The 56,628-nt window shown below is 61.6% G+C and carries 53 protein-coding genes and 2 pseudogenes (2 of these 55 only partly in view); 20 read left to right on the forward strand and 35 right to left on the reverse strand.

The genetic code is table 11. The features are described 5' to 3' along the window. The 8 genes from Q390_RS19830 to moaC form a co-directional block, all read right to left on the reverse strand. Positions 1–88, reverse strand: partial view of a hypothetical protein gene (locus Q390_RS19830; protein WP_156949810.1) — the 5' portion only. Its footprint begins 542 nt before the window's first position; the window shows 88 of its 630 coding nt (coding positions 1–88); the start codon lies at positions 86–88; the stop codon falls past the left edge of the window. 181 nt (positions 89–269) lie between these two features. Next, the gene (locus tag Q390_RS19835) at positions 270–518 is read right to left on the reverse strand and encodes a hypothetical protein (protein ID WP_156949811.1); all 249 of its coding nucleotides are present in this window, start codon (positions 516–518) and stop codon (positions 270–272) included. A gap of 15 nt (positions 519–533) precedes the next feature. Beyond that, the gene (locus tag Q390_RS0103095) at positions 534–1,565 is read right to left on the reverse strand and encodes a virulence RhuM family protein (RefSeq protein ID WP_027994759.1); all 1,032 of its coding nucleotides are present in this window, start codon (positions 1,563–1,565) and stop codon (positions 534–536) included. Positions 1,566–1,625: 60 nt separating this feature from the next. After that, positions 1,626–3,440, reverse strand: a complete 1,815-nt coding sequence (locus tag Q390_RS0103100) for a 3'-5' exonuclease (RefSeq protein ID WP_027994760.1) — start codon at positions 3,438–3,440, stop codon at positions 1,626–1,628. A gap of 96 nt (positions 3,441–3,536) precedes the next feature. Beyond that, positions 3,537–4,730 carry an AAA family ATPase gene (locus Q390_RS0103105; RefSeq protein ID WP_027994761.1) on the reverse strand — a complete coding sequence of 398 codons (1,194 nt, stop codon included), beginning with the start codon at positions 4,728–4,730 and terminating at the stop codon, positions 3,537–3,539. An 87-nt stretch (positions 4,731–4,817) separates the two neighbouring features. Beyond that, positions 4,818–6,284 carry a diguanylate cyclase gene (locus tag Q390_RS17355; protein ID WP_051603008.1) on the reverse strand — a complete coding sequence of 489 codons (1,467 nt, stop codon included), beginning with the start codon at positions 6,282–6,284 and terminating at the stop codon, positions 4,818–4,820. After that, positions 6,281–8,215 (reverse strand): PAS domain-containing sensor histidine kinase, encoded by a 1,935-nt coding sequence (locus Q390_RS18985; RefSeq protein WP_051603009.1) that lies wholly within the window; start codon positions 8,213–8,215, stop codon positions 6,281–6,283. Before Q390_RS18985 ends, Q390_RS17355 begins: the two co-directional genes overlap by 4 nt. A 7-nt stretch (positions 8,216–8,222) precedes the next feature. Next, complete coding sequence (moaC, locus tag Q390_RS0103120; protein WP_027994762.1) at positions 8,223–8,723, reverse strand: cyclic pyranopterin monophosphate synthase MoaC; 501 nt, start codon at positions 8,721–8,723, stop codon at positions 8,223–8,225. Between the two features lie 150 nt (positions 8,724–8,873). Here moaC and Q390_RS0103125 point away from each other — a divergent pair, with 150 nt between their 5' ends. Continuing rightward, on the forward strand, positions 8,874–10,388 hold the full coding sequence (locus tag Q390_RS0103125) for a M48 family metalloprotease (RefSeq protein WP_037472027.1): 1,515 nt from the start codon (positions 8,874–8,876) through the stop codon (positions 10,386–10,388). Here Q390_RS0103125 and Q390_RS0103130 read toward each other — a convergent pair. The 3 genes from Q390_RS0103130 to Q390_RS0103140 all read right to left on the reverse strand — a co-directional run bounded on the left by Q390_RS0103130 (position 10,356) and on the right by Q390_RS0103140 (position 13,097). Continuing rightward, the gene (locus Q390_RS0103130) at positions 10,356–10,709 is read right to left on the reverse strand and encodes a phage holin family protein (protein ID WP_027994764.1); all 354 of its coding nucleotides are present in this window, start codon (positions 10,707–10,709) and stop codon (positions 10,356–10,358) included. The two genes, Q390_RS0103125 and Q390_RS0103130, sit on opposite strands and share 33 nt — an antisense overlap. Then, a complete protein-coding gene (locus Q390_RS0103135; protein WP_037472100.1) occupies positions 10,706–11,974 on the reverse strand; it encodes a TerD family protein in 1,269 nt (422 codons plus the stop codon). Before Q390_RS0103135 ends, Q390_RS0103130 begins: the two co-directional genes overlap by 4 nt. Positions 11,975–12,059: 85 nt before the next feature. Continuing rightward, positions 12,060–13,097 (reverse strand): DUF475 domain-containing protein, encoded by a 1,038-nt coding sequence (locus tag Q390_RS0103140; RefSeq protein WP_037472028.1) that lies wholly within the window; start codon positions 13,095–13,097, stop codon positions 12,060–12,062. A gap of 312 nt (positions 13,098–13,409) precedes the next feature. Here Q390_RS0103140 and Q390_RS0103145 point away from each other — a divergent pair, with 312 nt between their 5' ends. From Q390_RS0103145 to Q390_RS0103190, 10 genes are all read left to right on the forward strand, one after another. Further along, on the forward strand, positions 13,410–13,985 hold the full coding sequence (locus Q390_RS0103145) for a TerD family protein (protein WP_027994767.1): 576 nt from the start codon (positions 13,410–13,412) through the stop codon (positions 13,983–13,985). Positions 13,986–14,124: 139 nt separating this feature from the next. Next, on the forward strand, positions 14,125–14,832 hold the full coding sequence (locus Q390_RS0103150; RefSeq protein WP_027994768.1) for a TIGR00266 family protein: 708 nt from the start codon (positions 14,125–14,127) through the stop codon (positions 14,830–14,832). A gap of 54 nt (positions 14,833–14,886) precedes the next feature. Then, positions 14,887–15,336 carry a tellurite resistance TerB family protein gene (locus Q390_RS0103155; protein WP_027994769.1) on the forward strand — a complete coding sequence of 150 codons (450 nt, stop codon included), beginning with the start codon at positions 14,887–14,889 and terminating at the stop codon, positions 15,334–15,336. Positions 15,337–15,377: 41 nt separating this feature from the next. After that, positions 15,378–15,959: a TerD family protein gene (locus Q390_RS0103160; protein WP_027994770.1), complete on the forward strand. Its 582-nt coding sequence runs from the start codon at positions 15,378–15,380 to the stop codon at positions 15,957–15,959. A gap of 7 nt (positions 15,960–15,966) precedes the next feature. Beyond that, on the forward strand, positions 15,967–16,992 hold the full coding sequence (locus Q390_RS0103165; RefSeq protein ID WP_027994771.1) for an ATP-grasp domain-containing protein: 1,026 nt from the start codon (positions 15,967–15,969) through the stop codon (positions 16,990–16,992). Then, the gene (locus Q390_RS0103170) at positions 16,989–18,185 is read left to right on the forward strand and encodes a phosphoribosyltransferase domain-containing protein (protein ID WP_027994772.1); all 1,197 of its coding nucleotides are present in this window, start codon (positions 16,989–16,991) and stop codon (positions 18,183–18,185) included. Before Q390_RS0103165 ends, Q390_RS0103170 begins: the two co-directional genes overlap by 4 nt. Continuing rightward, complete coding sequence (locus tag Q390_RS0103175; RefSeq protein ID WP_027994773.1) at positions 18,163–18,909, forward strand: HAD family hydrolase; 747 nt, start codon at positions 18,163–18,165, stop codon at positions 18,907–18,909. The genes Q390_RS0103170 and Q390_RS0103175 overlap by 23 nt, the downstream gene beginning before the upstream one ends. Next, entirely contained in the window at positions 18,906–20,003 is a 1,098-nt protein-coding gene (locus Q390_RS0103180) for a cysteine protease StiP domain-containing protein (RefSeq protein WP_027994774.1), read from the forward strand. Before Q390_RS0103175 ends, Q390_RS0103180 begins: the two co-directional genes overlap by 4 nt. Further along, positions 19,996–20,874, forward strand: a complete 879-nt coding sequence (locus Q390_RS0103185) for an HpcH/HpaI aldolase/citrate lyase family protein (protein WP_027994775.1) — start codon at positions 19,996–19,998, stop codon at positions 20,872–20,874. Before Q390_RS0103180 ends, Q390_RS0103185 begins: the two co-directional genes overlap by 8 nt. Positions 20,875–20,899: 25 nt before the next feature. Beyond that, positions 20,900–21,307: a DUF3717 domain-containing protein gene (locus Q390_RS0103190; RefSeq protein ID WP_027994776.1), complete on the forward strand. Its 408-nt coding sequence runs from the start codon at positions 20,900–20,902 to the stop codon at positions 21,305–21,307. 39 nt (positions 21,308–21,346) lie between these two features. Here Q390_RS0103190 and Q390_RS0103195 read toward each other — a convergent pair whose 3' ends face one another. From Q390_RS0103195 to Q390_RS0103235, 9 genes are all read right to left on the reverse strand, one after another. Beyond that, positions 21,347–22,096, reverse strand: a complete 750-nt coding sequence (locus Q390_RS0103195) for a 5'-methylthioadenosine/adenosylhomocysteine nucleosidase (protein ID WP_027994777.1) — start codon at positions 22,094–22,096, stop codon at positions 21,347–21,349. Further along, positions 22,093–23,772: a long-chain-fatty-acid--CoA ligase gene (locus Q390_RS0103200; protein ID WP_027994778.1), complete on the reverse strand. Its 1,680-nt coding sequence runs from the start codon at positions 23,770–23,772 to the stop codon at positions 22,093–22,095. Before Q390_RS0103200 ends, Q390_RS0103195 begins: the two co-directional genes overlap by 4 nt. Positions 23,773–23,851: 79 nt before the next feature. Next, a complete protein-coding gene (locus tag Q390_RS0103205; RefSeq protein WP_027994779.1) occupies positions 23,852–25,291 on the reverse strand; it encodes an NAD(P)(+) transhydrogenase (Re/Si-specific) subunit beta in 1,440 nt (479 codons plus the stop codon). Then, positions 25,288–25,626 (reverse strand): NAD(P) transhydrogenase subunit alpha part 2, encoded by a 339-nt coding sequence (locus Q390_RS0103210; RefSeq protein ID WP_027994780.1) that lies wholly within the window; start codon positions 25,624–25,626, stop codon positions 25,288–25,290. Before Q390_RS0103210 ends, Q390_RS0103205 begins: the two co-directional genes overlap by 4 nt. A gap of 21 nt (positions 25,627–25,647) precedes the next feature. Next, a complete protein-coding gene (locus tag Q390_RS0103215; protein WP_211250406.1) occupies positions 25,648–26,343 on the reverse strand; it encodes a hypothetical protein in 696 nt (231 codons plus the stop codon). Between the two features lie 50 nt (positions 26,344–26,393). Continuing rightward, entirely contained in the window at positions 26,394–27,509 is a 1,116-nt protein-coding gene (locus Q390_RS0103220) for a Re/Si-specific NAD(P)(+) transhydrogenase subunit alpha (RefSeq protein WP_027994782.1), read from the reverse strand. 205 nt (positions 27,510–27,714) lie between these two features. Next, entirely contained in the window at positions 27,715–28,779 is a 1,065-nt protein-coding gene (gene fba, locus Q390_RS0103225; protein WP_027994783.1) for a class II fructose-bisphosphate aldolase, read from the reverse strand. Positions 28,780–28,852: 73 nt separating this feature from the next. After that, positions 28,853–30,253, reverse strand: coding sequence for a histidine kinase dimerization/phospho-acceptor domain-containing protein (locus Q390_RS17365; protein ID WP_037472030.1), 1,401 nt, complete (start codon positions 30,251–30,253; stop codon positions 28,853–28,855). Next, the gene (locus tag Q390_RS0103235; protein ID WP_027994784.1) at positions 30,250–30,960 is read right to left on the reverse strand and encodes a response regulator transcription factor; all 711 of its coding nucleotides are present in this window, start codon (positions 30,958–30,960) and stop codon (positions 30,250–30,252) included. The genes Q390_RS17365 and Q390_RS0103235 overlap by 4 nt, the downstream gene beginning before the upstream one ends. A 79-nt stretch (positions 30,961–31,039) precedes the next feature. Here Q390_RS0103235 and Q390_RS0103240 point away from each other — a divergent pair, with 79 nt between their 5' ends. After that, entirely contained in the window at positions 31,040–31,765 is a 726-nt protein-coding gene (locus Q390_RS0103240) for a phosphatase PAP2 family protein (protein ID WP_027994785.1), read from the forward strand. Here Q390_RS0103240 and pyk read toward each other — a convergent pair. From pyk to def, 8 genes are all read right to left on the reverse strand, one after another. Then, on the reverse strand, positions 31,758–33,194 hold the full coding sequence (gene pyk / locus Q390_RS0103245) for a pyruvate kinase (RefSeq protein ID WP_027994786.1): 1,437 nt from the start codon (positions 33,192–33,194) through the stop codon (positions 31,758–31,760). The two genes, Q390_RS0103240 and pyk, sit on opposite strands and share 8 nt — an antisense overlap. 149 nt (positions 33,195–33,343) lie before the next feature. Continuing rightward, positions 33,344–33,898: a FlgO family outer membrane protein gene (locus Q390_RS0103250; RefSeq protein ID WP_027994787.1), complete on the reverse strand. Its 555-nt coding sequence runs from the start codon at positions 33,896–33,898 to the stop codon at positions 33,344–33,346. Further along, complete coding sequence (locus tag Q390_RS0103255; RefSeq protein WP_156949812.1) at positions 33,895–34,581, reverse strand: hypothetical protein; 687 nt, start codon at positions 34,579–34,581, stop codon at positions 33,895–33,897. The genes Q390_RS0103250 and Q390_RS0103255 overlap by 4 nt, the downstream gene beginning before the upstream one ends. Positions 34,582–34,746: 165 nt before the next feature. Further along, positions 34,747–35,949, reverse strand: a complete 1,203-nt coding sequence (locus Q390_RS0103260) for a phosphoglycerate kinase (RefSeq protein ID WP_027994789.1) — start codon at positions 35,947–35,949, stop codon at positions 34,747–34,749. A 69-nt stretch (positions 35,950–36,018) separates the two neighbouring features. After that, positions 36,019–36,354, reverse strand: coding sequence for an AzlD domain-containing protein (locus Q390_RS0103265; RefSeq protein WP_027994790.1), 336 nt, complete (start codon positions 36,352–36,354; stop codon positions 36,019–36,021). Then, positions 36,351–37,100 (reverse strand): AzlC family ABC transporter permease, encoded by a 750-nt coding sequence (locus Q390_RS0103270; protein WP_037472031.1) that lies wholly within the window; start codon positions 37,098–37,100, stop codon positions 36,351–36,353. The genes Q390_RS0103265 and Q390_RS0103270 overlap by 4 nt, the downstream gene beginning before the upstream one ends. Before the next feature lie 17 nt (positions 37,101–37,117). Further along, positions 37,118–38,083 carry a methionyl-tRNA formyltransferase gene (gene fmt / locus Q390_RS0103275; protein WP_027994792.1) on the reverse strand — a complete coding sequence of 322 codons (966 nt, stop codon included), beginning with the start codon at positions 38,081–38,083 and terminating at the stop codon, positions 37,118–37,120. Next, the gene (gene def / locus Q390_RS0103280; protein WP_027994793.1) at positions 38,080–38,589 is read right to left on the reverse strand and encodes a peptide deformylase; all 510 of its coding nucleotides are present in this window, start codon (positions 38,587–38,589) and stop codon (positions 38,080–38,082) included. The genes fmt and def overlap by 4 nt, the downstream gene beginning before the upstream one ends. A 177-nt stretch (positions 38,590–38,766) precedes the next feature. Here def and Q390_RS0103285 point away from each other — a divergent pair, with 177 nt between their 5' ends. Further along, a complete protein-coding gene (locus Q390_RS0103285; RefSeq protein ID WP_027994794.1) occupies positions 38,767–40,008 on the forward strand; it encodes a LysM peptidoglycan-binding domain-containing protein in 1,242 nt (413 codons plus the stop codon). Positions 40,009–40,055: 47 nt separating this feature from the next. Further along, entirely contained in the window at positions 40,056–41,273 is a 1,218-nt protein-coding gene (gene dprA / locus Q390_RS0103290) for a DNA-processing protein DprA (protein WP_027994795.1), read from the forward strand. A gap of 30 nt (positions 41,274–41,303) precedes the next feature. Here the strand turns inward: dprA and Q390_RS0103295 are convergent, their stop codons facing one another. The 5 genes from Q390_RS0103295 to Q390_RS0103315 form a co-directional block, all read right to left on the reverse strand. After that, positions 41,304–43,643 carry a DUF1631 domain-containing protein gene (locus Q390_RS0103295; RefSeq protein ID WP_027994796.1) on the reverse strand — a complete coding sequence of 780 codons (2,340 nt, stop codon included), beginning with the start codon at positions 43,641–43,643 and terminating at the stop codon, positions 41,304–41,306. 39 nt (positions 43,644–43,682) lie between these two features. Further along, entirely contained in the window at positions 43,683–44,642 is a 960-nt protein-coding gene (gene secF / locus Q390_RS0103300) for a protein translocase subunit SecF (RefSeq protein WP_027994797.1), read from the reverse strand. 12 nt (positions 44,643–44,654) lie between these two features. Beyond that, on the reverse strand, positions 44,655–46,550 hold the full coding sequence (gene secD, locus Q390_RS0103305) for a protein translocase subunit SecD (protein WP_027994798.1): 1,896 nt from the start codon (positions 46,548–46,550) through the stop codon (positions 44,655–44,657). Positions 46,551–46,623: 73 nt separating this feature from the next. Beyond that, positions 46,624–46,959, reverse strand: coding sequence for a preprotein translocase subunit YajC (gene yajC, locus Q390_RS0103310; protein WP_027994799.1), 336 nt, complete (start codon positions 46,957–46,959; stop codon positions 46,624–46,626). 230 nt (positions 46,960–47,189) lie between these two features. After that, positions 47,190–50,759 carry an indolepyruvate ferredoxin oxidoreductase family protein gene (locus Q390_RS0103315; protein ID WP_027994800.1) on the reverse strand — a complete coding sequence of 1,190 codons (3,570 nt, stop codon included), beginning with the start codon at positions 50,757–50,759 and terminating at the stop codon, positions 47,190–47,192. A gap of 173 nt (positions 50,760–50,932) precedes the next feature. Between Q390_RS0103315 and Q390_RS0103320 the strand changes: the two genes are divergently transcribed. Then, entirely contained in the window at positions 50,933–51,406 is a 474-nt protein-coding gene (locus Q390_RS0103320) for an Lrp/AsnC family transcriptional regulator (protein ID WP_027994801.1), read from the forward strand. 50 nt (positions 51,407–51,456) lie between these two features. Here Q390_RS0103320 and mltA read toward each other — a convergent pair whose 3' ends face one another. Then, positions 51,457–52,668, reverse strand: a complete 1,212-nt coding sequence (gene mltA, locus Q390_RS0103325; protein WP_027994802.1) for a murein transglycosylase A — start codon at positions 52,666–52,668, stop codon at positions 51,457–51,459. On the opposite strand from mltA, the gene Q390_RS20090 reads away from it, so the two are divergent. From Q390_RS20090 to Q390_RS20260, 3 genes and pseudogenes are all read left to right on the forward strand, one after another. Continuing rightward, positions 52,601–52,750, forward strand: coding sequence for a hypothetical protein (locus Q390_RS20090; RefSeq protein WP_169737259.1), 150 nt, complete (start codon positions 52,601–52,603; stop codon positions 52,748–52,750). The genes mltA and Q390_RS20090 overlap by 68 nt on opposite strands. 134 nt (positions 52,751–52,884) lie before the next feature. Continuing rightward, positions 52,885–53,535 (forward strand): YiaD family glycine zipper/OmpA-like lipoprotein, encoded by a 651-nt coding sequence (locus Q390_RS0103335; RefSeq protein ID WP_027994803.1) that lies wholly within the window; start codon positions 52,885–52,887, stop codon positions 53,533–53,535. Positions 53,536–53,922: 387 nt separating this feature from the next. Next, positions 53,923–54,170, forward strand: a pseudogene (locus Q390_RS20260) (hypothetical protein); the annotation flags it as partial. An 85-nt stretch (positions 54,171–54,255) separates the two neighbouring features. Here the strand turns inward: Q390_RS20260 and Q390_RS0103340 are convergent. Continuing rightward, a complete protein-coding gene (locus Q390_RS0103340) occupies positions 54,256–55,464 on the reverse strand; it encodes an acyltransferase (protein WP_245606851.1) in 1,209 nt (402 codons plus the stop codon). A gap of 100 nt (positions 55,465–55,564) precedes the next feature. Between Q390_RS0103340 and Q390_RS0103345 the strand changes: the two are divergent. Continuing rightward, a pseudogene (locus tag Q390_RS0103345) lies at positions 55,565–55,807 on the forward strand (2-keto-4-pentenoate hydratase); the annotation flags it as partial. 538 nt (positions 55,808–56,345) lie between these two features. After that, a protein-coding gene (locus Q390_RS0103355) for an alanine/glycine:cation symporter family protein (RefSeq protein ID WP_027994807.1) crosses the window boundary here: on the forward strand, positions 56,346–56,628 show its 5' portion. 1,070 nt of this gene lie beyond the right edge of the window; only the first 283 of its 1,353 coding nucleotides appear in the window; it begins with the start codon at positions 56,346–56,348; the stop codon falls past the right edge of the window.

Consider the following 56,628-nt stretch of genomic DNA (forward strand, 5'->3'; position numbering starts at 1 on the left):
CATATTCTTTTTTAATTGAGCTGCAGCCACTGACTGAAAAAATTAATGAAGCTATTATTGCGAAATAATAAAGTTTTTTTGTTTTCATAAATTTATTAATTTAAAGATGGATTTGTTATGCGATGCTCATAAATAATATGATTATGGATGGTCTGCAAAGCCTTGCTCGCTGTCTGAATAGATCGCAGCCTGCCAGACAATGGGGGATTTTTCAAAAGCTATTATTGATGAAATCTTTCTATTTTTTTACATAGGCGTAAACCGCATTATCAGTTTCTTACGCTCAAGATCAACTGCTGTGACGCCCGCGTAGCCGCCACATACAGCACCCGTGCCGCATCCCTGCGCGCTTCGACGTCCACGCCGGCGCCGTCCTCCGCCAACGCGGTCTCGATGCCAGCGTTCAGCCCTTCTCCGCCCACCACCGCCACCACCGGAAACGCCAGTCCTTTGCTGACTTGATGGTCATCACCTTGATGGTGTTCTCCAGTAGATTGAACTGACCTGAGCTGTTGCACCCAAATGCAGCACCGCTACTTATTCAATTTCCCATCTGGAGCTTGTGGATCACGTTTGCCTGCATTCGCCAGTGCCTTCTCCACGGCTTCCAACTCCCTCAAATCTTGTGCATCTGCTGCGCGTGCCTCATCTGCGCGTCGCTGGGCCTCAAAAGCTTCATAACGCTCATGCACGATGGTTTTCATGGCGGCGTGGCCCACGCTGCCCGTGCCTTGCAATATTGGGCGGTCGTTGAAGGCCAGCAGGCGATCCACATTACTGCGCCAGTAATCCAGGGTGAGCTGTTGGCGGTCTTTGACGCGCAGCTCGGCTTGCTCCAGAAAAATCACCACCAGCCGGTTGAGTGAATCAATTTCGTCGGTGCTGAGGTAATTTTTGGCCACGATGACGTCGGCCTTGCGCACGCGGCTGCCTTCCCAGGTGTTGAGCGCCATGTGCGGCTGGCTGGGGTCGGCGCGGGCCACCACCAGTTCGGCGGCGGTTTGGTGGGTGACGGCGTAGAGCAGCTTGTTTTGCACTTCGGCAAAGAAGAAGGGCGCCTGCTTTTCGTGCTCGGCATAGTCCACGCTCAGGGCAAAGAGGTCGCGCACCTTTTGGTAGAAGCGCTTTTCTGAGGCGCGTATCTCGCGGATGCGCGCCAGCAGCTCGTCAAAGTGATCCCAGCCGCTCGGGTTTTTCAAGCGTGCATCGTCCATGACGAAGCCCTTGACCAAATATTCAGCCAGATGGCGGGTGGCCCATTGGCGAAACTGGGTGCCGCGCGCGGAGCGCACGCGGTAGCCCACGGCCAGAATCAGCGGCAGGCTGAACAGTTTGGTGCGGTAATTCTTGCCATCGGCGGCAGTTGTCAAGGATTCCTTGACAACTGAAACGGCGTCCAGCTCACCCTCTTTGAGGATGTTGGCAATGTGCAGGCTGGTGTTTTGCTTGGTGGTGGCAAACAGCTCGGCCATTTCCAATTGGGTCAGCCACACGCTGCCATCCAATGCGCGCAGATTGATTTCGGCCTGCCCGTCTTCGCTGCGGTAAAGAATAAGTGAGCTCATGTTGTGTTGATTTTTTTGAGGGGGTGATGCCGCAGCATAGGCACCAAGCACCGTGGTTTTTTATGCCGTTCCCAAGATCAACCGCTGCGTTGCCCGCGTAGCTGCCACATACAAAACCCGCGCCGTATCTTTGCGTGCTGCGGTGTCAGCCAATGCGGCATCACTGCCGGCTTTCAACTCTTCCCCACCCACCACCGCCACCACCGGAAACTCCAGCCCCTTACTGACTTTCATCGTCATCACCTTGATGCTGTTCTCCAGCGGGTGGTAATCGCCCGCACCCAAACGGTTTTGTACGGGGATTTTGCGTTTGGCCAAAGTGCTGGCGCACAGGTCGCGGGTTTTGGCGTTGTGGCAGAGGACGGCCATGTCGCCCCACGCAAAACCATCAGCGTGGGCGCCTTGCAGCAGGTCGGCGACTTTGGCGGCTTGTTCGGGCAGGGTGGGCAAATTAATAACGATGGGCTCGGGGCCTTCGCGGCCGCAGCTGATGGGTTTGATCAGCGGGATGCCGTCGTCGTCTTTTTCGTCTGCCGTCAGCAGGTCGCCAGCGATGGCGCTGGCGGTGCGCAGAATTTGCCGGGTGTTGCGGTAGTTGATGCGCAGGATGGTCGAGTGCCCTCGGCCTACGGCTTGGATGCCGACGCTTTTGAGCGTGAACTTCAGCCGCTTGTCGCCATAAATGCGCTGGGCATCGTCATACAGCAGCAACAGGCTGTTGGTCGTCGGATCGACCATTTGCGTGACCAGTTTCAACCACTCGGGCGCAAAGTCGTGGCCTTCGTCGATCAGTACCGCCAGGTATTGACCGGTGGGAATATGGCGGCGTGTCACGCCGTCGATGACGCGCTGCACCATGTCGGCAAAGAAGGCGTCTTGCGCCAGGTTGTTGGCTGGCAGGTTTTGCCCGTAAGCCACCAGTTGTGCGCGTGCCCATTTGTGGAAGTGAATGCAATGCACACGTTCCTGCAGTCCTTTGGCAGCCATGCTGGCGGCCAGCATCACGGCCAGCGGCTCGTTGTAGCAGAGCACCAGAATCGGTTTGCCAGTGGCATTGGCGCTGGCCAAATATTCAGCGCGGTAACCCAAAATCATGGTTTTGCCCGAGCCGGCCACGCCGTGGATCACGCGGTGGCCGTCGCCCAAGCTGCGCGCCAGTTGCTCTTGCTGCAAGTCCATCACGCGCAGCATGTCGGGTACTTCGTCTTCGCTGCCGGCTTCGTCAAACAAGCTGGCTTGTTCGCCAATGCGCACCTGCGGAAACAAAATCCAGCGCACGCGGTCGATCTGCGGCAGCGTGAGCGTATGGTAAATGCCGTAGGGGAACATTTCCCACAGCCGACTTTGGAAGGCTTCGGCCTCCACGCTGGGAGCCATTTCGTCGCTGCAAATGACGCGGTGCGCGGCAAGGGCGCCGTCCAGTTGCGCGTCGGTGAACTGCTTGCGTGTGATGTTGGGCAGCACCACGCCGTAGCTCCAAGCAAACACCAATTTGCCTTGGTAGCGCCCGTCCGGGTGCACCAAGCGCTTGTCGGCACTCAGGGCGTCGCACACGGCGTGGGCGTAGTGGCGCGCTTGGCCGAAGGGGGACTGGACAGTGATGGGTTCGCCGCTGGTGCTGTCCAGAATCGTCCACTCGTTTTTGTCGGCCTGCACGATGGTGCTGAGGCGATAGTCTTTGACTTCCAGAATCAGCAGCCCCCGGCTCGGGTGCAGCACGATGAAGTCAGGATGCAATTGCTGCGGGCCGACGGGCACGTCGTACCACAGCAGGTAGTCGTCTTCGAGTTTTTGCTCCAGCCGTTCAGCCAGCCGCAGCTCACCGCCGGTCATGCGCGCGCGGCAGCTGGCCAGCGCGGGTATCAAGGTCGCCATGTCTTCGCTCGCCTTCATTTGTGTCTATTTGTATCGACTTATAGCCCACGGGGCTGAGGCGGGGCTGACTTGGCGGGTGGGCAACGTCCGTGGGCTTTAGAACTGACCCGGGTCAAACGGCAGCGGGTGCTGCGGCTCCTCGGGTGGCCACGTGCCGTGTTGGGTGCGCAGGGCAAACCAGCGGTGCATGGCGGCGTCGTCTACGGCGTATTCGCTGCGGGCTGACTTCCACACCAAGGCCGGTGTGCGCTGGCGCAGTGACTCCAGCGCGTTTTGTGCTTTGGGCGGCGTCACGGGTTGGCCGGTTTTGTCAGCATAAAAGCGCAGCGCCTCGGCGTCGTAAGGGCGAAACCTTTGGCCTTGTTCCAGCAAGCGCCACAGCACCGCCTGCTCCAGCGGTTTAAGCCCCAGGTATTCCGATTCCATTTGCGCTTCGTCTTGGGCCTGGCGCTGGTGCGCTGCCTCCAGCACGGCGGGCTCAAACCGCGTTTGCAGGTCGGCCAAGGGGTTGAGTGCTTGACCGACCGCCGCCATAAAAAACTGCGGACGATGGCCAAAGCTGGCAAATGCCGTGGCCAGAGCGGCGCTGTCCACCGGCTGCAAGTCGGGGTGCTGTTGTTCAATCAGCTGCACCACATGCGCAATGAAGTCGGGGCCCAGTTCTGGCATGCGCTGAATTTGCGAGCCGTAGAAGGGCGCCCCATTGGTGTTGACCAGACGCAGCAGTTTGTCGCGATCCGAGCCCGACATGATCAGCATCAGGTGGATGTCACCGGGGCGGTTGAGCTGATCGCGGGCTGACTTGAGGGCGGTCATGGCTGCTTCGCCGGCCTCGCTGGTCAGTGCGTGCTGGGCCTCGTCGATGATCAGCGCCACCGGGGCCTTGGCCGATTGGTGCAATGCGCGCAGTGCTTCGGTCAGCGTTGCGCCGTCCATCTTCCCGATCTTGCTGGTGTCGATCTTGAGTACGCCGGCAATCGTCACGTTCTCCAGTCCCGATGCGCGCGCCGCCTTGGCCACAGGCCCTAACTGCTGGATCAGCGTCCGGCCAATCGCTTCGGCGATCAGGTCGCCCGGATCGCGCCGCTGGTCGGCCCACAGATCGACATACACCACCACCGCGCCGTCTTGCTCCAATGCGGGTTGCAGGTCGGCTTGTAAGAAGGTGGATTTACCGGTGCGCCGGGGTGCCGCCAAGAACAGGCCGTTGTGCGCATCGCCCAACAAGCCCTTGCCCTGCAAGGCGGTGACCAAGTCTTGTGCCAGTGCGCGGCGGGGAAAGTGAATCATGGCTTTTATCCTGAATTATCAAAAAACTGATAATTTATCGTTTGCCGGATAAAAGTCAATAAATGCTGGAATGTGGGTGGGACGACCTCACCCCGCCTGCACTTGGTTTCTTCCTTGCAGTTTTGCGCGGTACAGCTGGGCGTCGGCGGCGGCAATCATGGCGTCGATGTTGTCGATGACCACGGTGGAGACGCCGATGCTGATGGTGATGGAGACCTGCTTGCCGTCGAATTCGAAGCGCTCTGCCGCCAGCTGCTGGCGGAAAGCGTCGAACAGCGCGAGCGCCTCCTGGGGCGGCAGGTTGGGCGCGATGATGCAGAACTCTTCGCCGCCAAAGCGCGACACCACGTCACTGGTGCGGAAACGCGCTTTCAGCAACTGACCGACGCGCGCCAGCACTTCGTCGCCGGCGTCGTGGCCCCAGGTGTCGTTGATGCGCTTGAAGTGGTCGATATCGAGCATGGCCACTGCCAGCGGCGTGCCGTGGCGCCGGGCGCCGGCGACCAGGGGCACACCCAAGCGCAGCAGTTGGCGGCGGTTGTCGAGCCCGGTGAGAAAGTCGGTGGTCGCGGCCTGTTCGGCGCTGACCATCTTCTGGTAGGTCAGGGCGTTGGCCAGGGCGATGGAGATTTTGGCGGCGAACACTTCCAGCAGCTTGCGGTCGCTTTCATCGGCCAAGCCCAGGCCGCCGTGCAGTAGCGCCGCCGTTGCCCTGGTGTCGCCGGTGTCCAGATAGAGCACGGTGTATTCCCCGGTCAGTTGGCTTTTTTGCTGTTGCAGCGCTTGGCGCACCACCTCGAGCATGGCCGGGTCGCAGCAATTGCCGTCCGCATCCTCGTGCATGTTGCAGCCGCAGCATTCGCCGGTGCTGGCCAGAACGCGGATGCCGTTGTCGTCCGGTGGGTTGTCGTGCAGCTTGTCGGGATCGTATTGCACGCAGATGATGCCGTTGGGCTGGCAGCCCAGAAAGGCCGACAACTGGGTCAGTACGCCAGCCGCAAACTGCTGCAAGGAGTGCACCTGGAACAGCGTGCTGGTGCTGTCGAGTATCTTTTCCAGCCCCTTGCGGGTCTTGTCCAGTGCGACGATGGTTTCGTAAGAGCGCAAGGCTGCCACCACGGTGGTGAACAGTTTTTGCGCCGTCAGTTCGCTCTTGGCTTTGTAGTCGTTGATGTCGTAATCGACGATGACTTGTTCTTCGGGCGCTTGCCCTGGCTGGCCGGTGCGCAGGATGATGCGCGTGGCGATGTTGCCCAATTCTGTGCGGATCACCGACACCAAGCGCAGGCCGGCATCGTCGGTTTCCATCACCACGTCGAGCAGCACCACGGCAATGTCGCGCTCGCTCTCCAGCAGGGCGCGTGCCTCGGCGGCGGAGTGGGCCGAGAGCAGTTCGATGCCCCGGCCCTTGTAGCGCATCTTGCCCAGAATCAACCGGGTGACGGCGTGGACTTCGACATCGTCATCGACGATCAAGACGCGCCAGTCGCGCAACAGCGGTGTGACGCTGGCCTGCGGGCTGGCAGGCTTGAGCTTGAGGGGCGTGGCATTCATACGCGGGGTTCCGAAGAGGGTGTCGAAGGGGTGGTTGGCGATGAGGTGTCGGCCAAACTGCGTGGCAAATGCAGGGTAAAGGTTGTCCCTTGTCCTGGGCGGCTGTCCAGCGCCAGCGTGCCTTTGAGCGCTTGGGTGACGATGCTGTGCACGATGTGCAGGCCCAGGCCGCTGCCGCCGCTGGAGCGGCGGGTGGTGAAGAAGGGCTCGAACACGCGCACGTGCAGTTCGGGCGGAATGCCTTTGCCGTCGTCCCGGAAGATCAGGCGCAGCTGCGCGCCATCGACAGCCGCCACGGCCACCACAGTGATGTCGATATGCCCGGTCTGCTCGGGCGTGAAGGCGTGGAACAGGGCATTCATCACCAGATTGGTCAGCACTTGTGAAAACGCCCCTGGCAGGCTGTCCAGGGTCAGCGCCGGCGGGCAGTTGACACGGATCTCGATGTGCGATTTTTTCAGGTGTGGGCGCAGGCTGAGCAGCACTTCGTCGATGTAGCTGGCCACGGCGAAGGAGCGGCGCTCGCCGCCGGTCTGGTCCACGGCCACCTGTTTGAAGCTCTGGATCAGGTCGGCCGCGCGCTGGCTGTTCAGTGTCATCAACTGGGTGGCTTGGCGGGCGGTGGCGAAGTAGTCGCTCAGGCCTTCTTCGCTGAGGTCACCGGCCTGGTAGGCGCGGTCGGTTTTTTGTGTTTCGGCGTCGAGATGGGTCGCGGCGGACAGCGTGACACCAATCGGCGTGTTGACCTCGTGCGCCACGCCGGCCACCAGGCCACCCAGGGCGGCGAGTTTTTCTACCTGTACCAGTTCGTCCTGCATCTGTTGTTGCTGGGCCAGGGCGCGTTCGGCCTGCTGCTTGGCCGCTACCAAGTCCTGCCGTGTCTGCTCCCGCTCGGTCACATCGCGCAGGGTGACGGTGGCCAGTCTTTCGGCGGCTTCGCCGCTGTGCGACAAACTGATTTCAACCAAGGCCTGGCTGCCGTCGCGCTTCAACGCACTCAAGGCCAGGCCGCCGCCCATCGGCCGGTGGCGTGCCTGGGTGAAGTAGTTGGCACGCTGTACGCTGTGCACTTCACGGTAGTTGGGCGGGATCAGTTGTTCCACGGTCAGACCGAGCAGTTCGCTGCTGCTGTAGCCAAAAAATTTCTCGGCCATGTGGTTGACGCGCACGATACGGCCATTGGGCGCTACCGACAGCATGGCATCGGGGGCGGTATCGAGCAGCAGGTCGAGTCGCTGGCGGGTGTGGCGGATGGTGGCATGGGCCACCACCAGGTTGTTCAGAAAGCGCAGCAAGGCCAGGGTGGCAAAGATCATCGCGGCGATCACCAACGCGCCGCCGATCTGCGAAAAGCGCACCGCCTCGGCATGGATAGCTTTGGCTGTTTCCAGTGTGAGCTGCGCTCGCACCACAGCCCGGCCGTTCAATTGGGCCAAGGCCTTGAGCGCAGGGGCGTCATCGATCTTGACCACGGCATCAATCTCTGCCGAGCTGGCGCCGGCAGCCACCATCGGCGCCACCCTTTGGTATTTGGCGGCGTAGTCTTCCAGCGTGGCCCGCACCTGGGCCAGCGCCAACTTGTCCTCGGGCACGCGCAGCAAGTTCTCCAAGTGAGCGAACTGCACGCGAAAGCCGGCGATATCGGCCTCAATTTTTGCTTGGTAACGCGGCAGGTCACCCCGTAGCACCAGGTTTTTGAAATTGTGGATAAAGCCGCCGTAGCCGATGTGCCGGGTGATTTCGGTCTGAGCCTCACCAATGGCTGTGGCGCGTGCGTTGTGCTCTTCCCAAGCCGTTTCTACCGCCTGAAAACGCAGCAGACTGAGCGCGCCAAAAATCAGCGCCAGCAGGATCACCATTGCGCCACACAGCGCGATCAGGTGCGTTTGGCGGCGGTGGGTGGTGGCTGAGGTATCGGGATGCGGTGACATGGCAGGCTCAGACCGCCCCAGATGACGCCACAAAACTACCGGATTTGCCACCATGCTTTTCCAGCACGCGCACGTCGTGAATGGACATGCCGCGGTCGGCCGCTTTGCACATGTCGTAGATGGTGAGCAGGGCCACCTGCACCGCGGTCAGGGCTTCCATTTCGACGCCGGTGGGGCCAACGGTTTCTACCGTTGCGGTGCAATAGATGCCGCAAGCGCCCGGCTGGTATGCACTGGCAGCTTTGAATTCGATAGCAATACGGGTCAGCGCCAGCGGGTGGCACAAGGGAATCAGGTCGCTGGTTTTTTTGGCGCCTTGGATGCCGGCGATGCGGGCGATGCCGAGCACGTCACCTTTTTTGGCGGTGCCGGCGTCGATCAGCGCCAGGGTGCTGGGCCGCATTTCAATGCGCCCGCCGGCGACCGCTATGCGGTGCGTGGCGGCTTTGGCGGCGACGTCAACCATGTGGGCCTGGCCCTGGGCGTCAAAGTGGGTGAGTGCAGACATGGTGGTGAGCGTGTGAAACAGTGGGAAACATTCAAAGGACGGGGGCATCATACGGCCATGCTTTATCCCCTTTGCACGTTGCCGCGCTCCGCAATTATCCGTCGGCTGGCGCGCCAATTTTTAGAGCCAAAATGGCCTGTAGCCCAATCTATGCGTGCGCTTCTAGCTTCTGTATTAGTAGCATATGCCGCCTGCGCCATGCTGCCAGCCGCCGCACAGTCGGGCTTGCCGACTTTGGGCGATGGCAGTGATCTGACAGTGGGCGACGAGCGCCGGCTGGGCGACCGCATCATTCGCCAGCTGTACCGCGACCCGGACTACATTGATGACGCGGTGCTGGACGAGTATGTGCAGGGCGTGTGGCAGGCGTTGCTGGTGGCAGCACGCGCGCGTGGCGAGTTGTCGCCCGAGCTGGACGAGCGCTTTGCTTGGGAGGTGCTGCTGGGGCGCGACCGCACAGTAAATGCGTTTGCGCTGCCGGGCGGTTACTTGGGCGTGCATCTGGGATTGATCGGCGTGGTGGGCAGCCGCGATGAGCTGGCCTCGGTGCTGGCGCACGAGCTGAGCCATGTCACGCAGCGCCATATCTCGCGCCTGATGACCCGCCAGGGACGCCAGACGCCGCTGATGCTCGGAGCGATGGTCCTGGGCGCGCTGGCCGCGAGCAAAAACCCGGCGGCGGCGCAGGCGATGATGGTCGGCGGCCAAGCGCTGCTGGCGCAAAACCAGTTGAATTTTTCACGCGACATGGAGCGTGAGGCGGACCGCATTGGCTACGGCCTGATGGCGCCGGCGGGGTTTGCGCCGCAGGGCTTTGTCGGCATGTTCGACAAGTTGCAGCAGGCCAATCGCTTGAACGACAACGGCTCTTGGCCGTATCTGCGCAGCCACCCGCTGACCTCGCAGCGCGTGGCCGATATGCAGTCGCGCCAGCCGCCGGGCAGCAGCGCCGCGTTGCCGCAGCCCCATTTTGAGGACGCGATGCTGGCGGCGCGGGCGCGGGTGCTGTCCAACCCGGGTATCGATGTGTGGCGCCAGTGGCTGGCCGAGCCGCAAGGCAGTGGCTTTGCCGCGCTGGCGCCGGTGCGCCAGAGCGCGGTGCTGTATGCCGCCGTGCTGGTGGCCAGCCAGTTGCGCGAACCGGTGGCGGCGCGCCCGCTGCTGCCGCGTTTGTTGGCGCTGGTCAGCGGTGATGCACCGGCGCGGCGCCAGGCGCAGTTGTTGGCCGCCGAGGTCGAACTGGCTGCGGGGGAAGCCGAGGCCGCACTGCGCGCCGTGCCGGAGGGCAGCGGGCGGCCCGAGTTGCTGCTGCGGGCGCAGGCGTTGCTGCACACGCCGCGTGCCCGCGTGGGCATGGATGCAGAGGTGGCGCAGGTCACCGGGCGCTTGCAGACCCGGGTGGCGACGCACCCGCAGGATGCCGGTGCGTGGCAGCTGCTGGCCAGCCTGTGGCAGGCCCAGGGCCAGGCGCTGCGGGCGGTGCGCGCTGAGGCCGAGGCCCAGGCGGTGCACTATGACTACGCGGCGGCGGTGGACCGTTTTCGGGCCGGACAGGAGCTGGCGCGCCATAGCCGCGCGCCTGGTGATTTTGTCGAAGCCTCGATCATCGATACGCGCCTGCGCGCGCTGCAATCACTGCTTCGTGAACAGACCGCCGAGCGCTGATTCGATCACCAGGCCAAGGGCGGAATACAGCAGCGAGCCCAGCAGCGCCGCGCCAAAGCCGCGCACATAAAAGCCGTCGAGGACGCCCGCAGCGGCCCAGAACATCAGCGCGTTGATGACGAACAGAAACAGCCCGACGGTAACGATAGTGACCGGCAAAGTTAGCACCACCAACACCGGACGCAGTACCGCGTTGAACAGGCCAATCACAAAGGCGGCGATCAAAGCGGCGCTGAAGCTGCGGACTTCGACGCCGCTGTAGAGGTAGGCCACCAGCAGCAGCGCGGCGGCGCTGAGCAGCCATTGGGTGAGGAGTTTCATTTGCTGCCTTTTTGCCAGCGCAAGCCCCAGCCATAGTGCTCGTCGAGTTGGACGTGCCCGGAGAAGTATTCGGCCAACTTGGTCACGCGCAATTGGCCGTCCACGTTTTCGAGCATGGCAATGGCGCACAGGTTCTTGCGCTCTTCGTGGCCGTCCAGCCGCACCTCAATCGGTGGATGTCCAGGGACCGACACGGTGACCACACCGTCGGCCTGCGCCCAATGGGCGACGCCTTCGTAGATAAAGGCATAGATGCAGATGCGTTTGATCTGCGGGAGTTGGTCGCCGTTGATGTAGAGAAACTCCCCGTCGGCGCTGGTGCCGCTGCGGTCGTCGCCGGCCATGTGGATGTAAGGCGGTTGCTCGTAGGCGCCAAAGGTGTTGCCCAGCGCTTGCACGACGGAGCGCTGGCCGTCACTCAACTCAAACAGGCAACCCAGGTCAAGGTCGATGGCGCCACCGGCTGCCGCTGCGCCACCGCCCAGCAAACCCGCCAGAAAGCCGCTCTTGCGCGGCGCCGCCGTGTTGCGGGTGCCGCCGGCGGTCCACTGGAGGTTGCAGACGATGCGCCCGTGACCGACACCCGTGCCGCGTTTTTCCAGCGAAATTTTGTCGCCGCGCTTGTCCAGGGTGATCTTGCCCAGGGAGACTTTGGCCGGGGCGGGTGCCGGTGTCGGCGTTGGAGCTGGGGGGGGGTTTGGGGTGGGCGTGGGTACAGGTGTCGGCGCTGGTGCGGGTTCTGCCACGCTGCCGCCAAAGTGCTGCACCAGTGCCGCCAGACCACCGTTGAAGCCTTGTGCCACCGGGCTGGTGCGCCACTGGCCGTCTTTGCGGTAGAACTCGATCAGCATCACCGCTCGCTCGTTTTGAAAGAGGCTGCCATCGAGGGCAAATTCCGCCGCTGTGCTGCCGTCCGCCCGGCGCAAGCGCGCGTGGCTGGCGCCCAGGGCGCGCAGGCCGTCGGCCGATTCGGTGGCCAGCGTCACCACCAGGGCATCAATCGAGGCGGGCAAGCGTGCCAGATCCATCTCAAAAGTGTGCGTGCCGCGTTGCTGGACGCCGCCGCAAGGGCTTTGCGGCTGGTTAAAGAACGTCATGTAGCGTTCGTCCGCCAGCCGCCGGTTGGTATCGAGGCCAAAGCAGGCGCTATCGAGCGCCAGACTGGTGGGCGCCAGTGCCAGCTCCAGTGTGAAGCTGCCCTGGGACAAGCCTAGATCGCTCAGTGGGGTGCGCTGGCCGCGCAGGAGAGAAAGGGGCTGGGACATGCGGTGCTCCATCAAAAAAATAGGCCGAGCACAATCAAGATCGCGCCGGCCAATGGGGGTAAACAGGGGTTGTGGTGCTGGCGTTTTATGCCGCGTAGTGTTCTGGGTATTTTTTGCGGTGGCGCAGGGACGACCACACCGAGGCGCCAATGAAACCGACGCCGATCAGGCCGGTGATGACTTCAGAGACATGCAGCGTGGTGCCCAGCAGCATGATCAAGGCCAGCGCGCCAATAGCGTAATGCGCGCCGTGCTCCAGATAGATGTATTCGTTCAAGGTGCCGCGGTTGACCAGATACACCGTCATGGAGCGCACGAACATGGCGCCAATCGCCAGGCCCAGCATGATGATCACGACGTCTTTGGTGATGGCAAAAGCGCCGATCACGCCGTCAAAAGAGAACGAAGCATCGAGCACTTCAAGGTATAAAAAGCTGGCAAAACCCGAGCGGTGGATAGTTTTGACGGCCGCATCGCCTTCTTCTTCATTTTCAAACAGCGCGCCCACCGCATCGACGGCCAAGTACAGCAGCACGCCCAGCACGCCGGCGACAAATACGCGCGACTGTTCTGCTTCAGGCACCCACCAGCGGGTCGAAAAAATGGCGCATAAGGCGATAAAGACGCTGATTTCGCTGAACTTGGCGAGTTTCGTCAGGCGCTCTTCCAGCGCACCCAGCCAATGGGTTTCCTTGTTGGTATCGAACAGAAAGTTCAGGAACACCAGCAGCAGAAACATGCCGCCAAAGGCGGAAATGACGGGGTAGGCCTCGGTCAGTACCTGGGAGTATTGGCTAGGATTATTCAGCGCCATATTCATCGTTTCGACGGTGCTGATGCCACCCGAGAAGCTGACGATGACGATGGGGAAAACCAGCCGCATACCAAAAACCGCCACCAAGATACCCACCGTGAGGAAGGCTTGGCGCCAGAATTCGGACATGTCCTTGAGCACGCCGGCATTGACCACGGCGTTGTCAAATGACAGGCTGACTTCCAGGACAGCCAGCACCGTGACCAGCCACAGCGCGGTCCACAGTCCCATGCTGTGTTGGGTGCCCCACCAGCCGGCAACGCCTAAGCACAGTGCGGTCACCAAGAAGGAAATTCTGAATTCTTTCATTGAGTTTTTCAGCCTCCCGGCTGTATATGGATAGAAAAAGGAAGCAAAGATCCTGGCTGGACTGCTTTGATAAGACGTGCCGCCGCAAAGCAGAGCAGGTCGAAACATACACTAGAATTAAAAATCGCTTGCCCACTTGGCCATTGGCCTGCTAGAAAAATCAGCGCATGGGCTTGTCATATATTTGGCACACTTATGGGGTGGAATTTCACTCCATGGGCCAGAGATAGGGCTTGAGGTACTGTGTATTCAATACCTAATATCGCGTATAAGTTTCTGCACCTTATTTTCTCAACCTGAAGGAGTCCATTGATGGCAATCAGTCTGCAAAAAGGCGGCAACGTCAACTTGTCCAAAGAAGCCCCTGGCATGAAAAAAATGCTGGTCGGTCTGGGCTGGAATCTGCGTGCCACGGACGGCGCCGCATTCGACTTGGATGGCAGTGTATTTTTGCTGGGCGCTGGCGGCAAGGTGCGCTCGGATGCTGATTTTGTGTTTTACAACCAGGCCAAGTCGAGCGACGGCAGCGTGGTGCATTCGGGCGACAACCGCACCGGTGAAGGCGAGGGTGACGATGAATCGATCACTATGGAGCTGGACAAAATTCCGGCCGATGTCGAAAAAATTGCGGTGTGCGTGACGATCCATGACGCTGAAGCCAAACGCCAGAACTTTGGCATGGTGGCCAGCGCGTATGTGCGTTGTGTCGATGCCGTCAGCAACGTAGAAGTGGCGCGTTATGACCTGTCTGAAGACGCTTCGGTCGAGACCGCCATGATTTTTGGTGAAATTTACCGCCACAACGGCGAGTGGAAGTTCAAGGCCATGGGCCAGGGCTTCAAGGGCGGTTTGGGCCCGATGGCGAAAAACTTCGGCGTCAACGTCTAAGTCAGGCGCCTGGGGGCGCTGACGTTGGTGTCTGGGCCAGGCTGCACTGCGCGTGCTCCTGGCTCTTTTTTTTGCAGAATGCAGGGCCACCGGGTGTGGCGATTGATCGCCAGCGCCCCTTTGGAGGAGAAGAGGTTGTATGCCAGTTTTTACTGTGACCGGTGATGTCGATCCATTTCTGCATGTGGCGTTGAACCAGGGCGAAACCATTTTTTGTGAATCCGACGCGATGGTGATGATGGAGTCCAATCTGGATCTCTCGGGTACGGTGCAGGGCGGCATTTTGCAGGCCGCCATGCGCCGTTTTGCCAATGGCGAGTCGTTCTTTCAGCAGCGCATTGAGGCGACCCGCGGGGCGGGCGACTGCCTGCTGTCGCCCACCATGCCGGGCGGCGTCGAGGTGCTGGAAGTGGGCGCGCGCCAGTACCTGCTCAGCGACGGCGCTTACGTGGCGGCGACTGCGGGCGTGCAGGTGACAGCGCGCAGCCAGGGCCTGGGCAATGCGCTGTTTGGCGGCACCGGGGGATTTTTTGTCGGCCAGTCCAGTGGCAGTGGCCAGTTGGCGGTCAATGGCTTTGGTTCCCTGTTTCGGCTGGATGTGCAGCCGGGCAAAGACATCACGATTGACAATGGTCATGTCGTGGCTTGGGACGCGACGCTGCAATACGGTTTGAGCGCCTCCACCAACTCCAAGCGTGGCTTGCTGGGCAATTTGGTCGGCAGCATGACCTCGGGCGAGGGGATGGTGCTGAAGTTTTCCGGGCAAGGCCAGGTGCTGGTGTGCTCGCGCAATAAGGACAGTTTTCTGGCGTGGCTGGCCAGCAAAATTCCGACAAGGTCTTCCTGATCGACCGGGCCCTTGGTGGCCTGAATTTTTTATCTACTCCCTGGAGTCTTCGGCATGTCTTTCTTTGATTCTCTGAAACAGTCCCTCACCGGTGCGGCCCAGTCGATGAACACCGAGCTGAAAAAATACCGCTCCAAAGACCTGATGCAGGCGATTGTGGCCAGCGCCACGTTGATGGCTTATGCGGATGGCGAAGTCACGGCGGCGGAGAAGCAAAAGCTCTTGGGCTATATGCGCAACTCGGAGCAGATGTCGGTGTTCGAGACCGACAAAGTCATCGAGGCGTTCAATCAGTACGTGGGGCGTTTTGACTTTGACGCGACGATTGCCACTGGCGAAGTGCTGCAAAAATTGGCCGCCTTCAAGAATAAACCCGAGGCGCAGCTGATTGCGCGCGTGTGTTTGGCGATTGCCAACGCCGATGGCCAGTTTGATGCGGCCGAGCGCAAAACCATGGACAAAATTTGCCAGACTTTGGGGCTTGACAGCGCCACGGTTCTTTGAGTTTTTGACTGAATTTTTCACCACGCAACAGGAGTAGCACCATGGCAGTGAATTTGCAAAAAGGCCAAAAAATATCGCTCAACAAAGAAGCGGGCAGCGCGCTGACCCAGGTCGTGATGGGCTTGGGCTGGGATGCCGCCAAAAAGAAGGGCTTTTTGGGCTTTGGCGGTGGCAGCCAGGAGATTGATCTGGATGCCTCGTGCCTGATGTTCGATGCCGTAGGGGCCTTGGTCGATGCCGTCTGGTTTCGCCAATTGCGCAGCAAGGACGGCAGCATTGAGCACACCGGCGATAACCGCACTGGTGCCGGCGACGGCGACGATGAGCAGATCAAGGTGGCGCTGGACCGCGTGCCGGCACAGGTCAAGTCACTGGTGTTCACCGTCAACTGCTTTACTGGCCAAGACTTTAGCCAAGTAGCCAATGCTTTTTGCCGCATTCTGGACGGCCGCAGCCAGCAAGAAGTGGCGCGCTACGACCTGTCGGTGCAGGGCAGCCACAACGCGCAGATCATGGCCAAGCTGTATCGCCACAACGACGAGTGGAAGATGCACGCGATTGGTGAAAACGGCCAGGGCCGCACCTTTGAAAATCTGATGCCCCAGATCACCCCGCACCTGTAAGGCAACGATGCGTGTTTGGTTCAATAAAGGATTTTCGTCGCTGCACACGGCGCTGCGTTTGATTCGCCAGGGGGCAGATAAGCACGCGCAGACCGTGACGCTGTGGGCCAGTGGCGCCCACCCGCAAGCGTTGGTGGCGCTGGTGGCCGACCATTATTGGACCGAGCCCGCTGGCTTGGCGACCGCAGATTATGTGGATTGGTGTCTGGACATGTGCCGCCAGCACGCCATCGACATTTTGGTGCCCAGCAAAGCCGTGCAGGCCCTGGTGGCCCAGCGCGCGCGCTTTGCCGCCCAAGGCACGCGCCTGCTGGCCGCCGCTGATGCAGCCACGCTGGCGTTGCTGGACGACAAAGCACGTTTTTATGCGGCGGTGGACTGCCCGTCCGCGCCAGCGCCCGAGTCTTTGACCGTGCACACGTTGGCGGAGTTTGATGCGGCGTTTGCCATGTTGGCAGCGCGCCATGCGCAGGTGTGTATCAAGCCAGCGGTGGGCGTGTATGGCATTGGGTTTCGGCGCATCCGGACCGATGTCTCGGCCATGGATGTGCTGCTGCGCGGCATGGACTACCAGATTGACCTGCCGACGCTGCGCTTCATGCTCGGTCAAGTGCCCACTTGGGCGCCGCTGTTGGTGATGGAATACCTGCCCGGGGCCGAGTACAGCGTGGACTGTGTGGCCGATGCCGGTGTGCTGCGCTGCGCGGTGGCGCGGCGCAAGGGCACCGCGCCGGGCCAGGGCCAGTGCATCGATATGCGCGCGGACTTGCAAGAGGCGTGCGCGCGCATCGTGGCGCAGTTTGGGCTGAGCGGCTATCTCAATATCCAGTTTCGCGATGGCGAGCAAGGGCCGGGCTTGCTGGAAGTCAATGCGCGCATGTCGGGTGGCATTGCCATGGCCTGTTTGGCCGGTCCCAATTTGCCGTGGCTGGGTTTACAGGGCTTTGCGCAGGGCTACGAGGGGCTGGAGATCGGGACGATTGCCGAGGGCTTGCGCGTCGGTGAAGTGAACCAGGCCACGGTGCTGCCATGAGCGCGGTGCCTGCGGCTGCCCCTGTCTCGCACTCTCTGCCCGCCGGGACGCTGCACCTGGCGATTGAACGCAGCGATCTGCCCGCCGAGGAATTATTCTGGCTGGGCGCACGCAACAACCCGCGCCGCGCCTTTCTGTTTCTCAGCCGTGTGTTGGCCAAGCACCTGCCAGTCGCCCCGTCGGTGGTGCAGGACTGCCACGAACGCATCGCCCAGCGCATTGATATTGATACGGCTGCGCAGTCGGGGCCAGTGCTGTTCATCGGCATGGCCGAGACGGCGACCGGGCTGGGCCAAGGCGTGTTTGAGGCTTGGCAGCGCCAGCACCCCGGCACCCCGGCGTTGTACCTGCACACCAGCCGTTACCGCGCTGTCGGCGCGCAAGCGCTAGCCTTTGAAGAAAGCCACAGCCACGCGCCGCAGGTGTTCTTGCACGTGCCCACCGATCCGCTATTGCACGCGCAGTTTGTCGGCGCGCGCGCGCTGGTGTTGGTGGACGACGAAATCAGTACCGGCAACACCTTTGTCAACTTGGCGCACACCTGCTTTGAACAGGCGCCGGGCATTGAGCAGGTACACATTGCCTGCATCACCGATTTTTCCGGGCCGGCGCGTGCCAGCCTGAGCGCACGCATCGGGCGCCCGGTCACCACCGGCGCGCTGCTCGAAGGCGCGTGGTCTTTCACGCCCGCCAGCAGCGCTGCTGGCGCAGCCGAGGCACCGCTGGCGCAAGCCGCGCTGGGCCAGGAGCCCTCGTTGCACGACAGGGGCTTCGGTCGGTTGGGACGCAGTGGGCCGCTGCGCCTGACGCCGGCTGCGCTGGCCCCGCTGGCTGCGGGCATCACAGCGGGCGAGCGGGTCTTGGTGCTGGGCACCGGGGAATTCATGCATCCGGCTTTTGTGCTCGGGCGCGCCCTGGCCGAGCAGACCGGCGCCCAGGTGCGGCTGCAGTCCACCACGCGCTCGCCGATCCTGCCTTGGGGGCCGATCACGCACGCCGAGTGCTTTGACGACCCATATGGCGAAGGCATTGCCAATTACCTTTACAACTTCACGCGCAGCGACTACGACCATGTGTTGCTGTGCCACGAAGCACCGCCATCGGCAGCGCTGCAGGCGCTGGCGCAGCGCTGGCGTGCGCGCCTTGTTCACTTCATATCGGAAGACCACCTTGCACAAAGTGCTTTTTGTTGACCTGGACGACACCTTGTTCCACAGCGACCGCAAGCACGCGCCGACGCCGCGTTGTGTGCCGCTGGCGTTCTTGAAAGATGGTCAGCCCATCTCTTACGCCAGTGCGGCGCAGCAGTCGGTGCTGCACATGTTGCAGCAAGAGATGGAGGTGGTGCCAGTGACGGCGCGCAATCTCAATGCCTTTAGCCGGGTGCGGATCGACTTTCGCAGCGCGGCCATTTTGAATTACGGCGGCACGGTGCTGGATGCCCAAGGGCAGATCGATGCCGTGTGGCTAGAGCGTAGCCAACGCGCGTCGGCGGGCTCCTTGGCGGCCTTGTCTGCGCTGGAGCAGCGCCTGCTGGAGCACTGCCGCAGCGCGGCACTGGCGCTGTCGGTGCGCACCATCAGCGACCACGGTGTGGCGTTTTATATCGTCATCAAATCGCCTACCAACCAGCTGCAGGACATTGAGGCCGTAGCGGCGTACTGCGCCACCCTCTGCGAGGAGTTTGCGGGGTTTCGGCTGCACCGCAACGGCAATAACGTGGCCTTGCTGCCGCCTTGGCTGGACAAGAGCCATGCCGTGGCCTGGGTCAAACAGTCCCTGGCGCAGCGCCATCCGGATCTGGTCACTTTTGGCATGGGCGACAGCTTGGTGGACTTGGCCTTCATGAACGAATGCCAATACATGATTGTGCCCAGCGCCAGTCAAATTGCGCACGCCCGCATGGCCGCGCTATGAGCTTTCACGGCAGCTACCGTCCGCAGGACGTCGAATTTTTGCTCAAGCCTTTGGCCTTGTCGCAAGCCCAGACCGAGACCGTGGCCGACAAAGAAAGCCTGATTCAAAGCGGTGCGCGCCACTACAGCGAGATGCTCACGCCGGAGACGCTGCCCTCGCCGGCCTACCGCGCCCTGTTTGCGCGGGCCCACGCCCTGAACCGCGAGCGCATGGCGCGCGATTGCCTGGTGTTGGCCAGCCTGATTGCGCGCCGCCACGGGCCGGCACCGGTGCTGGTGTCGCTGGCCCGGGCCGGTACGCCGGTGGGCGCCATCGTGGCGCAGCTGCTGCGTGCCTGCACCGGCGCGCCAGTGGCGCATTACTCGGTGTCTATCGTGCGCGACCGGGGCATTGATACCAACGCCCTCGACCACATTCTGGCGCACGGCCATGCGCCCAGTGCGCTGGCTTTTGTCGATGGCTGGACTGGTAAGGGCGTCATCAGTCGCGAGCTGGAGCGTTTCATACAGGCCTACAACCACCGCCGCCAAGTGCAGATCGAGAGCGGCCTGTACGTGCTGTCTGACTTGGCCGGGAGCGCATTGTGTGCTGCTTCGGGCGACGACTACCTGATCCCTTCCTCCATCCTCAACGCCACCATTTCAGGGCTGGTCAGCCGCTCGATTCTCAACAGCGCCATCGGCCCGAACGATTTTCATGGTTGCGTGTGGTTCAGCGAGTTTGCTGAGGCCGATCTGTCCTGCTGGTTTGTCGATGACATCGTCGCGGCCGCAATGGCGATCTTTGCGGCGGAGGGCATGCCCGAGCCGGCACCGGCCGACCGCGCAGCCCTCGCTGCGCAATCGCAGGCCTTTATGGCCAGCGAATTGGTGCGCCAAGGTGTGCAAGACGCCAACTTGATCAAGCCCGGTATTGGTGAAGCCACCCGCGTGTTGTTGCGGCGCTTGCCGCGCCAATTGCTGGTGCGGGACGCCCAGGCCGAAGATGTGCAGCACCTGCTGGTGCTGGCCCACGAAAAATCGGTGGCGGTGCAGGTGCGCGCTGACCTGCCCTACCACGCTGTGTCTGTCATTCGGAGTGTGCAGGATGCCTAACGCGGACAACTTGGGCGCTAGTTTGTATGTGCCCGCCACCCATCCCCAACTGACGGCCATTGCTGCCGGCGAAAAGCTGGAACAGGTGCGCTCGGTGATTTTTTGCACCGAAGACGCCGTCCACCCGCGCGACCTGCCGGGGGCGCTGGCCAACCTGGCCGTAGCGCTGCTGGCGCTGCGCCCTGAAGCGCAGCGCCAGCGCTTTATCCGCGTGCGCTCGCCCGAGGTGCTGCAGCAGGTGCTCGCCCTGCCCGGTATCCAGCACATCGACGGTTTTGTGCTACCCAAGGCGACGGCGCTGAACATGCCGCAGTACATGCACCTGCTCAGCGCCACCCAGCACAGCCTGATGCCGACCTTGGAGAGCGTCGAGGTGTTTGATGACCACGAGCTGCTGCGCCTGCGGCTGGTGTTGCAGCAGCCCGCTTGGCGCGCACGTATTTTGGTGCTGCGCATTGGCGGCAACGACCTGCTGAGCCTGCTGGGCTTGCGCCGCCAACGCGGCCATACGCTGTACGAAACCCCGGTGGGTGCGGTCATCGCCCGCTTGGTCACGACTTTCAAGCCGTATGGGTTTCGGCTGTCCGCGCCGGTGTTTGAATATTTGGACGACGACGCCACGCTGGAGCGCGAGGTGCGCCAGGATTTGTTGCACGGCCTGACTGGCAAGACCGCCATCCACCCCGATCAGGTGCCGCGCATTGAGCGCTATTACAGCGCGCGCCACAGCGATTTGGCTGCTGCTCGGCGCATCCTCGACCCCGACGCTGCCGGGGTGTTCCAGTTCGACAACGCCATGTGCGAGCCGACGACGCACCGCAATTGGGCACTGTCGGTGGTCCAGGCCGAACAGCATTACGGTACGGCGTAGCGGTGCATCAGGGCAGAAAAAATCCATGGCTGCCATCCACATCACCGACATCGAAGCCGCCATCAACTACTGGCGCGCGCGGATGCCGTCGCCCGATGGCGTAGCGCTGGCCGCGCCCCTGCGCGCACTGGCCGAGGTCTATGCCCGCTTGGTTTACGCGCACCAAGAGCAGGTGGATGCGGCCAGCCTGTCTGCCGCTGCGCGCGCTGCTTGGGACGCTTGGTACGACAGCACGCCCGATACGCCGTGCATTGCGATGTGCTCGACCAGCCAGGGAGACGACTGGTGCAAGGGCTGCGGGCGCAGTTTTACCGAGGTGCAGCACTGGCCGGCCATGGACGCCGTCGCCAAGCGCGCCACCTGGCAGCGCATTACTCAGCAGGGCACCGCTTGGCGCTTTAACCGCTATGCCGAACGGGCCGTTGAGGCTTAAATCGGCTGCAAGCCTTTGTGTGGTGTGCGGTGATAGCTATCAATGAGGGAGTGATTGCAGCAGGTGGCGCACGATGTGGTCGGCATAGTGGCTGGCCACGGTGTCGATGAATTCGGCAAAGTCCACATGCGCGGTGGCGTCGGCGCGGTCGGAGATGGTGCGCATGGCGGCAAATGGCAGGCCATAGTCCACGCACACCTGGGCTACGGCAGCGCCTTCCATTTCTACCGCCAGCACGTCGTGGCCCGCCGCCAGCAGCGGGGTGCGCAGGGCTTGCGATACCTCGGGGCAGTTGACGAAGCGGTCGCCACTGGCCATCAGCCCTTGGTGCAAGCGCGGCGAGTCATTTTTGGAGTCAAATGGGCGTCCAAGCCTTTGCAGATATGCGCTGACAGCTCCTGAAAGAAGAGCGGAAAGGTCGCGGTCGCAAGGCAGGCAGGCGCTGGCGTAGCCGGGTACCAGCCAGCGCTCAAACAACGGTGAAACGTCCATGTCGTGCTGCACATAGCTGTGTGCCACCACCACATCGCCCACGTTGACGCCGTCGCCGACACCACCAGCCACTCCGGTGAAAACGATGCGCCTGGCGCCAAAGCGCTCGATCAGTGCGGTCGCCGTGGTGGCGGCCGCCACTTTGCCAATGCCTGACAGTGCCAGCACCACCGGCTGGCCGTGCAGTACGCCGCTGGTGAAGTGGCGCCCGGCGTGCTGCACGCGCACCGGTTGCTGCAAGGCGGCGAACAGGCCCGACTGCTCTTGTGGTAAGGCGCTGAGGAGGGCAGTGGTCATTTTTTGTCGCGCAACTCGCGGCGCAGAATTTTGCCCACCGGGGTTTTGGGTAATTCAGTACGGAACTCGATGGTTTTGGGCTGTTTGTAGCCGGTCAGACGGGCTTTGCAGAAGGTGCGTACGTCGGCTTCGGTCAGGTCGGGTGATTTTTTCACGATCACCAGTTTCACCGCTTCACCGGATTTTTCGTCCGGCACGCCGACGGCGGCGCATTCCATTACGCCGGGACATTGGGCCACGACTTCTTCGATCTCATTGGGGTAGACGTTGAAGCCGCTGACCAGCACCATGTCTTTTTTGCGATCGACGATCTTGAAGAAGCCGCGCTCGTCCATGGTGCCGATATCGCCGGTTTTGAAGTAGCCGTCTTCGGTCATGACCTTGGCGGTTTCATCGGGGCGCTGCCAGTAGCCGGCCATGACTTGCGGGCCTTTGATGGCGATTTCGCCGGGCTGGCCCAAGGCGGTGACGGTGCGGCCTTCGTCGTCGAGCAGCTTGAAGAAAGTATTGGGCAAGGGCAGGCCGATGGTGCCGGTGAATTCTTTGCTGGTGACCGGGTTGCAACTGGCCGTCGGGCTGGTTTCTGACAGGCCATAGCCTTCGCAGATGGCGCAGCCGGTTTTCTCTAGCCACAACTTGGCCACGGCGCCTTGTACCGCCATGCCGCCGCCCACCGAGACCTTCAGGTTCTTCCAGTTGACGCTAGAGAAATCAGGGTGGTTGGCCAAGCCGTTGAACAAGGTGTTGACGGCCGGGAAACTGTGGAAGGTGTGGCGCGACAACTCTTTGAGCACCGCCGGCAGGTCGCGCGGGTTGGGAATGAGGATGGTTTTGCCGCCGGTGCGCATGCTCAGCATCATGTTCACCGTGAAGGCAAAGATGTGATACAGCGGCAGCGCGCAGATGCTGGTCGGCTGCTGATCGGCGGGGACGCTTTGCATCACGGGAGCATTCCAGGCTTCGGCTTGCAGCACGTTGGCCAGGATGTTGCGGTGCAATAAAACCGCGCCTTTGCTGACGCCGGTGGTCCCGCCGGTGTATTGCAGCAGGGCAATGTCATCGGGTTTGAGGTCGGGCGGCTTGAAGTTGCCGCGCTCGCCCTGGACGATGGCCTGGTTGAAGCGCACGGCTGTGGGCAGGTGGTAGGCCGGCACCATGCGCTTGACGTTGCGCACCACGTAGTTGATCAGCGCCCCCTTGATCGAGCCCAGCTGGTCGCCCAGGGCGCACAGCACGACGTGTTTGATGGGGGTGTTGGCCAGGCACTGCTGTAGCGTGCTGGCAAAATTTTCAATCAGGATGATGGCTTTGGCGCCGGAGTCCTTGAGCTGGTGCTCCAGTTCGCGCGGTGTGTAGAGCGGGTTGACGTTGACCACCACCAAACCGGCGCGCAGCACGGCAGCCACGGCCACCGGATATTGCGGCATGTTGGGCATCATCAGCGCCACGCGGTCGCCCTTGACCAGGCCAACGCTTTGCAAATACGCTGCCATGGCACGGCTGAGGACATCGGTTTCAGCAAACGTCACATCCTTGCCCATGAAGCTGTAGGCGACGCGCGTGCTGTATTGACGAAACGCCTCATTCATCAGCGCCACGAGAGAGGGGTATTGCGTGGTGTCAACGTCAGCGGGCACCCCCTGCGGATAGGCCGCGAGCCAGGGGCGCTCAGTCATGTCGTTCATCCTTGAAATCTCCGTTTGTCTGGTTCCCAGAGCAGCGCGCCCAGTGCTTGCGGGTGCGCCGTCGCGCTAGTTACTCAATGGCCTTGACCATGTCTTCGACGACCTTCTTGGCATCGCCGAACACCATCATGGTTTTGTCCATATAGAACAGTTCGTTGTCCAGGCCGGCATAGCCTGAGGCCATTGAGCGCTTGTTGACGATGATGGTCTTGGCCTTGTACGCCTCCAAAATGGGCATGCCGTAGATCGGGCTGCCTTTGGTGTGCGCGGCCGGGTTCACCACGTCGTTGGCACCCAAGATGATGGCGACGTCGGCCTGACCGAATTCGCCGTTGATGTCTTCCATCTCGAACACTTGGTCATACGGCACTTCGGCCTCGGCCAGCAGCACGTTCATGTGGCCGGGCATACGTCCTGCCACCGGGTGGATGGCGTATTTGACGGTGATGCCCTTCTCGGTCAGCTTGGCTGCCAACTCTTTCACGGCGTGCTGCGCGCGCGCCACGGCCAGACCGTAGCCGGGCACGATGATCACGGTTTCGGCATTGCCCAGCACGAAGGCGGCGTCGTCGGCGCTGCCGGTCTTGACCGGGCGCTGGTCTTTGGCCGCGCCCGCCACGGCGGCGTTGGCCTCGCCACCAAAGCCGCCCAAGATGACGTTGAAGAACGAGCGGTTCATGGCCTTGCACATGATGTAACTCAGGATCGCGCCCGAGCTACCGACCAGCGAGCCAGCAATGATCAGCATGGAGTTGTTCAGGCTGAAGCCAATCCCCGCTGCCGCCCAGCCGGAGTAGCTGTTGAGCATCGATACCACCACTGGCATATCCGCGCCGCCAATCGGGATGATGATCAGCACGCCGAGCACAAAGCTCAGGGTCAGCATGACGAAGAAGGCGGTCCAGTTTTCGGTCAGCATGAACACCAAACCGAAGCCGACGGTGGCCAAGCCCAGCACCAAGTTGATCATGTGCTGGCCGCCAAACTGCACCGGCGCGCCCTGGAACAGACGGAACTTGTATTTACCGGACAGCTTGCCGAAGGCAATCACCGAGCCGCTGAAGGTGATGGCGCCAATCGCGGCACCCAGGAACAACTCCAGCCGGTTGCCGGCAGGAATCGGATTGCCCTTGGCGACGATGTGGAACGCCCAAGGCTCGGCCACCGCCGCCACGGCGATGAACACCGCAGCCAAGCCGATCATGCTGTGCATGAACGCCACCAGCTCGGGCATCTTGGTCATCTCGACGCTGCGTGCCATGTAGGCACCCGCACCGCCACCGACCACCAGCGCGCCCAGCACGTAGGCCATACCGGTGCCAAAGGGAATGTTCAGCAGTTGCGCCTGGCTGTAGATCAGCCCGACGGTGGTCAGCGCAGCAATCGCCATGCCGATCATGCCGAACAGGTTGCCGCGGATCGAACTGGTCGGGTGCGACAGCCCCTTGAGCGCTTGAATGAAGCAGACGCTGGCGATGAGATACAGCAGCGTGACAAGGTTCATGCTCATGCTTGGCCTCCTTCAGCCACTGCTGTCGCTGCGGGGGCGACTTTCTTTTCTTTCTTGCGGAACATTTCCAACATGCGACGCGTGACTAAAAACCCGCCAAAGACGTTGACGGCCGCCAGCGCGACCGCCAGCACACCCATGCTTTTACCCAGCGTGGTTTCAGTCAAGGCGGCGGCCAACATAGCGCCGACGATGACGATGGCCGAGATGGCATTGGTGACGGCCATCAGCGGCGTGTGCAGCGCCGGGGTGACGGTCCAGACGACGTGGTAGCCAACGTAAATGGCCAGCACGAAGATGATGAGATTCATGAGGGTGGGGGAAACCAGATCCATGGCGATGTACCTCTTGTTGTCTTAATGGGATAGAGCGATGGGGAAAGGAGGAACGGCCAGCATGCCGTCCAGCAAGGCCGTGCTTTGGCGTCCGGCGAGGGCGAGGGCGTGACTCCAGGCCTGGCCCGGACGACCGGCCGCTAGGAATTCCTGGTTGTTGCTGGTGGGCGGGCGCAGCAGGCGCTGGTCCACCACGGCTTGGATATCGACATAGGCGCCGCCTTGCGTGGCGTAGCGGTAGTGCAGGTGCGCATACGGCAGGTTGGGCGCCGCGCTGTGACTGCTCAACCACTGCGCCAGTACCGGCTGGTTTTTCTCCATCCAGCCCTCGTAATTGGCGAGGCGTTTGAAGCGCAGGCAGTCGATGCGTACGTGGCTGGTGAGGGTGCCTTTGGCGGTAGTCACGGCAGTGGCATCTTCGACCCATACCCCTTGCTGCGCCGGGCAGGTGTCTGTCCAGCGGATCTCCGGGTGCGGGTAGTTGGTGTGGTTGGTTTGTACTTGCAGCACCGCCAGCCAGGCGCTGTCCGGCCCGCGCAGCCCGACGGTCCGGGTTTGCAAAGGCAGGGTGGCACCGACTTCCGGCAGCAAGGTCAAGGCCTGATCAGAGGCCCCCAGATCTACCCACTCGCCGGGCGGCAGCACCAGTTGGGCACGGCCTACGGGGACGGGTGCGGGCGTAGTCTGTAATGGCGCACAGGCGGTGAGTGCACCCATGGCAGCCCATACGCAGATGCTGCCGGCAGAAGTCAAACCCGGCACGCGCCTCATTTGCGCCGCACCGTGCCTTCGTGCGCCATCAGGCAGGCGACGACGATGTCGTCTTCCAAGTCCATGTGCAAGGCGCCTTCCTGGTTGAGCACCAGCTTGAGGAAGTCGAGTACGTTGCGCGCATACAGCGCCGAGGCATCGGCCGCCACCAGCGCGGGCAGATTGGTTTCACCCACCAGCGTCACGCCGTGTTTGATGACTGTCTGTCCGGCTTCGGTCAGGGGGCAGTTGCCGCCTTGCGGGGCGGCAAGGTCAATGATCACCGAGCCCGCCTTCATCGACTTGACCATGTCTTCGGTCACCAGCACCGGCGCGGCGCGGCCGGGGATCAGCGCGGTGGTGATGACGATGTCGGCCAGCGCTACGCGCTTGGCGACTTCGGCCTTTTGTCGGTCCAGCCAGCTTTGCGGCATCGGACGGGCGTAGCCGCCGACACCTTCAGCAGCGTCTTTTTCTTCCTGGGTTTCGTAGGGTACGTCAATGAATTTGCCGCCGAGCGATTCGACCTGCTCTTTGACGCTGGGGCGCACGTCCGAGGCTTCGATCACCGCGCCCAGGCGTTTGGCGGTGGCAATGGCCTGCAGACCGGCTACGCCGACGCCCAGAATGACCACGCGCGCCGCCTTGACGGTGCCAGCGGCGGTCATCAGCATCGGGAAAAAACGCTGGTAGCGGTCGGCGGCCATCATTACCGCCTTGTAACCGGCGATGTTGGCCTGCGAGGACAGCACGTCCATGCTTTGCGCGCGGGTGGTGCGCGGTGCGGCTTCCAGCGCGTAGGCGGTGACGCCGGCTGTGGCCAGCAGTTGCAGGCCGGCGGCATCAAACGGGTTGAGCATGCCGACCACTGTGCTGCCGGCACGCAACTGGGGCGCCTCGGCGGGCGTCGGGCAGCGCACTTTGAGCAGCAAATCTGTCGCCCAAGCCTCGGCTTGCGACACGATGTCTGCGCCAGCCGCAGCGTAGGCGGCATCGGTGACGCTGGCAGCAATGCCCGCGCCTGCCTGCACGCGCAAGGTATGGCCCTGGGCCTTGAGTTTCTTGACCGTCTCCGGGGTCGCGGCCACCCGCGTCTCTCCCGGCATGGTCTCGGCAGGCACACCTATCAACATGTTGTCTCCTCGTTTTTTGAAATGTCAGGGGTATCGCTTACTGACCCTGAGCTTACATGAAGAAATTTTGAGGCTTGAAAATTTGCTGACTGGTGAGGGAACTCTGCCTCTATTTTTTTGATCCCCACAAAAAAACCCGATAGCTGTATGGCTACCGGGTTCTGAGCAGAGTGCGCCAGCGCTGTGATCAGCGCCGAGGACAACGTCAGCGCGCCACTTGTGCCAGCGCTCCGGACGCGTATTGCGCCGCGATATCTTTCAGGCTGTAGCCTTTGATTTTGCTGGCTTGGCCTTCGCAGCCGAATTCGAGGTAGCGCTGCTTGCAGATGGCCTTGGCGGCTTCGCGGGCTGGCTTGAGCCATTCACGCGCGTCAAATTTGTCCGGATTTTCTGCTAGGAATTTGCGTACGGCGCCGGTCATGGCCAGGCGGATATCGGTGTCGATGTTGATTTTGCGCACGCCAAACTGGATGGCCTTTTGGATTTCTTCCACCGGTACGCCGTAGGTCTCTTTCATTTGGCCGCCGTACTGGTTGATGATGGCCAGCAAGTCTTGGGGCACCGACGAGGAACCATGCATTACCAAGTGGGTGTTGGGAATGCGCTCATGGATGGCGCGCACGCGATCGATGGCCAGAATATCGCCGGTGGGCTTGCGCGAGAATTTGTAGGCGCCGTGGCTGGTGCCGATGGCAATCGCCAGGGCGTCGAGTTGGGTGCGCTTGACGAAATCGGCGGCCTGTTCGGGATCGGTCAGCAGTTGCTCGCGCGTCATCACGGCGTCGGTGCCGTGGCCGTCTTCTTTATCGCCCTGCATGGTTTCCAGTGAGCCCAGACAGCCCAGTTCGCCCTCGACCGTGACGCCGACTTGGTGCGCCATAGCGACTACTTTGCGCGTCACTTCAACGTTGTACTCGTAGCTGGCAATGGTCTTGCCGTCGGCTTCGAGCGAGCCGTCCATCATCACCGAGGAGAAACCCAGATCAATCGCGCCCTGGCAGATGGCGGGACTTTGTCCATGGTCCTGGTGCATCACCAGCGGGATGTGCGGATAGGCTTCGACTGCGGCCAGAATCAGGTGCTTGATGAAGGATTCGCCGGCGTACTTGCGTGCGCCTGCACTGGCCTGCAAGATGACTGGAGACCCTGTTTCGTCGGCCGCCGCCATGACGGCCTGCACTTGCTCCAGATTGTTGACGTTGAACGCTGGAATGCCATAGCCATTTTCAGCAGCATGGTCGAGCAGTTCGCGCATTGAGACGAGAGACATGGGTGGATCCTTTCAGAGGGGGGTCGGACGGGTACTTGGTAACCGCTTGGTAACCGCTTGGTGTCTGGCGAGTTTACCCGGCCGTGCTTGGCTCCAAGGGGGTAAATGCGATGCGGTAACAGGTAGTGAAAGGCGCTGGCGCCGGCACCGAGCCAAACTGCGCGCCATGGGCCAGGGCTACCCGCTTGATGATTTCATGCCCCAGGTGCAGGCTGTCTGCGGCGGCGGTTTGCGCCTTGGACACGGCAGCGGATTGATCTCCGTCCGGCCCATGGCAGGCGCGTGCGCCGTCGTCACACACCTGCACCCAGGCGGCATCCTCGGCGTTCCGGCCCAGCTGCAATTCAATGCAGGTGTGCGCTGGGGTGTGCTTGAGGGCGTTTTCCAGCAAATTGCGTAGCGCCATGTCGAGCAGCAGAGCGTGTCCCTGCACCATCAACTGCGTGGGCCCGATGACTGCGATCTGGTCGCCGCGTTTCCAGGCGGCTTGCGCATGGTCGGCGCACACCGTGCGTGCCACTGCCGCCAGATCCACCGGGGCAGCCGTCTCATGCATTTGCGCCCGGCTGGTGTGGGCTAGTGCGAGTAACTGGTTTAGGACATGGCCGGCGCGCAAGGCGTCTTGCCCGATGCGTGCCAGTGCCTGGGTCTGGGCGTCGCCCTGCAGACCACCGCGCAAAGCGCTGGCCTGCAGCGAGATCGAGGACAACGGTGTACGCAGTTCATGTGCCACTTCATGTGCCAGGCGGCGCTCCCGCGCCAGCGCATCACGTTGGCGATCTAGCAGGGTGTTGATGGAGGCCACCACCGGTTCGAATTCGCTCCAAGCGTGGCGTGATGCCAGGCGCTGCCCGCTGCTGGCGTCGAGCGCGGTGACGTCGTGCGATAGTGCATAAAGCGGCTGCAAGCCCCGGCGCAGGGCCAAACCCAGCGCCAGCGCCACCACCGGCAGCAACCACAGGCCGGGTTCGATCATCTGTCCGGCAATGTCGTGTGCCAAGTCGTCGCGTTCGTTCAGATCGAGCAACACCATGATCTTGCGGCTGTGCGCCGTATCCCACTGCGAGAAGCTGCGCCAGGTGGTGGCATTCGTGCCCAGTGGCAGATCGGCAAAACCTTCTGCTGCGCTGAACAGCGGCAGCGGGGCGGCGCCGGTGTGCAGCAGCAAGCGCCCTTGCGCATCCCATTCCACCACGCTCAGCGATTGCTGGTAGTCGTGCTTTTTCAGCCCCGGCAGGTCGCGGCGCGGGGTGGTCTGCGCTGCCTCCATTTCTTGCGTGGTACCCACATTGAGCAGTAAGGCGGTGACACTGGCCAGGTGTCCGTCGGTGAGTTCGTCGGCTTCTTCGATGCCAGTCTGGTAACCCAGCACAACAAAGCTGAGCCACACCAGCCCCAGCGCGCCCAGCGACCACAGCAGCAGGCGCCGGGTCAGCGAGGGCCGCCCGGTCGCCTCATCGCGGGCATGGCTCATGCGGGGTTCTCCCAGGGCATGAAATAACCCACCCCGCGCATGGTCAGGATGCAACTGCTGCCCAGTTTGCGGCGCAGGTGGTGGATATGTACTTCAATCGCATTGCTGTCAATCGACGACTGCCAGTTGTATAAGCGCTCCTCGATCTGCTGGCGCGATAGCACCCGTCCGCGTGCCTCCAGCAGCACCAGCAAGACAGAAAATTCGCGCGGTGACATGTCGATCAGTTTTCCGCTCAGGCGCACCGTCCGCGCCGCCGGATCGGCTTCGATCTCGCCGTAGCGAATCGTCGGCGATGCCCGACCTGCCGCTCGGCGCAGCAAGGCGCGCAAGCGGGCGTCGAGTTCATCCACATCAAATGGCTTGGTCAGGTAATCGTCGGCGCCCTGGTCCAGCCCGGCAATGCGCTGATGGACTTGGTCACGCGCTGTCACGATGAGCACTGGGGTTGACGGATCGGGCAGTGGCGCTATTGCCGTCGCCGTGCCGCTGGTCGGCGCACTCAGGCGCAGGCGGCGGAGCAACTCGCTGCCATCGCCATCCGCCAACCCCAGATCAAGCAGTACGGCATCAAAATATTCGGCGCGCAAGGCGCTCCAGGCGCTGGCCACGCTATCGCACACATCGGCCGCATAACCGCGTTGGCGCAGGTTGCTGCACAGCCCGCTGGCAATGCCGGGATCGTCTTCGACTACAAGAATTCGCATTTCGGCATTGTCGCCATCTCGCCGTACCAGCGTGGCGGTATTAAGACGCGGTTAAGCCCGCCTGCCTATCGTGCGCTCCATGCAGCGCTCGAACCTCTTACCCGCCCGTCTTCACCGTTTCACGCTTTCCTCTGATCTGGCTTGGACGGTAGCCAGTTTGTTGTGCCTGCTGGCTTGGGATGCCCTCGGCCTGGATCGTGCGCTGGCCCATGTTTTTGGCAATGACAGCGGTTTTCCGATGCGCCATCAATGGTTTTTTGTGCAGGTATTGCACGAGGGTCCCCGCCGCCTGGCCTGGCTGCTGGTGCTGTTTCTGGCCCTGGGGGTGTGGTGGCCAACAGGGATATTGCGGCGCATTGACCTGGGGGAGCGTCTGCAATGGGCTTTGAGTGCTTTGTTGGCCTTGGGGGTGGTGAGTGTGCTGAAAAACCTCAGCAGCACCAGTTGTCCCTGGGATCTGGCGGAGTTTGGCGGTGTGGCGCGCTATGCCTCGCACTGGGCTTTGGGTGTGTTGGATGGTGGTGGCGGGCGCTGCTTTCCGGCGGGCCATGCCTCGGCCGGTTTCGCTTTTTTGGGCGGTTACTTTGCCCTGCGCCGGCGCCAGCCGCACGCCGCGCGCTGGTGTCTGGCTGGCGCGCTGGTGGCGGGTCTGATTTTGGGTGTTGCCCAGCAGGTGCGTGGCGCCCATTTCATGAGCCATACGCTCTGGACCGGCTGGCTGTGCTGGATCAGTGGCTGGGGAGCCAATCAAATGGCTGGCGTACTGCGCCAGCGCCTTGCCACCCCCCACCGCGGTCTTAGCTGACGCGGCTGATTTTCAGCATGTTGGTACCACCAGGGGCTCCCATGGGCTCGCCGCAGGTGATGGCATACACGTCGCCGGTCTGCACAATGTTGCGGCTCTTGAGGTGGCCTTCGGCCTGCTCCAGGGCGGTGTCGCGGTCGGCGCTGGTGTCCATCAGCAGCGGTCGTACATTGCGGTACATGGCCATCTTGCGCTGCGTCGCCACCTTGGGTGTGAGGGCGTAGATCGGAATGTGGATGCGGTGCCGGCTCATCCACAAAGCGGTGGCCCCACTGTCGGTCATGGCGACGATGGCTTTGGCGCCCAGGTGGTGCGCGGTGAACAGCGCGCCCATGGCAATCGACTGGTCAATGCGGCCAAACGTCCTGCCCGCAAAAGTGGCGTCCTGCTGGCTGTCTTCGGCGGCCTCGGCCGCCGCGCAGATTTTGGCGACTTCTTCCACCGTTTCCAGCGGATATTTGCCTGCAGCGGTCTCGGCGCTGAGCATTACGGCATCGGTACCATCGAGCACCGCGTTGGCCACGTCGCTGACTTCGGCGCGGGTCGGCACCGGATTGGTGATCATGCTTTCCATCATCTGCGTCGCAGTAATGACGACTTTGTCCATGGCACGCGCCATGCGGATCATCTTTTTCTGCAGTGCCGGCACGGCGGCATTGCCCACTTCCACGGCCAGATCGCCACGTGCCACCATGATGCCGTCGCTCACGCGCAAAATGGCTTCGAGGTGTGGAATGGCTTCGGCGCGTTCGATTTTGGCAATTAGGCCGGGCTTGTGCCGGTACTGTGCGGCGGCAACGTTGCACAGTTGGCGCGCCATTTCCATGTCGGTGGCGTTTTTGGGAAAGCTCACGGCGACATAGTCGGCCTGGAAATCCATGGCGGTGCGGATGTCGTCCATGTCCTTGGCCGTCAGTGCCGGCGCCGTCAGACCACCGCCCTGTTTGTTGATGCCCTTGTTGTTGGACAGCTCGCCACCAATACGTACTGTGGTGTGCACTTCTTCGCCGCGCACCGCCTCAACCCTGAGCACGATCAGGCCATCGTTGAGCAGCAAGATGTCGCCAGCCTTCACATCGCGCGGCAATTCCTTGTAATCCAGGCCCACGCCGGCCAGATCACCCAGCTCCGTGCGCGAGGCATCAAGGATAAAAGAGTGGCCTTGCAGCAGCTGAATTTTTCCCTGCTCAAACCGACCCACGCGGATCTTGGGTCCCTGCAGGTCGGCCATGATGGCGACCTCACGCCCGGCGCGCTGGGAGGCGGCGCGCACGCTGGCCGCGCGGTCGATGTGGTCTTGTGCGCTGCCGTGGCTGAAATTGAGTCGAACCACATTCACTCCGGCCAAAATCATTTGCTCCAGCAACGCCGGGTCGCTGGAGGCGGGGCCCAGGGTGGCAACGATCTTGGTGGCACGGCGCAGCGTCATGGAAAGCTCCTTAGGTAATCAAGTTTCAATTTTTACATGGAAGGGGTGTCCTGAGCGCCCTTATTGCCAGAGATATCGCCCCCTCAAGTAGGCAAAAAAAAGACCGTCCATCGACGGTCCTGGAGTCAGGGACGAAGCGCTGGGTGATTTCAGCGCTGCACTTGCAGCAGGCGCTGCACGTCACGGTCGTTGGGCAGGGCGTAGTCGTGGCCGCGCACGATGCGGCTGTCTTCGGTGCGCACCAGCTTGAGGCTGACGTAGGTGTAGTTGGCGGCGGCAGAGTAGGTGCCGACCAGCACCATGGCCGCGTTGTGGTTGCGCGCAATGTCCTTGATTTCACGCGACAGCAGCAATTCGCCAGCGCCTTCCTTGACGAACACGTCGCCGCGCAGCTTGAGTTCCTTCACGTTGAAGCCCAGGGCCGCCATATGCGAGGCGTATTGCTCGGACAGCGTGCGCCCCAGCGGTGCCGAGCGGCTCATGTCGTTGACGTTGACCACGGTAGCCACCAGTACCGGGCCGGTGCCCAAAGTGGCCATTTCAAAGCCGGCGGTCAAGGTGGCGATGGCGTCGCGGCTGCTTTGAATGAACGGGCTGGAGGCCGCCTCCTGGTAGGTGGGCTCGGTGCGCACCGGCGGGGCGCTGGCTGTGCAGCCCGCCAGCAGGGCGGCCGCTACAGCAGTGACAAGAACGGGTGTCTTCATTGCGTCACCACCTTCATGTTGACGTTGCGATAAGAGGAGCGCATGAACAGCGGTGCATCGACGTTTTCGAGGTAATACACGTCGGTTTTGCGGGCGATGTATTGGCCATCGCGTGTGACGGTGGTGGTCAGAATCATCTCGGTGTTGGTCGGTCCACCGGTATGGGTACTGGCGGCGTAGTCCATGGCTGCAGTCACGCCCAGGCCGGCCAGCAATTGCATATCGAGGTGCTGGTTGCGCAGGCCATAGGCAGCCATCAGGCCGCTGGCCAGCATGGTGAACTGGCCGGGAATGAAGTGGGGCCGATCACTGGTGTGCCGCACCACCTGGGTGTGGTAGGTCACCTCCAGCAAGGCTTGGTTGGGCATTTGCCGCACGCCAGCGCCGGTTTGTACCAGCTTGGTGATCAGAAACTCACGGAATGCCAGGTCAAACTCGCTTGGACTGGGCGGCAAGGCCACATGCAGCTGCGTGTTCGGGTCGATACCTGATTTTTCCAGTGTGCCCAGGGTTTGCGCCACGACATCGCGCGCCAGCAGGTCCCAATGGCCGGCGGAGCGCACTTTGGGCTGGACGGTGAGCTCAAAGTTCTCTGCCAGCGGAATAGGCGCTTTGCTGGCGCAGCCGGCCAGAACAGCGACTGCGCTGGCCCATATGGCCAGGCGGATGGTTTTTGAAAACACGGTGATTCCTTCCCTACGAACAGACATGGTGTGCAGAAAAATCGCCACCCTGTACAAAACTGAAAATGACTTTCAGTGGGATTTTGCACAAAAACAAGAAAAAAAGCGGCGAAAAAGTTACATAAACAGCTGTTTTGTGGTTTTTATCACAGTGCTGGTGCTGGTTTATGGTGCGCTTGCCGCAGCGCGTTTCTGCAGGATTTCGACAGCCGGTAAAACCTTTCCTTCCAGCATTTCCAAAAAGGCACCGCCGCCGGTGGAGATATAGCCGATCTGTTTTTCAATACCGTATTTGGCAATGGCGGCCAGCGTGTCGCCGCCGCCGGCAATACTGAAGGCGCTGGATTCGGCAATGGCGTGGGCAATGGTGCGTGTGCCATTTTCAAAGGCCGGAAATTCAAATACCCCCACGGGGCCATTCCAGACAATAGTGCCGGCCGATGCCAATTGCTGCGCCAAGGCGCGTGCGGTATCGGGGCCAATATCCAGAATCAGGTCGTCGTCTTCGACTGCGTTGGCGGCCTTTACGGTGGCCGGTGCATCGGCAGAAAAAATTTTGGCGGTGACCACGTCGGTGGGAATCGGCACCTCCGCGCCGCGCGCCTTCATGGCGTCGATCACGGCGCGGGCTTCTGGCACCAAATCAGGCTCGCACAGGCTTTTGCCAATCGGCAGGCCGGCGGCCAGCATGAAGGTGTTGGCAATGCCGCCGCCCACAATCAGTCGATCGACCTTGTCGGCCAGGCTTTTGAGGATGGTCAGCTTGGTCGATACCTTGGAGCCGGCAACGATGGCGGTCAGCGGGCGCTTCGGGTGCGCCAGCGCCTGGGTGATGGCATCGATCTCAGCCGACAGCAGCGGGCCGGCGCAGGCGATGGGCGCGTATTGCGCAATGCCATAGGTCGTGCCTTCGGCGCGGTGTGCGGTGCCGAAAGCATCGTTGACAAAAATATCGCACAGCGCGGCCAGTTGGCGTGCCAGCGCTTCGGTGTTTTTCTTCTCGCCAATGTTGACGCGGCAGTTCTCCAGCAGCACCACCTGGCCGGGCTGGACATCAACACCGCCGAGCCAGTTGGAGCGCAGCGGCACCTCGCAACCCAGCAACTCGGACAGGCGCGCGGCCACAACGGCGAGCGAGTCTTCGGGTTTGAACGCGCCTTCTGTGGGGCGTCCGAGGTGGCTGGTGACCATCACGGCGGCGCCAGCGTCCAATGCCATGCGGATGCACGCCAGCGAGGCGCGAATACGCGTGTCTTCGGTGATGTGGCCTTGTGCGTCGAGCGGCACGTTCAGGTCGGCACGGATAAAGACGCGTTGGCCACGGGGCTGGCCCTGGGCACACAGATCAGAAAAGCGAAGAATAGTCATGGCAAAAGAGTCCGGCAAATCAGGGGGAGAGCAGGGCCGCCATTGTAGGCAGGCCCCTGCACGCGAAACTTACCAACCCAGAGCGATGTGCAGCGGTAAATAAACGGTCATGCCGACCACGATGGTGCCCAGAATGCCGCGGCGCCAGAAATAGTAAGCACTTGCGCACAGTACGCCGGGCAGGCGGGCATCTTGCAGGGTATGGATGAGCTGGCCCTGCACCATGGCGATTTCTGGCGCAATGACGGCGGTCAGTGCGGCCAGGGGGGCGTATTTGAGGCCGCGCCGCAGCCAATCGGGCATGGGAATCTCGCGCTCGGGCAACATGAAGAAGGCGCGCGTGATGAGGGTGATCAGCGCCAGTCCGGCAATCGCCACCAGGGGCATCAGCCAGTCCCCGGTCATGGCGGACTCTCTTCGGGTGGTCTCGGTGTGTGTTTTGGCGTACGGCGCCGTTCGATGCTTTCGACCAGAAGACCGGTCACCACGGCAGCAGCAATTGCCACCAAGATGTTGAGTTTCAGCGGCAAGGCAAAGGCGGCAATGGCGACGCTGGCGGCCACACCCATGGCCAGCCAGGTAGCGCGGTCAAAGACCAGCGAGAGCAGCACGCCGAGCAAGGCCAGCACCCCGGCAAAGCCCAGCCCCCAGGATAGCGGGATCACGTGGGCCAGCAAGATACCGGCCACCGACGGCACTTGCCACGCCAGCCAGTTGACGCTGGCCGCGCCCCAGAAATAGGGCACCTGGTTCGGCTCAGGCACTGGTTTGGGGTAGCGCTTCATGAAGGCGACAAAGATGACGTCGCCGCTGAAGTAGCCCAGCGTCACGCGCTGGCGCCGTGGCAGGTGCTGAAAATAGCTGCGCCACATACTGCTGAAAATCACAAAACGCAAATTGACGCAGGCTGCTGTCAGCCACACTACCCACAGCGGGCCGCCGACGGCCAGCAAGGGAATGACGGCCAATTGGGCGCTGCCGGCGTACACCAGCAGCGACATGATCAGCGCCAGTGGCACCGACATGCCGCTCTTGACCATGGCCACGCCGGTCACCAGTCCCCAGGCACCGACGCCCACGCCGACACTGAACATGTCGGAGACACCGAGGCGAAAGTGCGGGTTGCGCAGGGTGGCGCGCAGCGTCGTCATGGCGCAGGCGGTGCGGCTCAGGCGCCCAGCACGCTGCCCGGCGGCAGATCAAAGCCGCGCAGAAAGTCGGCAGCGGCCAAGCGCTTGCCGCCGGCGCGTTGCAGCACTGTCAGCCGCAAAGCGGTGTTATCACCGCAGGCCACGGTGATTCCAGCGTCATTTATAGACAAAATGTGCCCGCAGCCCTTTAGATCCGTGTGCTGGTAGCTATCAATTTCATAACTCCATAGTTTGATAACGTCAGCGCCGAACGTAGTACTGGCACCGGGGAACGGGTCAAAAGCGCGGATGCGCTGGCCAATGGTGGTGGCGGGCAGCGACCAATCGATGTTGCTTTCAGCTTTCTCGATCTTGTGTGCGTAGGTGATGCCTTCTGCTGGCTGCACCACGGGTTGCCGCGTGCCTTGGCCCGCTTGCTGCAGCGCTTCGAGCACCATCGGCCCGCCCAAAGCCGCCAATCGGTCGTGCAGGCTGGCGGTGGTGTCGGTGTCGGCAATGGCCAGACTGCGGGTCAACAACATGGCGCCGGTGTCCAGGCCGGCGTCCATTTGCATGATGGTGACGCCGGTGGTGGCGTCGCCAGCTTCAATCGCGCGGTGGATGGGTGCGGCGCCGCGCCAGCGCGGTAGCAGGCTGGCGTGGATGTTCAGGCAGCCGTAGCGCGGCAGGTCGAGCACCCATTGCGGCAGGATCAGTCCGTAGGCGGCGACCACCATCACCTCGGCATCGGCTTGCCGCAGGGCGTCGCGCGCAGTAGCGGCATCTTCGGGGTATTTGCCGTCCAAGCGCAGGCTGCGCGGCTGGGCGACGGCAATGCCGTGATCCAGCGCGCATTGCTTGACGGGTGAGGCCTGCAGCTTCAGGCCGCGCCCGGCCGGGCGGTCGGGCTGGGTCAGCACCAGCGGCACCGAAAAACCGGCGTCCAGCAGATGCTGCAGGGCGGTACGGGCAAATTCGGGCGTGCCCGCAAAAACAACCTTCATTCAGCGGCCTCGCGCTGCATCTTGACCATCTTGGTCTTGATGCGGTTGCGCTTGAGGGGGGAGAGGTATTCGACAAACACCTTGCCCAGCAGGTGGTCCATCTCGTGCTGCAGACACACTGCCAGCGTGTCTTCGGCTTTGATGGTACGCACTTGGCCGTGCTCGTCGAGCGCGCGCACATGCACGGCAATGGCGCGTTCGACGCCATCGTAAATGCCGGGTACCGACAGGCAGCCTTCATCACCGACGTGGGTTTCGGGACTGGCCCAGACGATTTCGGGGTTGATGACCACCAGCGGCTGGTTGCGCTCTTCAGAGACGTCAATCACCACGATGCGCTCATGCACGTTGACCTGCGTGGCGGCCAAGCCAATGCCATGGGCGTCGTACATGGTCGCCAGCATGTCGGTGATGATGGCCCGGACACGCTCATCGACGGCCTGCACCGGTCGTGCGACAGTGTGCAGGCGTGGATCGGGATAACAAAGAATGGGAAGAATGGCCATGGTCACAAAAAAAAGGTGTCGCTATTTTCGCCACTTTTGCCTGGGTGCGCCCCGTCAAGCCAATAATCATTGCCCAATCAAGGGCTTGGGCTGAAAATCCCCGGTGATTTGTAACGTATTTAGCCGCATAGCCTGGTGCCCAGGCGTCCAACGGCGCTAGCCAGGGGCGATTTAGCAATGCATCACACCAACCACCCGCAAGCACATTTTGGCGCTGTGTCGCGCGCCGCCTTGGGGGCGCTCACCCTGCTGGTCGCCGTGTGCGGCACGGCTTCGGTGCTGGCACACACACCGCCCGCCACGGCCAATGAGCGCGCCACGGCGCAGCAAGTGGCAGAAAAAGGCCTGCCACTGGCCGAACTGACGCCCAATGCACCCGATCACTACGTGGTCCAGCGCGGCGACACGCTGTGGGGCATTGCCGGCCTGTACCTGCGCCGTCCCTGGTACTGGCCACAGCTGTGGGGCATGAACCGGCAAGCCATTGCCAACCCGCACCTGATCTACTCTGGGCAGACGCTTACCCTGGAGCGCCAGGACGGCGTGGCCCGCCTGCGCACCGGTACCCACGGGGCCCAGGGCGCACCGGGCGCGCTGGAAACGGTGCGCATTTCACCCCGTACCCGCAGCGCAAGCCTGAGCGACACCGCCCTGCCGACACTCAAGCCACACCTGATCGAGCCCTTCCTGGTCGAGCCGCTGGTGGTGGAGGCGATGGTTCTGGAGCAGGCGCCGCGCATTGTTGCCACGGTGGATGACCGCGTGCTGATGACCACCGGAGACCGTGCCTACGCACGCGGCGAAGCGGCCGATCCGCTGCGCGCCGAGCCCGGCCAGCCGCGCCTGTACCGCATCGTGCGCCAGGCGGTGCCCCTGAAAGATCCGCTCACCCAGGAGGTGCTGGGCTACGAGGCGCTGTATGTTGGCAAGGCCGAACTGGTGCGCGGTGAATCGACCGAAGAAAGTGCCAATGGCAAGGGCGGCAGGGTGTCTGAATATGTCCCGGCGACGATCGATATTCTCTCCGCCAAAGAAGAAATTCGTGCGGGCGACCGCCTGCTGCCGGAGCCACCCCGCGCCTTCATGAATTACACGCCGCACGCCCCGCAAACCGAGGTCGATGCGCGGGTGGTTTCCATTTATGGCAGCGGCGCCGTTGCCAATGCGGCGCAGAACCAGGTGATTGCCATCAATCTGGGCGAGCAGGATGGCCTGCAGACCGGCCATGTGCTGAGCCTGCTTACCCAGGGTGAGCGCATCAAGGACACCACCGATCCTTCGCGTCCGGTCATTAAACTGCCCAGCGAGAGCAACGGCATGGCGATCGTGTTTCGCACCTTCGAGCGCGTCTCGTATGCCTTGATTCTGGATGTGCGCAACACCGTGCGGGTGGGCGACCGGCTCGTCAACCCGCAATAATGGCCGATCTGCTGCCGATGGCTGCGCTGCCTGAAATAGTTTGTTGCATGGAACGCGATGACCTCTGCGCTTGGTTGCGCCTGACGCTCACGCCCGGCATTGGCAACGCTGCAGCGCGGCGCCTGCTGCAGGCCTTTGGTCTGCCCCAGGCTATTTTTCAGCAGTCCTTCCATGCCTTGCAGCAGTGCGTGACGGCGGTGCAGGCCCAGGCGTTGTTGCAAGAGCCCGCCGGATTGGCGGCGCTGCTGGACACCACCTGGCAATGGTTGCATGCGGCTCCCTCAGGCGGGCCAGCGCGCACCCTGTTGGCGCTGGGCGATGTCCAATACCCGTCCTTGCTGCTGGAGACAGAAGACCCACCGCTGCTGCTGTACCTGCTCGGCGCTGCGCGCTTTATCGGCCCGGGCGCCGAGCCATTTCCGCGCGGCACCTGTCTGGCCATCGTAGGTAGCCGCCACCCGACGGCGCAAGGACAGGACAACGCGCGGCAGTTTGCCCGCGCCTTGCGCGCCACCGGCCTGACGATTGTCTCGGGGTTGGCGCTGGGGGTGGATGCTGCCGCCCATGAGGGCGCGCTGGCCGATGCCCAGGAGAGCGACAGCACGCCGGCCACGCTGGCCATCGTCGGCACCGGCCTGGACCGGGTGTATCCACGCCGCCACCTCGATCTGGCCCACCGCATTGCCGCCCATGGCCTGCTGGTGAGCGAATACCCACTCGGCACGCCGCCGCTGCCGGGCAATTTCCCCAAGCGCAACCGCATCATTGCCGGCCTGTCGCAAGGCACGCTGGTGGTCGAGGCTGCGCCCGCATCGGGCTCGCTGATCACGGCGCGCCTGGCGTCCGAGCAAGGACGTGAGGTGTTTGCCATTCCCGGCTCCATCCACGCGCCGCAGTCACGCGGTTGCCATGCGCTGATTCGGCAAGGCGCCAAACTGGTCGAAACGGCCCAGGACGTGCTGGAAGAGTTGCACTTGTCCAGTCCAGTGGGTTTGACCGGCCTCGGTAGCCGGGCTGCAGCGCCAGCAACTGCCCGCTCCAAGCGTCCCCTGCCGTCCTTGCTGCCACTGCCCCAGCAGCGCCTGGAGGTGCCAGATACTGCGCTGTTGCAAGCGTTGGGCTACGAGCCGGCGGGGTTGGATGCCCTGCAGGCACGCACCGGCCTGGCCACGGCCACATTGCAGGTGGAGCTGCTGGAGCTGGAACTGGCGGGCGAGATAGCACGCCTGCCGGGCGGCTTGTTTCAAAGGCTGGGGCGCGGTTGAAGCGCGCTGCCGTCGGCGTTTACCGGGTATTCAACCCAGCAGCCGCTCGGGGTTGGCGCCGAGTTTGGCCAGCGCGTCGCGGGTGGCACGCACCGTGAGCCCTTCTTCTTCCTGCGCCACCAGCAGCCCCGTCTGCAGATAGGCACCCAGGCGGTGCAATTGGATCAGGTAGGTACTGCCATCCATGGCAGCAAACAGGTGCAACTGCTTGCGTTGGCTGTGCCAGGCGTACTGCACCTGCGCGCTGGCGCCGTTGTGGTCCAGCGTGAACCAGGTGCCCAGTGGTAGTTCATACGCCCACTGCACCATGCCCTCTTCGACCGGGGAATCGTTGTCAGCGATGACGTGGATGGAAGAGGCGTCGATGCCGAGCATCATCTCGATGCTGTCGGCGTCCAGCGGAAAATCACCCATCACGGCGTCGTCAATGAAGTCTTCCAGATTTTCCAGGCGCTTGGCCATGGCTTCGATGTGCTCCTGGGGAATCGCCGCTGTTTTAGACAGGAAAGCTTCTGCCAGCGTGTCGGTCAGTATCTTGAGCTGGGTGTCTTGCGCCGTTCCGGCGACACCTGTCAGGGCCAGACCCTGGCGCAGGCGCTGCAGCAGCCCCGGCAGCCCCTGGATGACCTGGGTCCGATCGCTGCGACTGGGCTTGGCACTGGCCGCCCACACCAGATCGGCGGCCGTGCGTTTGAACACCACGGTATCGGCGTGATGGGCGCCATCGCGTACGGCCGACAAGGCCAGCACTTCAGCCCAGAACTTGAACAGAAAATCCCGGATCTCCTCGCGCACCGGCATGTCTTTGAGCATGGTGCGCAGCTCGATGGTGTACTGGATGGCCAGGGTTTCGCGCTGTTCAATCTGCTGCGCTACGCTGACCAGCTGCGAGGTGGATTTTTTCTCGGTCAGGAAATGCGCCAGAAATTTCTCAAACTCATCCAGTACCAATTGAAATACACGTCGCCCGGTTTCCGGGTACTGCTCGATGACCTGCACCACGCGGCGGATTTCGGCCTCCAGCGCCCCACCGCTGACGGCGGTGGTATCAAAGCCCAGCACACACGATCCCATGCGGTCGATCAGCTGGCGTGCCGGGTGGTTGAGATTGCTGAAAAACTCGGGCTCGGCCAGCGCAACCCGCAGCACCGGCACCTGCAGGCGAGCAAACCATACCCGCACCGCGGACGGTATGCGGTCTTCTGCAAGAATGCTTTGAAACATGAGCGCCACCACCTCGATGATGGCTTTTTCGCTGTCGGTCGAGGCGGTCTGCTTGAATTTTTCCGAGCGCTGGCGCATGACCCCGGAGAGATGCGCCATGGCCGCCGGGCTGTAATCTTCGATGAACGAACCCATGGTGCTGTAGTAGGTTTCTGCCTGCACCCGGTGCGCAGCCAGGGCATGTACCAGCGCACTCGATGCAGGCGGCGGATGGACCATGTCATAGCCGGTGGCTGGCTGCGTCAGAAAACGGCGCAACTGGCCCATGACGCCCTGCGCGCGCTGGCGTGCGCGCGCTAGCGGCGTCAGGCCCGAGGGCTGCGGGTACGGCGCGCCTAGCTGGCCGCCCGTGGGACGTTGGCTGTGTTCTGGCAACAGGCGGCCGTATCCCGAAGCCATGGTCGCGGGGTGCGCTGGCGCCCGTGCGGCCTGCGACTGCTCCAGTGGCTGTGACACCAGACCGCCAAATCCGGTGCCTGACGGGCCCGCTGCTGCGGACCCCGCTGGACGCTGCACCCGTACGCGCAAATCCTGCTGGGGAGTGATGCCTTGTGCGGCCAGAAAATCGTTGCACTTCTGGTAGATGCGCTGCAACAGCTCTGCCAGGCTGCGCTGTAAAGGATCGATCACCAGTTGCAACTCGGCGCGTGTCAGCGCCACCTGTATCCATTGTTCTACCAGCGTCAGGCAGATGGCCTCGGGTCGCAGAATATCGGTGCTGACCAGTTCCCCTTCTAGGACTTGCATGCGCAGGCGCAAGGGGTCAAAAGTGGTGCTGACATGCTCCATCACGATCAGAGCGATGCGCGAGGCAATGATCTTGTTTTCCACCACATCGTCGCTGAGCAACGCAAAGTCCAGGGGGGGCGGAGCGTTCTGGCGTGAGTCTATGGCAGGCGCTAAACAAGCTTGCCAGGCTTTGGTCATACCTTGCACCCAGTTGGCACGGTGCTTCTGGTACGCCGACCAAGCGTCGCGGCGCTCCTGCATGTCGCGCTGCGTGCCGGTTTGCGACATCAGCTCAGTCAAAAAATCCAGAATTGCTTGGTCCACGCCAGCCATGCCGCCGCACAGCCCCTCCACCACCTGCTGGCGCACGGTGCTGGCCAGACGGCGCTGTAAAGGAGAGGGGGCGGGTGGGTGCATGGCTGGACAGGATAAACGCAGAAACGCCCAGAGCCGCGATCAGACGGTGGCGCCGGCGTTCGGGTCATCCGGATCTTGTGGTTCGCCTTCCTTGCGTACCGTTTTGACCAAATCTTCGCGCTTGACGCCCAGCCACATGGCAATCGAGGCGGCGACAAATACCGACGAGTAGATGCCAAACAGAATGCCCACCGTCAGCGCCAGTGCAAAGTAGTGCAGGCTCGGGCCACCAAAGAAGAACATCGACAACACCATCGCCTCGGTCGAGGCGTGGGTGATGATGGTGCGGCTCATGGTGCTGGTGATGGCGTGATCGATCACCTCGTGGGTGTTCATCTTGCGGTAGCGCCGGAAGGCCTCGCGGATCCGGTCAAAAATCACCACCGACTCGTTCACCGAATAGCCCAGCACCGCCAGCACGGCCGCCAGCACCGAGAGCGAAAACTCCCACTGGAAGAAGGCAAAAAAGCCCAAGATGATGACCACGTCGTGCAGATTGGCAATGATGGCGGCAACGCCAAACTTCCACTCGAAGCGCATTGCCAGATACACCACGATGCCGATGATCACCATGCCCAGTGCCATCAGGCCGCCATGCACCAGTTCTTCGCCCACCTGCGGGCCGACAAACTCGGTGCGGCGCAACGTGGCTTCGGCGTCCGCTGCCTTCAGCGCGCCAATCACCTGCTCGCTTTGCTGTGCCGAGGTCACGCCCTTTTGCACCGGCAGGCGAATCATCACGTCGCGCGCAGTGCCAAAATTTTGCACCTGCACATCGTTGTAGCCCAGCGCCGAGACGGTCGAGCGCACCTTGGCCAAGTCGGCCGGCTGGCTGTAAGCCACCTCCAGCACCGTGCCGCCGGTGAACTCCACCGACAGGTGCAGGCCGCGCGAGAACAGGAAGAACACGGCCAGCGCAAAGGTAATGAAGGAGATCGCGTTGAAAACCAACGCGTGCTTCATGAAAGGGATATCTTTTTTGATGCGGAAGAATTCCATGGTCTTCCTCCTTTAGTGAGACTTGGCCACGGCCGTGGTGGTCGTGGTGTCGGCGTCGGGTTTCCAGATCTGACCGATGGACACGCTCTTGAGTTTTTTCTTGCCGCCGTACCAGAGGTTGACCAGCCCGCGCGAGAAGAACACCGCCGAGAACATGCTGGTCAAAATACCAATGCAGTGCACCACGGCAAAGCCGCGCACCGGGCCGGAGCCAAAGGCCAGTAAGGCCAGGCCGACGATCAGTGTGGTCACGTTCGAGTCCAAGATGGTGGCCCAAGCGCGCTCGTAGCCGGCATGGATGGCCATCTGCGGTGAGGCGCCTTCGCGCAGCTCTTCGCGGATGCGCTCGTTGATCAGCACGTTCGAGTCAATCGCCACACCAATCGCCAGCGCCATGGCGGCAATGCCGGGCAGGGTCAGCGTGGCTTGCAGCATCGACAGCACCGACAGCAGCATCAGCACGTTGACGCCCAGTGCAAGGGTGGAGATCACGCCAAACAGCAGGTAGTACAGGCACATGAAAGTCGCCACCGCCAACAAGCCCCAGACCACGCTGTTGATACCGCGCTCAATATTGTCGGCACCCAGGCTCGGGCCAATGGTGTATTCCTCAATGATTTCCATCGGCGCAGCCAGCGAGCCAGCGCGCAGCAGCAAGGAGGTGTCGTTGGCTTCGGTCGAGGACATGCGGCCAGAAATCTGTACACGGCCACCGCCAATTTCGGCGCGGATCACCGGAGCCGTCACCACTTCGCCCTTGCCCTTTTCAAACAGCACGATGGCCATGCGTTTGCCGACGTTCTCGCGCGTGATGTCTTTGAAGATGCGCGAGCCCTTGGCGTCCAGCGTCAGGTTGACGGTGGCTTCCTGGGTCTGGCTGTCAAAGCCGGGCTGGGCGTCGGTCAGGTTCTCGCCGGTCAGCACCACCTGCTTCTTGACGATCACCGGCTGGCCATTGCGGTCGAGGTATTTTTCATCGCCAAACGGTACCGGGCCGGAGCCCATTTCCGCCGCGCGTGCCTCGGTACCTTCGTCCACCATGCGCACTTCCAGCGTGGCGGTACGGCCCAGAATGTCTTTGGCCTTGGCGGTGTCCTGCACGCCGGGCAGCTGCACCACGATGCGGTCCAGGCCCTGCTGCTGGATCACCGGCTCGGCCACGCCTAGCTCGTTGATACGGTTGTGCAGCGTGGTGATGTTCTGCTTGAGCGCCTGGTCCTGCACACGGCGTAGGGCTTCGGGCTTGATGGTGGCGGTGAGTCGGAACTCGCTGCCGTCGGCGCTGCTGGTGCTTTGCAGATCGGGGAACTGGTCGGCGATCAGATTGCGCGTGGCCAGTTGAGTGGCCTCATCGCGCACCCGTATGTCAATGGTCTGGCCATTGCGGCTGATGCCGCCGTGGCGAATATTCTTGTCGCGCAAGGCGCTGCGGATATCGCCAGCGTACGACTCGGCCTTTTTGGTCAGCGCCGCCTGCATGTCCACCTGCAGCATGAAATGCACGCCACCGCGCAAGTCCAGGCCCAGGTACATCGGCGCGGCATGGATGGCGGTCAGCCAGGCGGGCGAACGCGATACCAGATTGAGCGCGACGATATACATCGGGTCCGACGGATCGGGCACCAGTGCCTTCTGAATGGCGTCCTTGGCCTTGAGCTGGGTGTCGGGCGTGTCAAAACGCGCCCGCACCGAGGTGCCTTCCAGACCGATCAGGTCGGGCTTGACGCCGGCGGCGTCCAAGGCGGACTGCACGCGTTGCAGCACCGCCGTATCGACCTTGACGGTGGCTTTGGCCGAAGACACCTGCACAGCTGGCGCCTCACCAAAAAAATTGGGCAGGGTGTACAAAATCCCCACCAACAGCGCGACCACAATGATCGCGTACTTCCAGACCGGGTAACGGTTCATGATCGCGCTTCTACCTCAGGAACAATGGACGCAGCGTACCGGCTGGCGCGCCGCAAAAACAGGGCGCAGCCCTTTATTTGAGGGAGCCTTTGGGCAGCACTTGGGCCACGGCCTGGCGCTGCATTTGCACTTCGACGCCATTGGCAATTTCGACATACACATATTGGTCAGTGATGCGCGCAACCCGGCCCATGATGCCGCCGCCAGCCACCACTTCATCGCCCTTGCCCAGCGCATCGATCATGGCGCGGTGCTCTTTCTGGCGTTTCATCTGGGGCCGGATCATGACGAAGTACAGCACCAGAAACATCAGCACCAGCGGCAACATGCCGGTGATGGTGGACATCATGTCGCCGCCTGCCGCCGCAGCAGCAGGGGCAGTTTGGGCAAAAGCAGAAGAAATCAGCACGGGGGAACTCCAACAGAGGGGGCTAAACGAAAAACGCCTGACCCGACTGGCGTGGGAACGCCGGCCGGGCCGGAAAGGAAAGATTGTATGCGGCGCCCTGCACGCTGTCGCCGGGCACCCCTGGCGACCGGATGGAGGGACAGAAAAATAGGTCAAAAAGGCTTGTATCCCTTATTTAGCAAGCGCTCATAGCTATTTTTTTAATAGCTTGTGGTGCTTGCTCCTGGCGCTCAGGCTGCAGCCTGCAGGGGTGTTGGCTGGCGCCACTGTGCCATCAGGCCGACCCATTTGGCGCGTGCGGCGACCAGATGGCGCTCCTTGACATGGCCGTAGCCGCGAATGTCTTCGGGGATGCGCGCAATGCTTGCCGCCAGCGCCAGCCGCTCGGCGGTGAGGCCGGTCAGCAGTTCGTCGATACAGGCGCGGTATTCGGCAATCAGCGCACGCTCCATTTGGCGTTCCTCGGTTTTGCCGAAGATATCGAGTGCCGTGCCACGCAAACCTTTCAGGCGCGTCAGCACGCCAAAGGCGCTGCGGACCCAGGGGCCAAACGACTTTTTGACCAGCTCGCCCTGGTCGTTCCTCTTGGCTGTCAGCGGCGGCGCCAGGTGGTGGACGATCTTGTAATCGCCCTCGAACAGGTCGGCGATCTTGTCGGTGAAGGCTTGATCGGTGTGCAGCCGCGCCACCTCGTATTCGTCCTTGTAGGCCATCAGCTTGAACAGGTAGCGCGCCACGGCTTCGCTGAACTGCGTGCTGCTGCCGAGTTTGGCTTCGGCGGCTTGGACCTTGGCCACAAACGCCACATAGTCGGCCGCATAAGCGGCGTTCTGGTAGCCGGTGAGGAATTCGGTGCGCAGCGCCACGGTGCTGGCCAGCGTCGGTTTTTTGACGAACGCGATGACTTGCGTCGGTTGCAGTAGTTTTTGCACCGCCGCCAAGTCGTTCGCGCAGCGCCGGCCCCACTCAAACGCTGCCTGGTTATTGGCGACCTGCACGCCGTTCAACTCCATCGCACGCATCAGCGCGGCGAGCGACAGCGGAACACGGCCCTTTTGCCAGGCAAAGCCGAGCAGCAGCGGGTTGGTGTAAATGCTGTCGCCCAGCGCTTGTACTGCTACCTGCTCGGCATCAAAACTGCCCACTCCTTCAGCGCCGACTGCAGCGGCGACGGCGCTCTCGCACTGGCCACCGGGAAACTGCCAGTCCGGATTGGTCACAAAGGCCGCGGTCGGCGTGCCATGCGTGTTCAGCGCCACATAGGTGCGGCCCGGTTGCATCACCGCCAGCGTGGCTTTGTTGGCGGCGACGATGGAGTCGCAGCCAATCACCAGGTCGGCCTTGGCGGTATCGACCTTGGTGGTGTAGATGGCTTCGGGCGTGTTGGCGATCTGGATATGGCTCCAGGTGGCGCCGCCCTTTTGCGCCAAGCCGCCAGCGTCTTGCGTGATCACGCCCTTGCCGTCCAAGTGCGCCGCCATGCCCAATAGCGAGCCAATGGTGATGACACCGGTGCCGCCGACACCGCCGACGACGATGCCCCAGGCCGCGTCAGCGTTGGGCAGCGTGGGCAGGGGGATGGCCGGCAGACTGGATAACAAGTCGCTCTTCTTTTCCTTCTTCGGCTTTTTCAGTTGGCCGCCTTCGATGGTGACAAAGCTGGGGCAAAAACCGTTGACGCAGGAATAGTCCTTGTTGCAGGTGCTTTGGTTGATGCGGCGCTTGCGGCTCAGTGGGGTTTCGACCGGCTCCACGCTCAGGCAGTTGCTTTTAGTCGAGCAGTCGCCGCAGCCCTCGCACACCGCCTCGTTGATGACCACCACCTTGTCGGGTGTGGCGAGCTGGCCGCGTTTGCGGCGCCGGCGCTTTTCGGTGGCGCAGGTCTGGTCGTAGATCAGTACGCTGCAGCCTTGAACCTCGCGCAGCTCGCGTTGCAGGCGGTCCAGCTCATCGCGGTGGTGCACCGTGACGCCGGTGGCTAGCGGCGCGCCGGCGTATTTCTCCGGTTCGTCGGTGACGATGAGGAGTTTTACGGCGCCCTCGGACAGCACGCTGTTCATGATCTGCAGCACCGAATGGCCCTCGGGCCGCTCGCCGACCTGTTGGCCGCCGGTCATGGCGACGGCGTCGTTATAGAGAATCTTGTAGGTGATGTTGACGCCGGAGGCAATGCTCTGGCGGATCGCCAGCAGGCCGCTGTGGAAGTAGGTGCCGTCGCCCAGATTGGCGAACACATGCGCCTCCTTGGTGAACGGTGCCTGACCCACCCAGGTCACGCCCTCGCCGCCCATTTGTGTGAAGGTGCTGGTCGATCTGTCCATCCACACCGTCATGTAGTGGCAACCAATGCCGGCCACGGCGCGGCTGCCTTCGGGTACGCGCGTGCTGGTGTTGTGCGGACAGCCGCTGCAAAACCAGGGCGCGCGCTCGGTGCTGGTCTGGCTTTGCACCTCAATCAGCGCGCGCTCCTTGGCGTCCAGGACAGCCAGACGGCTGTCCATGCGCGCAGCAATGTCGCTGGGCACGCCCAGCTTGTGCAGGCGCTTGGCAATGGCGCGCGCAATGATGGCCGGCGTCAGATCGGCCTTGGCGCGCAGCAGCCAATTTTCGCTAGGATTTGAGCGCGACCATTCGCCGCCGGAGGCATCGCCTTCTGGCTCATCAAACTTGCCCAGCACCGTGGGGCGCACATCAGCGCGCCAGTTGTACAGCTCTTCCTTGAGCTGGTATTCGATGACCTGGCGCTTTTCTTCGACCACCAAAATCTCTTGCAGACCTTGGGCAAAGTCACGCGTGATGGTGGCTTCGAGCGGCCAGACCACGTTGACCTTGTGCAGGCGGATGCCCAGCTGGCGGCAGGTGGCGTCGTCCAGCCCCAGATCGACCAGCGCTTGGCGCGTGTCGTTGTAAGCCTTGCCGCTGGCGATGAGGCCGAAGCGATCCTGCGGGCTTTCAATGACGTTGTAGTTCAGTTTGTTGGCGCGCACATAGGCCAGCGCCGCGTACCACTTGTAGTCCATCAGCCGTGCTTCTTGTTCCAGCGGCGCGTCCGGCCAGCGGATGTGCAGGCCGCCGGGCGGCATGGCGAAGTCTTCGGGTAGGACGATCTTGACCCGGTCGGGATCGACCAGGATGCTGCTGGACGACTCCACCACCTCCTGAATCGTCTTCATGCCCGACCACAGGCCGGAAAAACGGCTCATGGCAAAGGCGTGCAGCCCCATGTCGAGGATGTCTTGCACATTGCTCGGGAAGAACACCGGCGTGCCACAGGCCTTGAAGATATGGTCGCTTTGGTGCGCCGCCGTGCTGCTCTTGCTGATGTGGTCGTCGCCGGCAATGGCAATCACACCACCGTGCTTGGCCGTGCCGGCCATGTTGGCGTGCTTGAACACGTCCGAGCAGCGGTCCACGCCTGGGCCTTTGCCGTACCAGATGCCAAACACGCCATCGTATTTTTTGCTCTGCGGGTACAGATCGAGCTGCTGCGTGCCCCAGACGGCGGTGGCGCCCAGTTCTTCATTCACGCCCGGCTGAAAGACGATGTGGTTGTCGGCCAGGTGTTTTTTGGCGGCCCACAGCGCTTGGTCGTAGGTGCCGAGCGGGCTGCCGCGGTAGCCGCTGATGAAGCCGGCGGTGTTGAGGCCTGCGGCGGCGTCGCGCTGGCGCTGCAGCATCGGCAGACGCACCAAGGCTTGCACGCCGCTCATGAAGGCGCGGCCTTGCGGCAGGGCGTATTTGTCGTCGAGCGAGACGGTTTCGAGGGCCTTGCGGACGGATTCGGGCAAAGGGGCGTTCATGGGTGTGTCTCCGGGGGGGGCGTGCGGGGTAACGGCCTTGTAGGTCGGTGGTGGGCACGCAAATAGGCGCAGATAAGGCAAGGAGTTTAGGCAGCTTGGCGCGACAAGTGCTTGCGTTTTCGTGCCATGTTTACCCTTGTTTTGGCAATAATCTTTCTTAAAATAGCCAAATAATGAACAGTCTTGACAAATTTGACATCGCCATCCTGCACGAGCTACAGCAGGATGCGCGCCTGACCAATGCCGAACTGGCGCAGCGCGTCGGCCTGTCGGCTGCGCCCTGCTGGCGCCGCGTGCGTGCGCTGGAGCAGGCCGGCTACATCCGCGGTTACCGCGCTGAAATCGACCGCCACAAGATCGGTCTGGGCGTGCTGGCCTTTGTGCGCCTGGACGCCGACCGCAGCACCGGCAACCTGACCCGCGCCATGGAAGAGGCCATCCGCCAAATCCCCGAAGTGGTGTCGTGTCACTACATCAGCGGTACCGGCACTTTTGAGCTACAGGTAGTGGCACGCGACTTGGCGAGCTTCTCGCAGTTCGCGCGCGAGGTGCTGCTGAACTTGCCGAACGTGAAAGACATGCACACCAGCTTCTCGCTCGGTGAAGTCAAGGCCGGCGGCGCGCTGCCGCTGGCGCATCTTTTTTGATAGCTGCTAGCGCAGGTATCAAAAGGGCTACAGGCCCATTTGACGCAAAATTACCGCGGCCACAGCGCCCACAGCCGCAGCCCTTGCTTGAGCCGCCCAGCAATGTCACCGGCTTCTCGCCCCCAGCCGGTGAAATAGTCGGCGCGCACGGCGCCGATGATGGCGCTGCCGGTGTCCTGCGCCAGCACCAGACGCTGGAACTGGCCAGCCGGGCCGCTCGAGGCCAACCACACCGGCGTGCCGTAGGGAATGCTTTGCCGGTCCACGGCAATCGAGCGCCCGGGCGTCAGTGCCACGCCCTGCGCGCCTTTGGGGCCGAACTGGGTGTCCAGCCCGGTCAGCGGCTCTTCCCGAAAGAACACATAGCGCGGGTTGCTCCACAGCAGTTCGTTGACGCGATCCGGATTGGTGGCGATCCAGGCGCTGATGCCGGGCCAGGTGGCGTCGCGGACCAGATTTTGGTCGAGTAGCCAGCGGCCAATGCTTTTATAGGGCTGCTCGTTGGTGCCGGCAAAGGCCACCCGCACCAGCCGCACACTGCCATCGGGCTCAGCGATGCGCAGGCGTCCCGAGCCTTGGATGTGCAGCACCATGGCCTCGACCGGGTCGGCCAGCCAGGCAATGGCGCGACCCTGCAAGGCGACTTGTGCCTGCGGCAGGGTCTCGATTTCCTGGCGCGTGTACCAAGGCTGGCGTGCCATCAGTCCAGGCGGCAGGCGGTACAGCGGTATGTTGTAGCCATTGCCGGGCAGGCGTGCGGCGTCCAGTTGTGGTTCGTAATAGCCGGTCAGCAGGCCATCGGCACTGCCGCTGGCGGCTTCGACCCGGTAAGGCTGCAGCCGCTGCAGCATCCAGGCGCGCTGTTCCTGGGCCGAGCCAATGCTCAGGCGCCGCACCTCGGGGCACAGCCGGGCAAAGGCAGCGGGCGGGCGTTCGCAACTGCGCACCCAGGCATTCCAGGCTTCGTGCAGCGCGTCGTCGGAGAACCCTGGGAGCTCCTCCCAGCCCACCGCCACCCAGCGGCTGGCGGGTTGGCCGATGGTGGGTGGCAGGCGCCCGGTGGTCAACGGTGCAGGCACCGAGGGTGCCGCAGGAAACAGGGGTGCTGAGGGCGAAGACGGTGGCGGCGTTGAGCAGGCGGCCAGCGTTCCTACAATCAAGGCTGCTAGGACATGGCGCAGGAGTGCAAATTTCATGGTTCTGATTTTGCTTGAAGCGCTGCTGGCGCTGTTGGTTCTGGTGCTGATCGTCTGGTGGACGATGTTTTCCGGCCGCAAAGGCGGCGAGCCGACGGTGCTGCCCCGAGACGATTCCCCGCCACCACCCGCGCCACCACCGCACTGATGCGGCGTTGAGGCGGCGCCGTGGTTGCGCCGCTGTCCTACAGATCGGTAGGCCGGGCAGCGTTACATTTTTTGTTATCTACAGGGGCAGTTTGCTTCCTGAACCGCTATTTCATATCCGACAGGAGTCTCCCCATGCGTACAAAAATGATTCTCGGCGCTGCCGCAGCAGCTATCTTCATCAGTGGCTGCGCCGACATGAACATGAGCGACACCCAACGGCGCACCGCCACGGGCGCCGGTGTGGGCGCGCTGGCCGGCGCGGTGCTCAGTTCTGCTACCGGTGGCCGCGCTGGCACCGGCGCTCTGGCCGGTGCTGCAGTGGGGGGCCTTGGCACCTACATCTGGTCGCAAAACATGGAAAAGCAAAAGCGCGAAATGGAACAGGCTACCCAGGGCACCGGCATCAACGTGTCGCAGACAGCTGACAACCAGCTGAAGATGGACATCCCCAGCGACATCTCGTTTGACACCGGTCGCTCGGACATCAAGGGCAACTTTGCCCCGATTCTGGACCGCTTTGCCGCGGGCCTGCGCGACAACCAGAACACCGATCTGCGCATCGTGGGTCACACCGACAACACCGGCAGCGACGCCATCAACAACCCGCTGTCGGTCGAACGTGCTGTCAGCACGCGCAACTACCTGACGATGCGCGGCGTCAGCGGTTCGCGCATTCACGTCGATGGCCAAGGCTCGTACCAGCCGATTGCTTCCAACGCCACGGCCAGCGGCCGCGCACAAAACCGCCGTGTGGAAATTTTTGTCGGCGAACGTCAGCGTTAAATATTTTCCGGCTGATTTTTAGCCAGCGCGCCACTTTTTGAGTGGCGCGCTTTTTTGTGTGTGCACCCCAACGGCTCAAGCCAAGGCTGGAGTTGCCTCCCTTTCACGGACACCTTCTTGTTTCTCAAGAAGGTGTCCAAGAGGCCTCATCCCAAGCCACCATATTCAGCGCAATTTCGCCAAGGAGTTCAACTGCCACACCACCTGCATCTGCAGTTGGGTGCGCAAATCCGGCACCATCGCTCCCCTGGCTGTGCCAAGTGCAAAGGGAGCGTGACCTATGGGCAAAGGCTACGGCCTGCCGCATCCGTGCTGAACGGGCCGACGCTGGCATAACGGCCAGTCGCAAACGCATTGCACGCCTGCTGCGCAACGGTTGAATCCGCCCAATACATCCGCATCGCCTTTGGCAACCGGTGCAAGGAGATGGGAGGGCGCCCCTCCATGGCACGGTGGGCGATGCCTATGACAACGCCATGGCCGATAGATTCTTTGCCAGCTTGGAATGTGAGCGCATTGCGCGGCGTACCTGCAAGACCAAGACCGAGGCCAGATGGGCTGTGTTGACTGGGATTGAAACTTGGTACAACCCACGCCGACAATCATTACCCGATTCAGTCCAAGAAAAGGATTGAGATCCAGAAGTCACATGTGTCCGTGGAAACGGGGTAACTCCAAATGCATGTTGGATGGACTTGCCAAGTCGCTGTATTTGCTTTGTCAGGGCGATATTATTTTAAGAAAAGGAATTTTTCTTAAAATAATAATAAATACGTATGATAATAAAAATGTAATAAGCGCGGTCGCGGGTATGCTAATGGCCGGATTTCCGCTAAATCCACTTATGGTAAATCCCAAGTCACCTTTTTTAAGCAGATAGATAAAAATGACATGGATTAGATAAATCCCTAAACTGGCCGAAGACAATGAATTTATTATAAGTAATAGCTTTTCGTTAGAGAGAAATTTTACTTTGCCAACTGAATATTTTATAAGTATAAATGTGGCTGCAGACGTCAAGATAACGTTCGGCGTCAGATAGCCATAAAAATAATCATTAAAAATCCCCTTGTTTCTTAAGGTGAGAAAATAGGTCCCCAGGGCAGTAATAGCAATGCTTGTAAAGAACAGCAAGGCGGCATACAGCGCTCTTGTTTTTATTATTTCTATTTTTCCTAAAAAAAATCCAAGAACTAAATATCCGGAATATCCTGATATAGCTAAAAAATCAATTCTACTTTTAATCCCTGTGGCTTGCTCTAAAAATGGAATAATTGCTACGGCAATAAACCATACTACAAGATAATAATGAATGAGGCCGCTATAAGAATTTCCTACCATCACTCTCAAAATAGGTAAAAATAAATAAATACCGATAATTACGTATAAAAACCACAAATGGTAGTAGGTTGGAGATAAAGCCAGACTATAAAAAGAATAATAAGATATTTCCCCCATGCCTTCGTAGTATTTTTTCCAGAAAATGTAAATAATTGACCAAGCGACTAAAGGTATAAGAACCTTGTTGACTCGCTTTATAAAAAACATCTTTAATGGTTCTATTTTTTCAAGTAAAAGACAGCCTGAAATCATTAGAAATAAAGGAACGCTCATTCGCACTATGGAATCATATATATTCCCTGTCATCCAGTGTGCTGCTGGTATTTCATTGTGCTGGTAGAGCAATGGCGCAGCAGAATGCAGAAGAACAACGCTGAAGGTTGCCACGACTCTGATGTAATCAATCCAAATATATTTATTGTTTGAGGTCACTTGAGATACCTTCATTTTGTCAAGCGCTTGGAGTTTTAGATTATGGTAGTAGCACATACCGTTGTTTTTGGCGGATGGCTGCTGCAGATCGTACTGGCCCCGCGTTGTGGTGATGTCTCTTGATATGCTTTGTTGCATAAATTCATTCTTTGCCACCGATAAGTGGCTTGGATGCGTAAACACCAGAAGATGTAAACACGCTCAGCGCAAGACAACTACAAGACAAATAAAAGGACCGACCACTGCAAGTGGCAAGTCCGATCAGCTGCTCTGGGGCCCGCTCTACGCGGGCATGGTGCTGCACAGCAGTGCCAGCGTGCCGGCCACCTTTGGTGCGCGCCTGCTGTTTGAGGCCGAGCTGCTGGTGCGCGGCAAAAGTGCCGCTATCAACCAGGCCAAAACGCCCATGCAGGTGCTCGCCGCCATGGACCAGGTCATTCCCTTTATCGAGCTGCCCGACCTGATCGTGCAGGCGCCGTCCAAGCTGAAGCAAGCCGGTCGGTCGGGGTGATCCAGGGGTGTCTCTCGGTCTGCATGGCTGGTTGAACTCCTAAATAAATAGCTGCAAGCGCAGGTTAAATCGGCATTTCAAGCATATTCACTACTGAATTGATTGATAGGCGTGCGGTTATAGCTATTAATTTTGTATTGCCTCCAACGCCACCGCCACCGGCCATGCGCAAAACGGCTGCGTGGAAATTTTCGTCGGCGAGCGTCTGCGCTGAAATCCGCAGACAGAGCGATCGAATGGGCGCTTGGCTGCGATTGTTTGGTCTCCATTTGATGGAGATCAGCCGGACGGGGTGGGGGATGCTGCAAATGCCGGGTTACGCTGCGATAACCCGATCCCGCGAGATGCGTGTAGATCCTGAATTGATAGCTGCAACCGCACGTTAAATCGCGCTTTGGAGCATTTCTACTACTAGAATTATTGAGATGCGTGCGGTTGCAGCTATCTTTTTTGCACTCCGATCACCAGACTCGCGCCATCGCACACCGCAATGCGTCAGCCGACGCACCTTCACCGAGACACTCCCATGGAAGCCTTGACCCAACTCGTCACCGCCATCAACGATTTCGTATGGGGCCCGCCCATGCTGGTTGCCATTTTGGGCACTGGCCTGTTTTTGCAATTGCGGCTGAAATTTATGCCGATTACCAAAATTGCCATCGGCTTCAGGATGATCTGGCGGGGCAGAAAACCTTCGGCCGATGCCCCTGGCGAAATCACGCCCTATGCCGCCTTGATGACCGCTTTGGCGGCCACGGTGGGCACTGGCAACATCGCGGGCGTGGCCACGGCCATCGCCATCGGCGGGC

This window comes from Simplicispira psychrophila DSM 11588 (genome assembly GCF_000688255.1).
Lineage (GTDB): Bacteria > Pseudomonadota > Gammaproteobacteria > Burkholderiales > Burkholderiaceae_C > Simplicispira > Simplicispira psychrophila.

Bases quoted from the DNA above. Each gene is read 5' to 3' on its own strand.
- Q390_RS0103095 (WP_027994759.1), bottom strand. From the start codon at position 1,565: ATGAGCTCACTTATTCTTTACCGCAGCGAAGACGGGCAGGCCGAAATC.
- Q390_RS0103100 (WP_027994760.1), bottom strand. From the start codon at position 3,440: ATGGCGACCTTGATACCCGCGCTGGCCAGCTGCCGCGCGCGCATGACC.
- Q390_RS0103105 (WP_027994761.1), bottom strand. From the start codon at position 4,730: ATGATTCACTTTCCCCGCCGCGCACTGGCACAAGACTTGGTCACCGCC.
- Q390_RS17355 (WP_051603008.1), bottom strand. From the start codon at position 6,284: ATGAATGCCACGCCCCTCAAGCTCAAGCCTGCCAGCCCGCAGGCCAGC.
- Q390_RS18985 (WP_051603009.1), bottom strand. From the start codon at position 8,215: ATGTCACCGCATCCCGATACCTCAGCCACCACCCACCGCCGCCAAACG.
- moaC (WP_027994762.1), bottom strand. From the start codon at position 8,723: ATGTCTGCACTCACCCACTTTGACGCCCAGGGCCAGGCCCACATGGTT.
- Q390_RS0103125 (WP_037472027.1), top strand. From the start codon at position 8,874: ATGCGTGCGCTTCTAGCTTCTGTATTAGTAGCATATGCCGCCTGCGCC.
- Q390_RS0103130 (WP_027994764.1), bottom strand. From the start codon at position 10,709: ATGAAACTCCTCACCCAATGGCTGCTCAGCGCCGCCGCGCTGCTGCTG.
- Q390_RS0103135 (WP_037472100.1), bottom strand. From the start codon at position 11,974: ATGTCCCAGCCCCTTTCTCTCCTGCGCGGCCAGCGCACCCCACTGAGC.
- Q390_RS0103140 (WP_037472028.1), bottom strand. From the start codon at position 13,097: ATGAAAGAATTCAGAATTTCCTTCTTGGTGACCGCACTGTGCTTAGGC.
- Q390_RS0103145 (WP_027994767.1), top strand. From the start codon at position 13,410: ATGGCAATCAGTCTGCAAAAAGGCGGCAACGTCAACTTGTCCAAAGAA.
- Q390_RS0103150 (WP_027994768.1), top strand. From the start codon at position 14,125: ATGCCAGTTTTTACTGTGACCGGTGATGTCGATCCATTTCTGCATGTG.
- Q390_RS0103155 (WP_027994769.1), top strand. From the start codon at position 14,887: ATGTCTTTCTTTGATTCTCTGAAACAGTCCCTCACCGGTGCGGCCCAG.
- Q390_RS0103160 (WP_027994770.1), top strand. From the start codon at position 15,378: ATGGCAGTGAATTTGCAAAAAGGCCAAAAAATATCGCTCAACAAAGAA.
- Q390_RS0103165 (WP_027994771.1), top strand. From the start codon at position 15,967: ATGCGTGTTTGGTTCAATAAAGGATTTTCGTCGCTGCACACGGCGCTG.
- Q390_RS0103170 (WP_027994772.1), top strand. From the start codon at position 16,989: ATGAGCGCGGTGCCTGCGGCTGCCCCTGTCTCGCACTCTCTGCCCGCC.
- Q390_RS0103180 (WP_027994774.1), top strand. From the start codon at position 18,906: ATGAGCTTTCACGGCAGCTACCGTCCGCAGGACGTCGAATTTTTGCTC.
- Q390_RS0103185 (WP_027994775.1), top strand. From the start codon at position 19,996: ATGCCTAACGCGGACAACTTGGGCGCTAGTTTGTATGTGCCCGCCACC.
- Q390_RS0103190 (WP_027994776.1), top strand. From the start codon at position 20,900: ATGGCTGCCATCCACATCACCGACATCGAAGCCGCCATCAACTACTGG.
- Q390_RS0103195 (WP_027994777.1), bottom strand. From the start codon at position 22,096: ATGACCACTGCCCTCCTCAGCGCCTTACCACAAGAGCAGTCGGGCCTG.
- Q390_RS0103200 (WP_027994778.1), bottom strand. From the start codon at position 23,772: ATGACTGAGCGCCCCTGGCTCGCGGCCTATCCGCAGGGGGTGCCCGCT.
- Q390_RS0103205 (WP_027994779.1), bottom strand. From the start codon at position 25,291: ATGAGCATGAACCTTGTCACGCTGCTGTATCTCATCGCCAGCGTCTGC.
- Q390_RS0103210 (WP_027994780.1), bottom strand. From the start codon at position 25,626: ATGGATCTGGTTTCCCCCACCCTCATGAATCTCATCATCTTCGTGCTG.
- Q390_RS0103215 (WP_211250406.1), bottom strand. From the start codon at position 26,343: ATGGGTGCACTCACCGCCTGTGCGCCATTACAGACTACGCCCGCACCC.
- Q390_RS0103220 (WP_027994782.1), bottom strand. From the start codon at position 27,509: ATGTTGATAGGTGTGCCTGCCGAGACCATGCCGGGAGAGACGCGGGTG.
- fba (WP_027994783.1), bottom strand. From the start codon at position 28,779: ATGTCTCTCGTCTCAATGCGCGAACTGCTCGACCATGCTGCTGAAAAT.
- Q390_RS17365 (WP_037472030.1), bottom strand. From the start codon at position 30,253: ATGAGCCATGCCCGCGATGAGGCGACCGGGCGGCCCTCGCTGACCCGG.
- Q390_RS0103235 (WP_027994784.1), bottom strand. From the start codon at position 30,960: ATGCGAATTCTTGTAGTCGAAGACGATCCCGGCATTGCCAGCGGGCTG.
- Q390_RS0103240 (WP_027994785.1), top strand. From the start codon at position 31,040: ATGCAGCGCTCGAACCTCTTACCCGCCCGTCTTCACCGTTTCACGCTT.
- pyk (WP_027994786.1), bottom strand. From the start codon at position 33,194: ATGACGCTGCGCCGTGCCACCAAGATCGTTGCCACCCTGGGCCCCGCC.
- Q390_RS0103250 (WP_027994787.1), bottom strand. From the start codon at position 33,898: ATGAAGACACCCGTTCTTGTCACTGCTGTAGCGGCCGCCCTGCTGGCG.
- Q390_RS0103260 (WP_027994789.1), bottom strand. From the start codon at position 35,949: ATGACTATTCTTCGCTTTTCTGATCTGTGTGCCCAGGGCCAGCCCCGT.
- Q390_RS0103265 (WP_027994790.1), bottom strand. From the start codon at position 36,354: ATGACCGGGGACTGGCTGATGCCCCTGGTGGCGATTGCCGGACTGGCG.
- Q390_RS0103270 (WP_037472031.1), bottom strand. From the start codon at position 37,100: ATGACGACGCTGCGCGCCACCCTGCGCAACCCGCACTTTCGCCTCGGT.
- fmt (WP_027994792.1), bottom strand. From the start codon at position 38,083: ATGAAGGTTGTTTTTGCGGGCACGCCCGAATTTGCCCGTACCGCCCTG.
- def (WP_027994793.1), bottom strand. From the start codon at position 38,589: ATGGCCATTCTTCCCATTCTTTGTTATCCCGATCCACGCCTGCACACT.
- Q390_RS0103285 (WP_027994794.1), top strand. From the start codon at position 38,767: ATGCATCACACCAACCACCCGCAAGCACATTTTGGCGCTGTGTCGCGC.
- dprA (WP_027994795.1), top strand. From the start codon at position 40,056: ATGGAACGCGATGACCTCTGCGCTTGGTTGCGCCTGACGCTCACGCCC.
- Q390_RS0103295 (WP_027994796.1), bottom strand. From the start codon at position 43,643: ATGCACCCACCCGCCCCCTCTCCTTTACAGCGCCGTCTGGCCAGCACC.
- secF (WP_027994797.1), bottom strand. From the start codon at position 44,642: ATGGAATTCTTCCGCATCAAAAAAGATATCCCTTTCATGAAGCACGCG.
- secD (WP_027994798.1), bottom strand. From the start codon at position 46,550: ATGAACCGTTACCCGGTCTGGAAGTACGCGATCATTGTGGTCGCGCTG.
- Q390_RS0103315 (WP_027994800.1), bottom strand. From the start codon at position 50,759: ATGAACGCCCCTTTGCCCGAATCCGTCCGCAAGGCCCTCGAAACCGTC.
- Q390_RS0103320 (WP_027994801.1), top strand. From the start codon at position 50,933: ATGAACAGTCTTGACAAATTTGACATCGCCATCCTGCACGAGCTACAG.
- Q390_RS20090 (WP_169737259.1), top strand. From the start codon at position 52,601: ATGGTTCTGATTTTGCTTGAAGCGCTGCTGGCGCTGTTGGTTCTGGTG.
- Q390_RS0103335 (WP_027994803.1), top strand. From the start codon at position 52,885: ATGCGTACAAAAATGATTCTCGGCGCTGCCGCAGCAGCTATCTTCATC.